Source organism: Psychrobacter sp. FME6, from assembly GCF_014861365.1.
Classification (GTDB): Bacteria; Pseudomonadota; Gammaproteobacteria; order Pseudomonadales; family Moraxellaceae; genus Psychrobacter.
Window position 1 is genome coordinate 1 of the sequence record NZ_RRYW01000001.1, and the last position, 57,671, is coordinate 57,671.

Below are 57,671 nucleotides of genomic sequence, written 5' to 3' on the forward strand. Positions count from 1 at the left end.
TATCTTCGTCAAAGCCCGCTGGATCGTATTGCTCTGGATTTTTGGCAGCATAAAAGCTGGGGTTGGTATGCTATTACCCTATAAGAATTAATAGTAACTAACCTTTTTTTATTAACCCAATCTAGATAAACAATAGTTTAATATAGCGACTTGGACAATTCACGTAAATTATTAGTATAATCCGTCTGACTTCTCAACAAAACATCTCTGTAGACTATTATGACGCTAAAGCCTCTATTCGTATCTCTGTTTATATTACCGCTATTTGCCATGACTGCTTGTGCTAAAGAGCCTTCGGTTGATAACGACGGCATCCCGCAAACTCGTAGCGATTTGACTGCGGATGAACAAAAACAGCTAGACGACTTCCTAGCACAGCAAAAAGAAAACATGCAATTTATCGAAGGCGGTAGCTATGAGATGGGCGACTTTGGTCCTAAGCTCGATTGGACTGAAGGAATGCCGATCTCTAGCGGTGGTGATAATAAGGCTTTACATAAGGTCACGCTGGATAGTTTTAGTATGAATGCCTATAAGGCGACCTATAATGACTTTGATATCTATAGTATGGCGACTGGGCAGCCCAAAGAAGGAATGCAGGAGTACACCATAGAACTACATCAACCTGACGCTGCTGCTGGTATCAACTGGCAAACTGCCCAGCACTACTGCCAGTGGCTCGGCCAACAACTTGAGGTAAAGATGAGTCTGCCGACTGAGGCACAATGGGAATACGCGGCACGTAATCGTGGACAGTATGTACTATTCCCAACTGATAATGGCGAGATAGATGATGGTCGAAATGTATGGACATTTGCGCAAGCAAATGAAATTAGCAGTAAATATGACTCACCAGCAACAGTCCCAATATTAGGCTTGTATCCATCTAATCCATTGGGACTATATGATATGACTAATCAGAACTACGAATGGATGAGCGACTGGTACGATGCCAACTATTATGGGAATAGTTCTGAGCATAACCCACAAGGTCCATCAACTGGTAAAGAAAGAGTATTACGTAGCGTCGATGCCAATGAAGGTAGTGCACGAAATATTAGAGTGATGGGCGCTGTGAGCGTAAAACGCTGGTACAAAGTACCCAATCCGCCTCTTATATTAAATGATGCTGGACTTAATCAAAATCGTGAAACTTCAGCACGTTGTGTTGCGAACACATCTGTCTCATTGAACTAAGTATTAGGTAATAAGAGAGCATGGTTCAGCTGGGTTTTAATCATTAAACCATATAACTGTCGTCATCATCTCGTCCGAAGGGCGATGTAATATCTTCGTCAAAGCCCGCTGGATCGTATTGCTCTGGATTTTTGGCAGCATAAAGGCTGGAGTTGGTATGCTATTACCCTATAAAAGTTGATAATAACCAACCCTTGTTATTAACCTAATACACCTCGACAGTAGTTTAATATTTCTACTTAGACAATCTACACAAATTATTAGTACAATCCGTCTGACTTCTCAACAAAATATCACTGTAGCCTATTATGCCGCTAAAGCCTTTATTCGTATCTTTGTTTATCTTACCGCTATTTGCCATGACTGCTTGCGCTAAAGAGCCAGCTACTTCGACGGACAGTAACGGTATCCCGCAAACTCGTAGCAATCTAAGCGCTGATGAAAAAAAGCAGTTGGATAACTTCTTAGCGCAGCAAAAAGCCAACATGCGCTTTATCGAAGGGGGTAGTTATGAGATGGGTGACTTTGGTCCTAAACTTGACTGGACCGATGGCCTGCCATTGACTGGACAATCTGACAATAAGCCGCTGCATCCAGTGACGCTCGATAGCTTTAGTATGAATGCCTACAAGGCAACCTATAGCGACTTTGATGTCTATAGTATGGCAACAGGGCAAGATGAAGAGGGAATGCAACCTATAGGAATAGAGATACGTCAACCGAATGCAGCAGCTGGTATTAATTGGCAAACGGCACAGCACTACTGTCAATGGCTCGGGCAACAATTAGACGTACCGATGAGTCTATCAACCGAAGCCCAGTGGGAATACGCGGCGCGTAATCGCGGAGAGTACATCCTATTTCCAACGGATACAGGGGAAATAGATCCTGGACGCAATATGTGGACTTATGAAGAAAAAAGAGAGTTTAGTGATAAATATAATTCAATTGTCTTTACAGTACCTATTGTCGGATTATATCCACCCAATCCTTTAGGGCTTTATGATTTAGTCAATCAAAATTATGAATGGATGTTTGATTGGTACGATCCTGAGTATTATGCCGATAGCCCAGAGAGCAATCCACAAGGGCCAGAAACAGGCACTGAAAAAGTATTGCGAGGTGTAGATGCTGGAGAAGGCTCAGCTGGTAATGTACATGCAGGAGGTTCAGTTACCATCAAGCGATTTCAGAAAGGACCAAACCCGCCTTTAATATCTGATGATCCTAATTTAAATCAAAATAGAACGACTTCCGCTCGCTGTGTGGCTAATTTTAGTAAGTCTATGTCATAAAGAAACATTACGCTCTGATTGGTTAAACTTGATAGATATCATCCCACTTAAAACTCCCGTGGTGGTCAGATGTTGAAACTTTGTAAACAAACCAATTACTATTTGGCTAAGTTTCATATTATGATTGAGCCTAAAATAGGCTGAATCAAGCTGTTTAAAATTGTGGCTGCGTGCTACCGAAATCGTTACAAGCGTTATGACTTAAGAATAAAGCTGTTCGCAGGCTTAGTGAGTTTCGAAATTGGCTTCTGTCTTTTGCAAGAAGCTTAATAAAAAAATATAGAGGTTTTATGAGTTTTCGCCAGCAGTATGTCATCGGTGACTTGCAAGGGTGCTATGCGGCATACCTTCAGCTACTTGAAACCTTGGACTTTGATCCTACCCAAGACAAACTATGGTTTGCTGGGGATTTAGTAGCACGCGGCGAAGATTCGTTAAATACGTTGCGCCATGTCAAAGCACTTTGTGAGCAAGGGGCGGCTGCAACGGTGCTTGGTAATCACGATATTAATCTAATTGCCGTCTGGCGCGGCGCGACGAAAATCAAGAAAAAAGATAAGACCGCACCGATTTTTGCTGCTGATGATTGCGATGAGTTGCTTGAATGGCTACGCCATCAGCCGATATTGGCTTACCCTGATGAGCATACGGTGTTGGTGCATGCAGGTATTCCTCCACATTGGAGTATTGAGGAAGCAGCGAATTATGCGCAGCAATTGGAGTCACAACTACAAGCCAGCTTAAAACAGCTTGATCGCTTATTGCCGCACTTATATAGGAAAACAGCCGATAACTGGCATACAGATATTAATGGCTTTACTAAAATGCGAGCGATTGCTAACTACTTTACTCGTATGCGTTTGTGTCAACAGGATGGGTCGCTGGAGTTTAGCTTTTCTGCAGGTTTGGATGAGCGAATGCCCAAAGATTTTTTGCCTTGGTTTGAATGGCAGGTGCCGCGCAACCGTAAGATATTATTTGGTCACTGGGCGGCGCTAAAAGGTGAGGTTGATTTGCCTTATGCGCGTGCGCTTGATGGTGGCTGCGTTTGGGGCAATCATCTATTGGCCTATCGATTAAGTGACGGTAAAGCTATAACCTCAAGTGCCCATTGCTTACTGCCACAATCATAATATGAAGACACGTCATAATTATAAGTATATGAAAAAGTTATTTTTTAGGTAGCTATAGTCAGTGAGAAGTAATATCGCTACATCACGTATTGCAGGTACCGTTTTTTCTTGCTTGCTGTGCCTACGCAGACAGAGGCTGCAAAAAAACTATACCCGCAGTATCGTAGCGTTTTTAAAGTATTTTAACTCTATATTTAAAAGTAACCAGTCCAGCCATCAAATAAACCCATTAACTGGGTAAGTTTGGTGGCTTTTTTGGTTTTGGTAAAGGTGTTTTGGCGTCGCCCGCAGGCTTAACATCGTTGCTAGCATGAGGTTGTTCATTGTCCGTTGCCTGACCATGAGCATTAGTGAGGTTATTGAGTATTTTAGTCGCTTGATCATATTGAATGTCATCAGTATAAGGCACACTATTGAGCTCGTTATCTATTAAGCCATCATCAAGATCGACGACTCCTTTAGGAGATGCTTGAGATTGATGATGTTCGCCTTTGGGCTGGTTGTCATAGTATATGTTGGTATTTGTTGATGCGTTTTGGGTACTAGCTTGTTTAGATTTAGGTAGGATTCTGGCATCAGATAACCGCCTGACGACATAATTACTGGGTAACGGTTTTCCCCCTTTTTGCGCTGAGGTATCATCAAATATCATATGCCCTTGGCTATCGATACGCGCGTATTTCATTGGCTTATCACGTGGCCAAAAAAAGTCAGAAGGATGGCTTAGTATGTGACTAAAAATCTGCTTGGATAAACGACTCCATTCAAGGAATTTGACTTCTTTAGAACGCAATGCCACAAATAACGCTAGCGAGAAGCTGACCATCAGATTGACGATACCAATAAGCGCTACACCAAGAATGGATACTAAAATAACACTCCAACTTATATCATCGGCGGAGATATTGAATAAGCCGTGCGCCAAATTAGCCGAGGCAAAGGCAATATGACGAATATCAATTGGTAAGCCAAATATAAAACCAATAGTCGCGGTACTACCCAAGAATACCCCGAATAAAAAGTTACCCATGATTGCGCCAAGGTTAGCCTCTACAAAGCCGCCTAGACGCTGTAGCCAGGACTTGGGTAATATGTACTTTAACAGTCTATGACGTTGGATACGCGCGCCTACATTGTTATAAACGGCTAAATTATCGTAGTAGCCGGCAATGAGACCCGACAGAAATAAATACACCCCAGCAATGGCAGCGTGGGGCAGCGCCAGCGAGCGAAAAGGATCAAGCTCATGGAGCAGGTGTCCCGCTTTTTCAGAATCGATCATCGGCACGCCTGTATATTGCAGCCACGCAAAAGAGATAATAAGCGCAACGGGTATCGCTAACATGACGTTACCCATAATGGCGATAAATTGAGTACGCAAAATATCGACGACCAATTCTGATAGCTTAGTCAGCTGGTGTGATTTTTTCCCCGAGCCATCAGATATGGTCGAGGCTATGGCTGCAGCAGTCATAGCGGGCTGTTTGGTCGCAACCGTACCACGGATGACATGGATAAAAACAAAACCCAAGCCATAAATCATACTGTTAATAAAGGCTCGTCCCATCGGAGCGAGTGCCAATTGGTACGCCAATATTTTAATAGTGGCCATGAAAGCAATAACAAAGCCGCCGATAGAGGCCTTTTTAAACATCTTTTGATAGCCCGCTTTATCGGTACTGATGTAATGTTCACCGACACGGCTGGCATTTTCAGTGACTTTGCGCGAGAGTAATTTGGTATTGTTATCAATCAAGTAGCCAATACTATAACGGCGATTGGCGGTGGTAATCAGCGTTTGTATCAGCTCAATAACGGCGCGATCTCGGTTTTTATTACCATCGGTCACCAGCTCGGTTAAGATGCGCATACGCTGAAGACTTTGATCCAAGCGCAGCATCATATTGGTCAAACGAATAGAGATTCCCGTCTTGTAGATACGTTTACGTACTGTAGCGACTATGTCTTCGCACTGCTCGATCATGACCAGCAGCGGCGCTGGGTCGACGGCATGTTCAGGGGTAATATCGGTTAAGGTATCAAGCTCATGTGCTTGCCTGTATTGATTAACGAATAGTACGGCTTCTTGATTTTGTGCCACAAAAGACGCTGAATAATTTAATATTTGCGGGTAAGATTCCATCAGATCAGGATGCAAACCGATACCGCTGATGCGATAAGATAGGATAATAATAGCATTCAAAATACTGTTTTTTGCCGTTGCCACTAAATCTAAGTGCTTCTCTTGTACTTTGAGCAGCTCAACCAGCTCATCCCATTTGTTTTTTTCAATATTGGCTAGCCAGCGTTCATCAGAGTGCTTATCAAACAAATAACCGATTAGTTCAACGACTGAATCCTCTTGCGGCAATAATGGTAAAAAACGATGACCAATGAGGCGACGTAAGCTATTAAAAAATCCTTGATCTGACATGATACCAGTGTCGGTATACAGAGCAATTTGGCGGTATTGAATGATGAGTTTTAAGACAAAGCTAGACAGTCCATCGCCATGCTCAGGATGCTGACGAAGGATGTCAATCAGTGCTTGCATGTTTTCATTGGCCAACGCAGGTTCTTTATCACTGACCCGCAGCTCAGCTACTAAGCGTTTAAGTACCGCAGGATCGGGCACATCACTTAAGGCCGTAATCTGCTGTAAAATGTGTTTTATTTCTGACACATTGCATCCTTGGTTATAATTATTTTAACCCGCCCTCAGGCTGCGAGCGATATTCTGTCTTGCGTTATTTTAATCATAACCAAGCAACGATAGTTAATTATTTTGTTAGCAGTTATTTTTGTCGTTAGAGCCAAAATGCTACAGTGCTGTTGGTATAAATTTTTTGCAGCCTCTGTCTGCGTAGGCACAGCAAGCAAGGAAAGTTTATACCAGCAGTACGTGATTTATAGATATTACTTTTCAATGACCATATTCTTATAAAAATTATTTTGGCAAAAAAAAGGACAGTTATATAACTGTCCTCTCACTTAGAGTTTTATAAGTAAGTCTGTAATGTTATTTAGCTTGCAGGCACATCAAAGTAGTCAAGATCAAAATTCATCATTGGATCACTACCTGCTTGAACCATTTGTGCATGAGCATCAATGCGTGGCAAGATACGACCGACGAAATAATCAGCAAGTTTGGCTTTATTGGTATAAAACTCACCTTCTTTACCGTTGGCCGCTTCCACCATCAATGCAAACATGTATGAATAAGCGAGGTAACCGAAGGCATGCATATAGTCAACGGCACAGCCGTTAATTTCATTTTTACGTTCGCCAATGTTGGCCAGTACCGTGTTGGTTAGCGCCTCAATCGTATCGGCAGCATCTAATGTCGCTTGCTTGATACCATGATCTGCTTGCATATTATTGACAAAGTCACGAATCTCACCTAAAAAATGGCTAACGTATTTGCCGTTGTTTTTCGCCACTTTACGACCTAATAAATCAAGCGCCTGAATGCCGTTAGTGCCTTCATAAATCTGCGCAATACGCGTATCACGAACGATTTGCTCCATACCCCATTCGCGGATATAGCCATGACCACCAAAGACTTGCTGGCAATCAACCGTGGCTTCTAGTGCTTTATCGGTCAAGAATGCTTTGGCCACTGGCGTTAGTAGGGCAACGCGCGCGGCGGCAGCTTTTGCCGACTCAGGATCGGTACTAAATTTCTCTTCGTCAAGGTTTTTGGCGACGTACATAGCAAAGCAACGCGATGCCTCAGTGTTGGCTTTGGCGTTCAGTAGCATACGGCGCACATCGGCATGATAAATGATGGCGTCAGCTGGTTTTTCTGGACTTTGTAGCTGCGTGTCACTACGGCCTTGACCACGGTCATTGGCATATAGTGCCGCGTTTTGATAAGCAAGCTCAGAACCACCAAGGCCTTGCAGACCCATAGTCACGCGCTCATAGTTCATCATGATAAACATCGATGACAGACCGGTATTTTCAGCACCAACCATCCAGCCTTTGGCACTATCAAAGTTCATCACACAAGTCGCCGAAGCTTTAATGCCCATTTTGTGTTCGATAGAGCCGACGGCTAGGGTGTTGCGCTCGCCTAGGCTGCCATCTTCATTAACCAAGAATTTTGGTACAACAAACAATGAAATGCCTTTTGAGCCAGCAGGGGCGTCTGGCGTTTTTGCCAATACCAAATGAATGATATTTTCAGTTAAGTCGTGCTCACCACCAGTGATAAAGATTTTGGTACCAGAAATATCGTAGCTACCATCATCATTTGGTATGGCTTTGGTTTTAATAATACCTAAGTCAGTACCGGCATGTGGCTCTGTTAAACACATGGTGCCAGCCCATTCACCAGCATACATTTTTTCTAGATAGGTTTGTTTTTGCTCTTCTGAACCAGCCGCATTTAGGCAAAGCGTCGCACCAACGGTCAAGTTAGGGTAGAGGGCAAACGATTGGTTGGCAGTGAATACCATCTCTTCGGTCAGCATGGTGACCATTTTTGGGAAGCCTTGACCACCGTATTCAGCGTTACCGCTTAAGCCAACCCAACCTGATTCAGCATATTGCTTATAAGCGTCTTTAAAGCCAGTAGGGGTCGTGACGACACCGTCGCCTTCGAAAGTGGCGCCTTCTTCATCACCACTGCGGTTGATAGGTAATAGAATGTTTTTTGACAGTTTTGCCATTTCTTCCAAAATCATATCGACTGTTTCCATGTCAACATGAGCTAGGTTTTCATTGTTTTGCCAGAATTTAGGCGCATTAAACACATCATTTAAGATAAAGCGCATGTCATTAAGAGGGGCATTATAAACAGCCATAAACATTCCTTTGGTTCAAATAAATAAAATTGGAGTGGTTAAGAATATCAATTGTTCTTTTGATTTAATCTCGGTGATTAATAATCAAAGTTTAACAAATAAGCGTGTGCGCTGGGGTGTTTCTTCGTGAATTGTCCGTGCACCAAAAGTCAGTATAGACTATTGAAGTACTTAAATAGATCTTAAAAACCATAGCGATGTAACAAGAATAGCTAATTACCATCTATAAACGGTGTTTTTCATTGCAATATACCCACAAAATAAATCGGCAACACACTTGAGTATGTTGCCGATAAAAATACAGTAGTAGCAGTGTTTAGCCTCTAATTAAAAAGCGAACTGATCCACATCCATGCTCATGTATGGTTCAACGCCAGTGCTGATGCGTTGTACATGGGTCGTCGTACGTGGCAGTAACTTAGCGAAGTAGAACTGCGCGGTTTTCACTTTGGCATCATAGAACGCCTGCTCGCTACTACCGTTAGCGATTTCGGTTTGTGCGATGAGTGCCATACGCGCCCATAAGTAGGCTAGGGTGACATAGCCACTAAAGTACATGTAATCAACTGCTGCGCCGCCGACCGCATCTGGGTTTTCAGTCGCTTGCATACCAATACGTGACGTCAGCTCGCCCCATTCTTTTAGATGCTTGGCAAGTGGGCGGATAAACTGACCCATCTCGTCGTTGTCTTTGTTTTCTTCGCAGAATTTTTGGATGATTTGAACAAAGTTTGCTAGCAGCTTACCTTGTGAGCCGAGCACTTTACGACCTAATAGATCAAGTGCTTGGATCTCAGTGGTGCCTTCGTACAAGCAAGCAATACGCGTATCACGGACGTTTTGCTCCATACCCCATTCGCTAACATAGCCGTGACCACCATAAACCTGTACGCCATGGTTGGCTGCTTCTAGGCCAGTTTCGGTCAAGAACGCTTTGGCAATAGGGGTCAATAATGACAGCATTTGGTCAGCAAACTTAAGATCATCGCCTTCGCCTTTTGCCACAGTATCTGCAAAATGTGAGAGGTAATAAACCAATGCGCGACCACCTTCTGCAAAGGCTTTTTCAGTCAATAGCATGTTACGAACCGCTGGATGGACGATGATAGGATCAGCGACTTTATCTGGCGCTTTAGCACCTGATAATGAACGCATCGCTAAGCGGTCTGTGGCATACGTCAGTGAGCCCTGGAATGCATATTCTGCTGCCGTCAGGCCTTGGACTGCCGTGCCAATACGAGCCACGTTCATAAAGGTAAACATGCACTGTAGACCACGGTTTTCAGGGCCAATTAGGTAACCTGTTGCGCCGTCGAAGTTCATCACACAAGTGGCTGAGGCTTTGATACCCATTTTGTGTTCGATAGAGCCACACGCTACTTGGTTATTTTCACCTAGGCTGTTGTCTTCGTTGACCATCACTTTAGGGACGATAAACAACGAGATGCCTTTAGTACCAGCTGGCGCACCTGGTAGGCGAGCTAAACAGATATGGATGATATTGTCGGTTAAGTCGTGCTCGCCCGCTGAGATAAAGATTTTTTGACCGGTGATGCTATAGCTGCCATCTTCTTTTGGTTCAGCTTTGGTACGGATAATACCCAAGTCAGAACCGGCATGTGCCTCGGTCAAACACATGGTACCTGACCATTCGCCGGTGACCATTTTTTCTAGGTAAGTTTGTTTTTGTTCGTCCGTACCGTGATGCTCGATGGTTTGGATAGCACCATGCGATAGGCCAGGGTACATAGAGAATGACCAGTTTGCCGTGCCGACCATCTCATTAATAACCGTAGACAATGAAAACGGCATGTTCTGACCGCCGAATTCTTCTTCAGCAGACAATGCAGGGAAACCTAGTTCACAATACTCTTTATACGCTTCTTTAAAGCCTTTTGGTGTGGTGACTTGACCATTGTTAAACTGGCAGCCTTCAGCATCACCGCTTTGATTGAGTGGTGACAGCTCATTTTCAGCAAAGCTTGCCGCCATCTCAAATAAGCTGTCCATTAGTTCACGATCTGCTTCTTGAAATGCAGGTAATGTTTTATAGTGGCTTTCGCTATCAAGTAACTCATGCATGACAAATTTAATATCACGTAAGGGTGCTTTATATTGCATAACTTCCTGTCCTTTTGGGAATATAACCAATAATAATCAATCGTAAGCAGGTGAGGGCGTTTTTATTTAGTGCCTCGATATTGCCTACTTTAATTTAAAGAAACTAAATCAATGATAAGCAGTCATGCAGATCATTTAAATTATTGATTAGCTAAAATGGTATTGAAAAGAATGGTGATTGTTAGAATCGGTTTAAAATTCTATGAGACCTAACAAATTCACTATAAAAGATAGGCTTTCATAGGGGATTATACAAGTTTGGTGACAGCACTGATAAGTCATGAACCCATCTTGCATCGGTTGTGCAATCGACGTTAGGCGCTACAGGATACTGCGAATAACTCTATGAAAATACTGGTGATAGTGGGTCAAAAAATACTAACTATCTTAGGTTTGTTTGGTGGCGTATTGCTGAATCAACATCTCGGTCGCTGCCTGGGCCGTGACAGGTTTGCCAAACCAATAGCCTTGACCATACTGACAACCCATCGCCAAAAGTATATCGCGCTGCTGTTCGGTTTCGATACCTTCTGCGACTACTTGCATATCCAAGGCCACTGCCAAATCCAAAATAGCCTTTACAATGGCTTGCTGGGTACGATCGGTTTCGATGTTAGAAGTAAAACTTTTGTCAACTTTAATAAAATCAAAGGGGTATTGTTGTAAGTAACTTAAAGAGGCGTAGCCAGTACCAAAGTCATCTAGCGCAAGACACACACCGAGTGCTTTGAGCAAATCCAGTTGTTTTTTGACATGGGCATGACGCTGAATTAAAGAGGATTCAGTCACTTCGATATGCAGCTGATGCGCAGAGATATCATGCTGTACCAGTAGACTATTTACCATTTCAAAAAAATCAGGGTGGCTAAATTCAGCGGCATCAGCGTTGATACAAATGTGCTGAAAGAAGCCTTGCTGTTGCCAAACAGATATCTGCTTGGTGATTTTAATGGCCATTTGTGTGAACAGATCAAACGACAGTTTGTGAGTGATAATAGCATCGATAAAGTGTATGGGTTTTAACAGTCCACGCGTTGGGTGCTGCCAGCGTACAAGCGCCTCAAATCCAATGATGATGCCAGTCATTAATTCAAATTTTGGTTGGTAATAAGGTATAAATTGACCTTCAATAGCAGCTGATCTCAGCTCAGCTTCTAGCTGTAAACCGCCAGCTGTGGCCTCATCAATTGCCGTATCGTACCAGCAGATATCGTCCCCGCCTTGCTGCTTAGCATAATGTAATGCTTTTTCAGCCTTGGTCAATAATCCTATCAACTCTTCATCGTCTTCAGGGAAGTAGCTGACCCCGACCGATATATGACAATAAATATCGGTGTCTGTCGCTGCATTGTCTTCTAAAGAAAAGGGTCGCTCACACATTTGCATCAAACTGGTCAGCTGATTGTGTATTATGTTGGCACCATTACATTCAAACAATAAAGCAAAATCGTCACCGCCAAAATGTGAAAAACAGTGCAAATTATCCAGTTTTAGCGCTTTGAGACGAGTGACAAAGCTTTTTATCAACGTGTTGATACCATCAGGGCCTAGTAGGCTGGCAAGGTTACGATAACGGTCAATATTTAAGCGCACAATGACGACTTTTTGGGAACTGTCCAACAGTAAGTCACTGGCTTGACTCAAGAATACCTTACGGTTAGGTAGGCCTGTCAATTGATCATAATTGAGCAAGTGGGCTACCTGTTTTTGGTCTTTGACCGCCGAGGACATATCACGCACCATGCCAATATAATAAACAGAATCTTCAATACAAATCTTGCGATAAGTCATATGACATTCAAGTATCTGTCCATAACGGTTTGGCATCGAAAAATTACTTTCATAAAAGCCAGTACTATCTAAGCAATTAGTAATATCTTTTAAAATCGCGCTTTCTTCTTCTGATAAAAACTTTGTCGCGTATATACCAAGTGGTCGACCAAGCAAAAAATCCTCCGTATAACCAAGCATTAGCTCATAGGTGGCATTGACCGATAAATAGCGTAAATTTTTATCTAAGATGAATATAGCATCTTCAAATTGCTCACATAATTTAACCAATAATTGCTGTTTGTCTGCCAGTGGCATAGGTGTAAAAGCGGTCATAACTGAACTCATTACGTCAAAATTGATTAATAGATAGCGTGACAGTATTACAAACTAATGACTGAGAGCATGTAGGGTGACTAGCGCAACCACGGGTGCGGTCTCAGTACGTAAGACTCTCGTGCCGATTTGCCAAGGCTTAAAACCCACGTTTGCGGCTTGTGCGCATTCATCGCTGCTAAGTCCGCCTTCAGGGCCAACCAAGAGCTCAATATAAGGGGTTTGTTGTTTTAGCACGGTGGATAAGGATTCAGGCCTAGCGGGTTGTCCTTCTGCTGGCACGCTTAACTGTAGTCTCAAGTCGGCTGGTTGCTGTAATACTTTATAATAGGGACTTTGGCTAAGCATGGCTACGATAGAGCTGACCGTTGTTTCTGTGTTTGAAGTTTTGGAAGGCTTATAGGGATTGGCTTCTAATTGTTTCAGCCAGTCAGTGATAGATAGCGGGGCAAGGATAAGCGGTGGGCGATTGAGTCCACATTGTTCACAGGCGGCAATAGCGATCTGCTGCCAGTGTGCAAGCTTTTTTTCGACTTGTGCAGGTTTTAGATTAACCTCGCCATGATGACTGCTTAGCAGTTGAATAGCAGTCACCCCAAGCTCAGTCGACTTCTGAATCGCATAATCCATCCGTTCGCCGCGACTCATCACCAGACCGACTTTAGTTGATACGGATGCACTACGGTCTTCATTGATATGAGCCAATAACGTTACCGTGGCGTGCTTTTTGCTGATAGTTTTTAGCTGCACTTGATACTCACCGCCAAAGCCATCAAATAAAATACCTCGATCGCCAATATTGGCTCGTAATACCCGGCACCAATGATGAACGATACTCTCTGTTAACTCAATATCAGCGCCGATAGGCAAACTATTAAGCTGAGGGTAGGTTAGATTTGATTCATCACTGGTGGCATAAAAAAAACGTCGCAAAGTTACTTATTCCTATAATGGCAGTCATGATATATGTTCAGTATCTTAGCAGAATATCATTTGAGTGGGTAAAGGGTTTGTCATTAATGCAATCGTAATACCAAAAAAAACTGGCACTCCTAAGAACGCCAGTTTTTAAGCTAATCAATATAGTACCGGTTTAAGTAGAGGATTCTAAGTAGACAGTCCTAAAGCTTCAACCAAACGTTTATTAGGCTCAACCTTATTCATGCTATAAAAATGCATGGCGGGCGCGCCCTCAGTGATTAAACGCTCACAAAGACGGTGTACCACCTCAAAACCAAACTCGCGAATGGCTTTGCGGTCGTCGCCAAAGTCGGCCAATTGCTTACGCACGTAACGCGGAATATCTGCGCCACAGCTATCAGCAAAACGTACCAGATTGCTAGAGTTGGTAATCGGCATAATACCAGCAACCAATGGCTGCGCCACGGTATCGATACCGCGTTTCTCTAAGCTGTCACGCAGATATAAATAGCTATCGGCGTTATAGAAAAACTGGGTAATCGAAGAATTGGCACCAGCTTGATATTTATTAACCAAGTTATCAACATCGAACTCAAAACTACGCGCTTGGGGATGCATCTCAGGGTAGGCCGCTACCTCTATACGGAAGTGGTCACCTGAGTGTTCACGGATAAACTTAACCAAGTCTAACGCAAACGGCAGCTCACCCATACCAACTTGCCCTGATGGCAAGTCACCACGTAGTGCTACCAGACGCTTAATGCCTAAGCTTTTGTAATGCTCCAGCAATTCAGCGATTTCCGCTTTATCATCACCGATACAAGACATGTGCGGTGCAACATCGGTCTGACCGCGTGCGCATAAGGCTTGAACAATATCCAAGGTGCGGCTACGGGTTGAGCCGCCAGCCCCATAAGTCACCGAAAAGTAGCTCGGTGATAGCTTATTCAGCTCATCATAAGTACTGAGTAGCTTCTCATGACCTTGCTCAGTTTTGGCCGGAAAAAACTCAAAGGAGAAAGCAGGCTTAGTCACAGTCTGGCTCCTTTTAATATTTATAAGCGTCAGGCTTAAATGGACCTTCTACAGGCACACCCAAGTACTCAGCTTGTTTTTCAGTCAGCTTAGTTAGCGTACCGTTAAAACCAGCAACCATCGCAGCAGCGACTTCTTCGTCAAGTTTCTTAGGCAATACTTTGACGTATAAGTTATCAGCACGTGTATCAGCTGGTAGCTCTGCAAATTTTTCTTCGAACAGATACATTTGCGCTAGTACTTGGTTGGCAAATGAGCCGTCCATCACGCGTGATGGGTGACCAGTCGCATTACCTAGGTTTACTAAGCGACCTTCAGCAAGCAAAATTAAATAGTCGTTTTCATCGTCTGAGCGGAAGATTTGATGGACTTGTGGTTTAATCTCAACCCAGCGCCAGTTATCACGCATAAACTGCGTGTCGATTTCGGTATCAAAGTGACCGATGTTACAAACCACTGCACCCGGTTTAAGCGCCGCTAGCATATGTCTATCACAAACATGATAGTTGCCGGTAGTGGTGACAATCATGTCGGTGTCTTCGAGCAAGCGAGTATTGATGTTTTCTGCGCCACCGCTGTTATCGCCATTGATATATGGTGATAGTACTTCAAAACCGTCCATACATGCCTGCATCGCGCAGATAGGATCGACTTCTGAAACACGGACAATCATACCTTCTTGACGTAAGCTTTGCGTCGAGCCTTTACCCACATCGCCATAACCGATAACTAAGGCGCGACGACCAGCAAGGAACATGTCAGTAGCACGTTTGATAGCGTCATTTAAGCTATGACGGCAGCCGTATTTGTTGTCGTTTTTAGACTTGGTGACCGCATCATTGACGTTGATAGCAGGTACTTTTAGCGTGCCTTTACCAAGCATTTCAACCAAGCGATGGACGCCAGTAGTGGTTTCTTCTGAAATACCATGGATATTATCCAGCAATTGGGCATAATCATTATGAATCAAAGCAGTTAAGTCACCGCCGTCATCCAAGATTAGGTTTGCATCCCAAAGCTGACCAGACGCTTCACCGCCAACGTGGATTTGTTGACGTAAGCACCATTCGTACTCTTCGTCAGTTTCGCCTTTCCATGCAAATACTGGAATACCAGCAGCAGCAATCGCAGCCGCAGCATGGTCTTGGGTTGAGAAGATATTACATGACGTCCAGCGTACTTCGGCACCGAGCGCAATCAGCGTCTCGATAAGAACGGCAGTCTGAATAGTCATGTGGATACAGCCAGCGATTTTCGCGCCTTTAAGCGGCTGTTCTGCTTCGTAGCGACGACGCAAACCCATCAGGGCAGGCATTTCGGCTTCAGCAAGGGTGATTTCACGGCGGCCGTAATCAGCTAAGCTGATGTCAGCGACTTTATAGTCAGTGAAAGAGGGATCGATCGTATGGGCAGATGGGGTGTTAGACACTGCGTCCATAATATGCTCCTATCAGTGGTTAATTTATGATAAAAAGAATAAAAACGCAGGTGCCGTTATTTGCGCTGTCAATAATCAGCGGAGTGATTATTAAACAGTTACCGAGCCTAACATAATGAATAATATGCACAGCGATATAGCTTAAATGCAGTAATCAATGATTATGGCGCAACACCTCTCGGAGGGTGATTATTGTAATAGATGCAACCTAGATTGTCACCTATTGACTGATATAAATAATAGGCAATCATGGCATATCAAATGATGATGAGATTTCTAATACCATAAAAAAAGGCCATCGAGTGATGACCTTAATTATTTATGACCTAATTTATAACTGGCGCTAAATAAGCTTAGTACCAGTTATAAGTAAGTGAGGTGAAGAAGTTGATACCGTCAGTATCATAACCGGGCAGGGTAATATATTTTTTATTAGTAATATTGTTTAGACGTGCGGTCATCGATAGATTGTCAGTCAGTTTATAGTTACCACTGATATTCACTAAGCCATAAGAGTCGACCAATTGTGAGTCTGTATTGGCGACATTGCTATAATAATCACCTACGTGTTCATATTCAGCGCGGATATCCAAGCTTGGTAGGCGATAACCAGCATATACCAACCCTTGATGTTCGGGACGAATAGACAGGAAGTTACCATCATTCATTCCGTTACTATCATCTTTTGCTTGCTGATAGTCATAGCTACCACCAAATAGGTAGTTATCAACGACCCAGTCTGACGTTAATGTCACACCTTTGATTTTGGCTTTATCAACGTTTTCGCTGCTACCACCAAACGGATTGCTTGGGGTGGGCTTAGCAACATAGCCAATCAAATCTTCTACTTTACTATAGTAACCGGTTAACCGTGTAGACTGAATATCAGTGTCGTACTCCATAAAGGCTTCGTAGTTATCACTGGTTTCAGGCTTCAAGTCAGTATTTCCTGAGCCAGGATAGTATAAGTCATTAAAGGTAGGGGCGCGGAATCCTTTAGCGTAGTTAACCCCAGCGCGTATATTAGGATTAATATGATAAGCACCGCCTAAGTTATAGGTGGTTTCATTACCATATTGTGAGTCATCATCAAACCGTAGGTTGGCTTGAGCATCGAATTGATTGTTTGCTAATACGTATCCTAAAAATGCACTTTTCACATCACGATCATTGACGTCATAAGCAGTACTATCGAGACCTTGGTTAAGGTACTCTAACCCATAGATACCTTGGCCAACTGCTAGTTTGTGTTGTCCAATCAAGCTAACTTGATCTTGCTTAGTATTAAATACGTCACCAAATTGACCATAAGTATCACTCTTATCAATTGAGTGACCGTATTGAAGCTTTAAGGATGAGCCAGGCAGATAACGCCAATCAACAAACGCCTGAGCGGCTCCATTTTCTTGGTCTGCATGGGCGTTTTCAAAATCACCATCATCAAAGTCTGTCGTGGACTTGCTGTATAAAGCACTAGCACCCGCTAACCATTGCTCATTGATGCGTTGTGTTATCGCCAAACTCACATTGTCACTTTTAAAGCCATCATCATCGCCATTGTAAGACGAGTATGGATTGCTAGGGTCCGGCAAAGTGGCATTAAAACCATCTGTTTCATTATGGCTGGCTGATAGACTTAGAGTCGTACCACTATCATTATTAATTTGGGCACTAGCGCCGTATAAGTATTGATCATGAGAGCCTACGCCAGCAGTAACAGAGAAATGGCTTTGTTCTGCATCACGACCTTTTGTAAAGACTTGAATCACGCCGCCCATCGCGTCTGCGCCATAGATACTAGAACCTGAGGCGCCATATAAGATTTCGATACGATCGATTTGATCTGCAGGCAATAAGCTAAGGGTTGCACCACCAGCACTGATTGAGCTATAGCGTACGCCATCTATAAGTACTAGAATTTGATTGCTGTTATAGCCTCGCATATAGAAGTTAGAGGTGGTTCCGGTCCCACCATTGGTATAATGACTGATACCTGGTTGGCGCTTAAGAACATCAAGTGCGCTTTGACCTTGATGGTGTTGCAGCTCTTCCTTATCAATTACTCGGGTTTGAGCGATGGTATTACTGATTTTAGTCGCTGTACGGGTAGCGGTTACGACGATCTTATCAAGCTCAACTTCTGGTAGCTCGCTATCATTTAATTCATTAGTGGCAGCTGTTGCATTCATGGCAAATACGCCAAGCGTGCTTAAAATACATAACCGAAGATAGGTAGTCGAAAATGCACGTGATAAAGCCATATTTAATTCCAAATTAATCAAATAAAGAAGATACAGAAGAGAAGGTCAAGAATTTAAAAATTACAAAAAGTAATACATTTATTACACGCGCTCATTATCTATAAAAGTGCCTGATTTATAAACTACTTTAACCTAATGTTTATTCATCATAGGCTGAGTAGTTTTCATGATGAGCTAAGGTTTATTTCCTTAAGAGCTGCTAGCATTATTATCAGCGTTTTTATAGATAGTCTTAGGGCATGTCCTCAATCTGAACGAAATCAACTAAATGGGCTAAGAATGGCTAAATCTTGCCAAACTGCGTCAAATAGCTGGCTAATATCTTGATATTATCTGTACTATTTTCCTTGTTTGACTGCAATTTATCTCATTTTTATCACCATTTTCAAAATGAGGACACACCCTAATACAGTTAACTATAAAAATAGCCAACCATATAAAAGCCAACCAAAAGCATTGCTGTCATAAATAATTGCTATTATAGTGGCAACTCTTATCTTGTCCTTCGTCATACTATTAAAGCCATGAGGTTTGTTTTGTCTATTAAGCGTCATCTGAGTACCAGCACCGCGCCACCTCCGTCATTTTCACCTACTAAAATATCATTCACAATGATAGCCTTTCTCATTGCTGTGATATTGAGCCTAGTTGCACCGCATAGCGCAGTTGCTGCTGAAGCTGGTATATTGGGTGTGGGCAGTAGTAGTAATAATAATGAAGAAACGACTGATAATACCTCTATACCAGATTCATTTGGGCGAGATACGCCGCGCCATACGGTACAAGGGTTTATTGGGGCGCTGGGTGAAAACGATTATCTGCTGGCCAGTAATTATTTAAATTTATCCAAGTCTGACAATCCAACGACGATCGTACGGCAATTCAAACAGGCGCTTGATGCAGGTGGCCGCTTTCAGCCTGATTTGCAAATCAATAACACCCCCGAAGGCAATCTAACCGACCAATTACCATCAAACCAAGAAAATGTTGGTGCTATTAATGTCGGCGAAAAAAATGTGCCACTACTATTAGAAAGAGTGGTCTCTGAGCAAGGTGAAAAATACTGGCAGTTCTCGACGGATACGCTTAGCTCAGTACCAGAGGTGATAGAAGACTACCAACCGACTTTGGTCTCTCGTTATACGATTGACTCACTAGAGGGCAAGAAGTTACTTGGTTACGAGTTAGTAGATTTGGTGGCGGCACTGGCCATGATTATCAGTAGTTTTTTGCTGACTTATATTATGGTTTGGCTATCGTATCATTTACTGAGAATCAGTTATCCTCGTGTACGCGGCGTGCCGTTACCTTTCCCTAATAAAGTAATTTTGCCACTTTCTGTGGTAATTATGGCGTTGATACTGTCTGAGGTAATGGTTTACGCTGGCGTGTCAGTGACTCTACGTGAGCCGGTTAATCGCTTTACTGAAATTGCTTCGTGGGTCGCGATTACTTGGTTATTATTACGTATTGTTGATGCATTGTTCACCCGCGCAGTGAATTTGAGCTATAAGAAAAACCATACTGAACGAGTCTCGATTTTGGGGTTGCTCCGCAAGGTGGTCAAGGCGCTGTTATTAATATTTGCCGTCATCGTCATCTTCGGTAATTTAGGTTTTGATTTGACCACAGGTATTGCGGCATTAGGGGTTGGTGGTTTAGCGTTAGCACTGGGTGCGCAAAAGACCATCGAGAACCTCGTCGGTAGTGTGGTCGTGGTGGCTGACTCCCCAGTACGGATAGGCGACTACTGTAGTTTTGGTACGCAGGCGGGTACGGTTATCGATATCGGTATCCGCTCATCACGGGTACGTACATTAGACCGCACAGTCGTTACTGTTCCCAACAGTGACTTCTCATCGATGCAAATTGAGAACTATACTTCACGTGACATGTTTCATTTCTTGCATAACTTATATATCAAACGCAATGCGGATATTGACGTTATTTTTAAGATGGTCAAGGATTTAGATAAGTTTTTGAACGATCATGAGCTGACTAACCAAGAGTGGAATCAGGCCAATATTTTAGAGTTGCGCCAAGACTGTTATATCATTCAGCTGCGCGCTTATGTTAACTCCTTTGATGTTATAGAGTTTTATGGCAAACAAGATACTTTGTTGGTTGAGATATTAACCCTTGTCAAAAAATATAAAGTTGAGCATGCGCTGCCAACGCAGCAGCTTATCGTCAATCAAGCTGAACTTGAACCTCAACATCAGATAGAAACGGTTATCGAGGGCGACATAAATGACCCTGTAAGTGATGCATTAAGTGAGGAAAATGATAGTGATGATACTAGTGCACAGGACACGATTGACTTAGATAAAAAGGGTAATAGCGCTGATAATAACGGGGCGGACAATAAGAAAAAGACTGCCTCCGCGAAATTAAAAAAGAATAGTACCCTTAAAGCATTAAAAAATAGAAGCCGTATACTTAAGAAAAGTAAGTTTAAGCGTACCAAGAGAAAGTTCGATTTTTCTATATGGAATCAGCCTTATAACTAGGGGCTGTCCTTATGGTCTTTACCTTATAACACTTAACTTATAACATTCACAAAAACTAGAGTAGCAGGGAAAAAGAGTGTAAGTGCTACGCATTATAGACTAAGCGAGTTTGACACGGCTAATCGTACTTTTTGGGTTTGGTATTATAAAGGGAGGGCGGCTGTATTACGTAATAAGCCGTAGTAAGACCAGAGCAGTAAACCAGCTGCACTACGGTGCGGTGCCCAGTTTTGGGTGAGTGTTTTTAGCTGTTTTGGCGTTGGGCGTTCTGTCAGATCTAATAGCGACATTGCTGCGACCTTGATGGCTAAATCATCAACCGCAAGAATGTCAGCTCGTTTTAATGAAAATAACAAGTACATCTCAGCGGTCCATTGACCGATGCCGATAACGGCGGTTAGAGTTTTTATCACCTCTTCATCTGGCATGGTTTCTAATGCGGAAAAATCTATATCATGATCTACTAATGAGCGGATATAGCGAACCTTTTGTTTAGACAATCCTTTTGCTTTCAAAGTCTCGTCTGTTGCTTGGCTAATCATTTTCGGGCTTATCAAGCTTGCATCAACCAATCGTTGCCAAATACTGGTAGCCGCTGCTACAGAGAGCTGTTGACCGACCATAGCTCTTACCAGCTGCTCAAACCCGCCCGTATTATGGCGTAAATCAGGCACACCCACTTGCTCATAAACCTGAGAAAATCTTGGCTCGATAGCAATCAAAGCCGTTATGTGTGCGTTTAATTGCTGAGTACTTTCAATCGTCTGTATGCTCATAATGGCTTCGCCTTAAAAGTGGGATTGATGCTGATATAGTTAGTTTTAAATAAAAAGAGTACAGCCATTACAGCGTGCTATAGTCAGTGAGAAGTAATATCGCTACATCACGTACAGCAGGTACCGTTTTTTCTTGCTTGCTGTGCCTACGCAGACAGAGGCTGCGAAAAAATTACAGCAATAGTACTGCATTGCTTTTAAATTGGATCAGCTATACAAGAACCTGTGATATTTTTAATATAAAAAAAGGACCGCTCACAGCAGTCCTTTTTATGTTTAACCTTGATACTTATTCGCCATCAGCTTTAGGCTTTTTTAGCAGCACCAAAACGGCACCATTACCGCCATCTTTTGGTGGGGCAGAGCAAAAAGCCAATACTTCTGGTAGCTGGCGCAACCAGCCATTGACGCAGGTTTTTAAGATTGCCTCAGAGCCTTTGCCATGGACAATTTTTACCATCGTTTCATTGTTCTGCTTCGCTTGACTTAATAACTGAGTCATCGCATCACGTGCTTCTTCGATGGTGCAGCCATGAATATCGACCGCATCATACCAACGCAGCTTGCCTTTTTTGAGCTGATCAAAAATCTTATTTTGTAACGTTGGTTGTTTATAAGACAAGTACGCCTCAGCCGCGACAGGATTCAGCAGTGCTTGCATATCTGACAAGCCCGCACTTAAATCCGCGCTTTCGCTACCTTGAGCCGCCGCACGTTTAGACAGCGTCGTGGCATCAGGTTTGCCGGCCTTTGCAGCATTGGCAGGTGAGCGTACGTTTTTGTCATCGAGCTGACTGACACCGTGCATCGCTTGCATAAACAGGACTTTATCATCATCGATATGTTCGCTGTCCAACTGTTTGACTGTTTTTTTAACTTGCTTTTGGCTGAGTAGCGAAACAGGCTCTGTTGGTTTCTGATTGTCACCTTCAGGTGAATTGGTATCACGACCTTTGCTCAGTTGGCCTTTTAGCTCTTTGAGCTGGTCTTGCATTTCTTTTGAAAATAGAGAGTTTGACATAAAGTTAACGTATCGTTGGTTGATGAATGAATTAATTATTAATAGCCATTAATTTATAAATATAAGCTATCTAGCTTGGTTAAGTCCAAACTGTTTGGGTTACTTTACTCGTCTGCTGCGACGCCCGCAAGTAAGGATTGTAACGCTTGTCCAGGGTGATCGGTCTTCATAAACTGCTCACCAATTAAAAAATGCTGAATATCGTGATCTAACATCAAACGAATATCATCGCTATTATGGATACCACTTTCGGTGACGATAAGTGGGCGTTTTAAGTGGTCGTTGGGATTGGCAGCCAGTGCATCATCGATCGCCAACGCCTGTAATAAGGTGTTTTTTAAATCCAGCGTGGTTTGTAGGTCGACGTCAAAGGTATTTAAATCACGATTATTAATACCATAGATATTATGCTCTGAGCGCGGCAACTGTAGTGCGCGTTCAAGCTCGCCCGCTGTATGGACTTCTATTAATACATCCATTCCTAGCTCGATACTTAAAGCATGGAGCTCTTGCACTTGAGAGTCATCAAGGCATGCCATGATTAATAAGATGCAGTCCGCACCCATCAGATAAGACTGATAAATCTGATACACATCAATCATAAAGTCTTTACGGAGTATCGGCAGGCTTGAGGCATTGGCAGCGGCAATAAGATAGCTATCATCACCTTGAAAGTAATCGCGGTCGGTTAATATCGATAGGCAGCTGGCACCCGCTTGTTCATACTGCTTGGCAAATAATGCGGGCGAAAAGTTATGGTTGATAATGCCTTTAGAGGGTGAGGCCTTTTTTATTTCAGCAATGATGCCGATACCGTTCTCTTTAGTGCTGGTCGCTCTTAGCGCCGCCGCGAAGCCTCGGCGTGGTTTATTGTCAGCGGCTACTTGCGCTTGTAACTGCTCAAGCGATTGCGCCTCGCGAGCCGCTGCTACCTCGATTTTTTTGGTGGCGACAATGCGCTGCAACACCGAGGGAATATCTGAGCGGGATGTCGTGTTGGTAGTCATAGCAGGATCCAAATATATTTAATATAAATAAATAGTCAATAATAGCGTGAACGGTGTACGGATAGATTTAAACTATCGCAAATAAAGTGGCGTCATAAGTTAAATGTCATCACAAAAATAACGAGTGATTAGTTTTGTGTTGCCAGCTGCTGCGTATATTCGGCTAAGGACTCAAGCTTAATTAACGCATCACCATTTTGGATGACTTTTTGAGCTCGGCTAACACCATTGGGGTAGTTGCTAGCAAGTCCTGCGGTATATATCGCTGCGCCGGCATTAAGCGCAATCATATCACGCGCCTTTAGGATCGCGCGGTCGTGGGTCTCTGTCCCTGACAAAGCCGCACGAATCAGCGCTAAGCTCTGCTCTGGGGAAGCTACATCGAGACCGATAAGCGTTTGTGATTCGATGCCTGCATCTTCTGGCATCATCTCATATACGGAGATGTTACCGTCTTTTAATTCAGCGACAGTAGTCGATGTTGCAAGACTGATTTCATCCAAGCCGTCTTTTGCGCCGACGACCATCACATGACGTGCGCCTAAGTTTTTCATCACTTTGGCGATAGGCTCGCATAGTTGTGCGGTAAAGACGCCAATGACTAAATTGGGTGTGCCAGCAGGGTTGGTGAGTGGTCCTAAAATATTAAAAATCGTCCGCGCTTTTAGTTCGCGGCGTACGGGGTTGGCATAACGCATGGCACTGTGGTGGTTGGGTGCAAATAAGAAACCAATACCTTGGTTTTCGATACAATCTTGTGCTTGCTCAGGGGTTAGGGCGAGGCTAATACCCGCTTGCTCTAAGAGGTCTGAGCTACCAGACTTGGTAGAGACGCCGCGGTTGCCGTGCTTAGCTACTTGTGCCCCAGCCGCGGCAGCGACCAACGCTGATGCGGTAGAGACGTTAAATAAATTGGCGCCATCACCGCCTGTGCCGACGATATCCACCAGATAATCGCAATTTTTCGGGCTAATATTGGCAGCCAAGGCACGCATGGCACTGGCCGATGCGGTAATTTCATCGATTGACTCACCTTTCATACGTAGACCAGTCAACACAGCGCCCATCATGGCATCGCTGCATCTGCCTTGCATAACGATGAGCATCACTTGATACATCTCATCAAAGGTTAGATCGATGTGCTGAAAAATTCTATCTAAGGCGGTGGTTAGTATTTTATGTGTGTCTTCATCGGACAGCTGATTGATGTGTTCAGGGGTATGGATGGTTTTTGGAAGTGCATCCTGCATAGTCGTATTGGTCATAGTGTTCTCACTTATTATTATCTTTTATAGTTTAAATAAATTGGTTAAATGGGTCGCGTATTTTCAAAAGCTAACGCGTTAAAAACAGTTAGCCTACTTGTGGCAGCTCACTTGAGTCTACTACTGCTAAGTTGTGCGCTTGTAAGAAGTTATTAAGCAGCTGATAACCAGCTTCGCTTAAAATAGACTCAGGATGGAACTGAACGCCTTCGATTGCAAATTCACGGTGGCGAATGCCCATAATTTCTTCGATATCATCATCGATGTTTTGTGTCCAAGCAGTCATTTCAAAACACTCAGGTAAGCTGGTTTTATCAACCACTAGTGAGTGATAGCGCGTGAATTGCACCGGATTAGGTAAGTTAATAAAGACCCCTTGTCCGTTATGATAAATAGCAGATAGACGTCCGTGCATGACTTCATCTGCTTTGACCACTTGTCCGCCAAACGCTTGTCCAAGCGCTTGATGACCCAAGCAAATACCTAATATCGGAATAACGCCTTTAAAGGTATCGATAACCTCTAAGGAAATACCAGCACGGTCAGGATCACATGGGCCAGGGCCAATGACAATGATATCGGGCGCAAGGGTTTTAATCTGCTCGATGGTAGCCTGATCGTTACGCCAGACGGTGATGTCCTGCTGCAATTCACCGAAGTACTGTACAATATTGTACGTAAAGCTGTCGTAATTATCGATCATCAAAATCATTAGGGGTTCAACTCATTGATTTGGTTGGATTTCACATTTTTATAATTAACCACGTTGATTTTTACTTATAGCAAGGTGTAAAGTTAGGCAGTTTTTATGACAACGAGTACTTTTTAAACGTCGTTATCTTACCACTATTTTGCTGTCTATCAAACGCAGCCTATCATTGCCTATATTTTTATGAGTCAGATTCAATCAGTCTTGATTGTTCAGGTTATGCTGAGTCGTTGCCTGTCTAACCAGTATGAGTGCCAAGTATTACTAGCAGCTATAAAAATATTTACTAATATGCATTTGAAGAGTTCAGCATTATGAGTCAGATGTTGCTAAAATAGCACCTGCATTTATTCGGCGGATTATAATTTACCATTAATTCTGCCGTTAAAAACGAGAAAATACGCCCTAATTTCAGCAACAGATTTCATAGTTTTTAAATAACAGTTAATTCATCGCTTTAAGTATTGACGTTAAACCCTAATCTTTAATCTCAGTAATACGATAACCATAAAGGAAAATATTCATGTCGAATAAACTACTTGATCTCATCGAGTCATCTAATGCCAAATGGGTTGATTTTCGTTTCACGGATACACGTGGCAAAGAGCATCATATGAGCTTTCCGGCGCATAGTGTTGACGAAGAGGTGATGGAAGACGGCAAAATGTTTGACGGCTCATCTATTGCTGGTTGGAAAGGTATTGAAGCCTCGGATATGATTTTGCGCCCTGATCCAGAGACTGCATTTATCGATCCGTTCTTTGATGCGGTCACTGTGGTCGTGACTTGTGACATCATTGAACCATCAACGCTACAAGGCTATGACCGGGATCCACGCTCTATCGCACGCCGTGCTGAAGAGTATTTAAAATCTACCGGTATCGGTGATACGGCTTACTTTGGTCCTGAACCTGAGTTCTTTGTTTTTGACGAAGTTAAATGGTCGATTGATATGTCTGGTGTCAGCCACGAAATTGTCGCTGAAGAAGCAGCATGGTCAACCAATAAAGACTATGAGTGGGGCAACATGGGTCATCGTCCACGTGTCAAAGGTGCTTATGTACCAGTACCACCGGTGGATAGCTCACAAGATATGCGTACGGTTATGTGCGAGCGCATCGAAGATATCGTTGGCGAAGGCTGTATCGAAGTTCATCACCATGAAGTTGCCCCTTGTCAGCTAGAAATCGGTGTTGCTTTTAACACCCTAGTTCGTAAAGCCGATGAAGTACAGCAGCTAAAATATGCCGTTCATAACGTCGCCCATCAGTTTGGTAAAACAGCGACCTTTATGCCAAAGCCAGTCGTTGGTGATAATGGTTCGGGTATGCACGTGCATATTTCTATCTCAAAAGATGGCGTCAATACCTTCTCTGGCGATGAATATGCAGGTCTTTCTGAGACGGCGCTATATTTCATTGGTGGTATCATCAAGCATGCTCGTGCATTGAACGCGATTACCAATCCATCGACCAACAGTTATAAGCGTCTAGTGCCACATTATGAAGCGCCTATTAAGCTTGCGTACTCAGCTTCTAACCGTTCAGCGTCTATCCGTATTCCACACGTCAGCAGCCCAAAAGCGGTCCGTGTCGAATCGCGTTTCCCTGATCCAGCAGCCAATCCGTATCTGGCCTTTGCCGCATTGTTGATGGCAGGTCTTGATGGCATTCAAAACAAAATGCATCCAGGTGAAGCCGCTGATAAGAATTTATATGACTTGCCGCCAGAAGAAGAAGCACTGATTCCAACGGTCGCTGAAAACTTAGAAGTGGCACTGCAAGCCTTAAAAGATGACCATGAGTTTTTATTAAAAGGTGACGTATTCACTAAAGAGATGCTAGAAGCCTATATTGCGCTCAAACAAGAAGAAGTACAGCGTCTAAACGTCACTGTGCATCCCGTTGAGTTTGACTTGTACTATAGCTGCTAATCAGCAATAAAAGCTTTAACCTCTGATTAAGAAAAACCAGTTAAGTAACCCTTAGCTGGTTTTTTTGTTTACTAAAGAGGTTAGCTTGATTAATGAGGTTTTTTGAGGTCATTACTGATTTAATGCTAAAAATACCGCATAATAGTTTTATCTATATATTAATAATCAATACCTATTGGGCTGATTGACTATGACTTTATTATCAAAAAGCAATGTTTTACGTAAAAATCTGACCTTAAGTCTACTCACAGGACTCGTCATTAGCACAGCCAGTCTTTACGCGCCGATGGCAAATGCTGCTGCTATTTATAAAATCGTCGATGAGAAGACAGGTCAAGTTACCTTTACCGATCGTCCGCAGAACTACGAACAACAATCAGGCAAGAAAATTAGTCAGACCAGTGTTATGACTGGGAACGATAGTGTTGGTTCAAACAGTGCTAGCCAAACTGGCAATGCAAATAATCAGCCTGCCAATAGTACCCAAGCGCCGCCTGCACCTGCCGATAAACCATCAGCGGTTAAAGCCCCTGTCAGCTATCAGCTTGCTATTACTGAGCCTAGCGCAGAACGCGCTTATCGTCGTCCAGTTCAAAGTATCGATGTCAATGTCCAACTAAAACCCGCTCTACAAGCAGGTGATAGCGTGAGCATTTACTTAGATGGTAATGAAGTGGCGCAAGGTCTGAGTGTTTCAATTGCCACCGTCGATATTCTACCGGGTGCACACAATATAAAAATAGTGCTTAAAAATGAAAAAGGGCAGCTGCTAAAACAGGTTGAGCGTACCGTTTATGTCATCCAAAATACACAGACGTTGCAAAATAACAAGAAGATTGCGGAACAGCTTTTGGCTTATCAGCGTCTACCATGGTATCAAAAAGTGCTATTAAAAATGCGTCAAGATGGCAAACAACCCAATATGCAATCATTCACTAAGCCGGTTGCTGATAAACCAATGACGCTTGAGCAGCCAGTAATACAATAACTAGTGATAAATAGCGCCAAGTATTGACGGATATAAATCGTAAGATAAAAGCAGTTTATATAAACTAAGGGCAGTCACTGAATGCAGCGACTGCCCTTAGTTTTAAAATCTATTAATGATATTTATCTTCCTAAATTATTTGGTCAACTCAATCGTACCGTTGGCAGTGACTGAAATTGTACTATTACCAGACTCAAAGCTTTGGCTCGGTACAGATGCATCAGCAGACGCAGCTTTCATATTCATAGCACTATACATAGGGCGAGGGTAGTTGCTGCCAGTATTTAGATTGACATTGACGACACGATAGCCGCGTGCATTCCAAGCACGAGTCATGTTTTTAGCTTGTTGTTGAAAAGCACGAGAAGCATCGGTCATCAGTTTTTGCTCTAGCGCATCTTTTTTGGCATCTGAAACCCCAAAGTTTAGATTGTTCATCACTAAGGTTTCTTGCAAATCAGCAATCAGCTGGCTAGTCGCCGCAAAATCAGTGCTTTTTAAGTCTATGCTTGCTTGCCCTGTCCAGCCAATAATTTTATCGTTTTTGTCATAGCGCGGATAGGTACGTTGCTGTCCGGTAGTCACTGTCACGCTTGGGTAGCGCTTGGCGATTTTCATGGCATTATTAATAGAGGTGTTTAACGTAGTAGCAAGCGTTTTGGAGTCCGCTGCCTGCGCTTTTTTGTACATGCTGGCGCGTACTTCATCGTTTGCAACTTCTTCTTTTACTTCTGTTTGAAAAGTAAGTTGGTCATAGCCGGTCGGTTCTGCATGGGCGCTACCCATCATTGCTGTCATTAGGGCAGCCGTACCAGTGGCCAGAGCCGCTTTATTAAGTAGAGTGGTTTTCATCATTGTCTCCTAAGTAAAATGTTACTAAAATATTTAAATGGTATAGTCAGGTTCAGAATAACCTATATACAAGAAAGACGAGTGAGGCCCTAAAAAAAGTATACTGAAGAAGCCTGATACCGTATCCAATTTATATAGGACTGATTATAGAAGCAGTCGATTCTGATTGTATTTATTGGGTGAATCCTAGGGTTTCGAATACCCCTAGTTAATTTAACAAAATTTAGAAAGCTTGCTGTGAGAATTTTGTCATTTAAGTTACAGGCGGATTTATGGAGTTATTTGGCTCATAAAGCAAACAGTTTTAAGATTGGGGTTGTAATAATGAAAAAACCTTGTATAATTTGCAACTGGTGGCTCCATTGGTAGCCTCGCAACATTGTTCTATGAATCCCGCCAGGACCGGAAGGTAGCAACGGTAATAGTTATAATGTGTGCCGAGGATGTGCTTTTGGAGTCGCTTTTTTTTTGCCTAAAATTTGATAATAAAATCTTTTAAATTTTAAAACCCTCATATTGATAATAAGTCCTTCATTATAAAGGGCTTTTTTTTGGTCTACATTTCGTCTGATTTTAAACTTTGAGCCATAAATATGGGTTAAAATACAATGTAGTAACCTTTATTAACACTAATGTTAACTATAAAGACCAAAAATTTTGGGGTTTTATGATGAAAATGTTTATTTGGCTGTTTATTGCCTTTGTAGTGCTGGTGGTTGTATTTGGTGTATCAGTATTCAATAAGTTGGTGCGCGCTCGCAATCAGGCTAAGAACGGCTTTGCCCAGATAGATGTACAGCTAAAACGCCGTCACGATTTGATTCCGAATTTGGTGGAGACCGCCAAGCGCTATTTAGCGCATGAAGAAGAAACATTGACCCGTGTTGTTAGTGCGCGTAATCATGCTCAAAGTCTGCAAGATTCTAGCAAGCATCAGCCCGATTCGCTTGAGCACATGGCGCTGTTTGCCAAAGCAGAGAGTATGTTGTCGAAAGCATTAGGGCAGTTTTCTGCTGTGGTGGAAGCGTATCCTGAGCTAAAAGCGGACAGTATGATTAAAGAGTTAATGGATGAGCTGACCAATACCGAGAATCGCATAGGATTTGCGCGTCAGCATTATAATGATAGCGTGATGTTTTATAATAACGACCGCGAAGTATTCCCGAATAATCTTGTTAGCACGACTTTTGGTTTTCGTCCGCTCAGTCCGTTGGTGTTTGAAGATAGAAAGGCGATTGCACAAGCACCTATCGTCAATATGAGCTAATACTTAACTATATTTATATGTTCAGGCGCATTTAGCACTCTTTAGGTAAGACAAATAGATGGATTTTTTTGGTGCACAGCGTAGCCGTACTCGGCGCAGTCTATTACTGTATGGGTTGTTTTTTCTTATTATATTTGCCCATATTGCGGTGGCACTCGGTGTTATGGCGCTGCTACTGACGATATTTACTGGCGGCATTTATCATTGGGTATTAATACTGGTGGTCATATGGACGCTAGGTAGCTTTGTGATTGGTAGTTTTTTAGAATATGGACGTTTAAAAACAGGTGGTCGTGCTATCGCTCAGCGAGTTGGTGCCGTTCGGTTGTTTATCGATCACAGCCAAGATGCGTGGGAGCACAGCCGCGGGGTTGCCCATCAGCATGAGTCGGTACCAAAGGTTCGTTTTAGTGCCCTTCATATCGCAGTGCGTGACGAACGTGATTTTCCGCCTGTTTACCGCCGTTATTATGAAATTGCTCAGCAGCTAGCTATTGCTTCAGGTTTGAGTATGCCGATTCTGTATGTGCTGCCTGATGAGCAAGGGATTAATGGTTTTGTAGCAGGTCGTCATAGTCAGGATATGGTATTGGTGGTGACCCAAGGCGCGCTTGATAAGCTGTCTGATGAGGCACTATACGGACTCATTGGTCATGAATATGGCCATATATTGCATGGCGATGCCACATTTAATTTACAGTTAATGGTGGTGTTAGCAGGCTTGCAGTTACTCTATGACTGGAGTGATTCCATTAATAATTTTGGCGCTGGTAATCAGAATAACAAGCAGAATTATTTTGATGGCTCTTTCAATGGTGCGGTCAATCAAAAAAACCCTTTGTCTCAGAGAGCTATCGATAGTCAGGCGCGTAGCACTGAAGCGCAGACAGCAAACTTTACCACCCATAGCGAGTGGGTAAGCTATTGGCAGAGTCAGTCGCAAAGCCAAGAGTCTTCAGCTAAGAGTCAATCAAGATGGTTACAACATAATAATAAGTTCGATAGCCAAGCACCGCGTAGTATCTGGGCGTTGTTAATACATGGATTGAGCTTTTCTAGTATGGCCAGTGCGCAGCTGATCAAACATAGCTTTAATCGTGAACGTGAGTTGCTCGCCGATGCAACCAGCGTACAGCTGACGCGCTCGCCGGCGATTATGGAGACCTTAAAAGCCATTCATAAGGATTCGCTGGGTTCGCGCTTAACTGGTATCGCTGATATCAACGGACTTAGTCATTTCTTCTTTGCCAGTAGTGGCGCAGATTTAGGGGATTTGTCGTGGTTTGCCACGCATCCAAGTTTGGCTGAGCGCATGAGTGCTATTAACGGCAATGCTTATCATGATTTTGCTGTACAAGTGGCAAAAGAGAAGCGCATAAATCAACAAAAAATAAAAGAGATACATGAGCAGCGGCGCTTGGGTGATTGGGGTGTGATAACTGCAAATAGCCTAAGCAAAAACAATGTTAATAAAAGCAATGCTAGTAAAGACAATCATACGACGAGTAAAAACGTTGCTAGCAATCCCGATGAAGCTGCTGACAAAGTGGTCACAGCACTTCCTACTGGCGAAATGAGTAGTGACTCAGAAGCAGATGCAGATGACGGGCTTGAGTTTGTCGTAGAGCAAGACGTCGTTATTGATGGGCGTTTGCAGGTAAAGGCAGAAGATATTGGTGCTCATAAGTTGTTAAAGCCTTGGCAAGCAAAACGGGATAGCGACTTACCAGCGAAAGCCTTAATCAGTATCGATGATATACAAAAGGTCTCATTGCCGCAGTATATTCTCAACCATAGTTATCATCCGCTAGGGGCACAGGCTTTGATTGAAGCAGTGCTGCTATGTCATCAAGGGTGCATATTATCAACAACGGCAACTTATGATTTAACTGATATTTGGATTGGGCTGCTTAACGACAGTATATTTGTGACTGATGCCAATAGTGATTCTAAAATAGAAACTAGCAATAACGTACAAATTTTACCGCATACGCTAAACGCTAAGTTGTTAGAAATGCTGGCGAAGCTCGACCGTCGTTTGGACAGTGCTTTAATGATATTGGCGATAAAACAACTGTCTCAGCATGATTTATCTCAGAATGCTATCAATGAATTACGCTTAAAGAGTGATAGCAGCCATAGTCACCAAAGTTACCAGCATTATATTCAGCAAGAAAAATGTCGTAACACACTTAGTCGCTATCAGAAAGGCATGCTTGAGTTATTTGAAAGTGAGCTAACAGCTGATTTAAGCCGGAATTTTGCTGATAACGTAATGGATGAAAAAGGTGATATTGGTAAAATCAAGCCAGTATTCACTCATTCGAATAATAGCAAATTACGAACCCCATCGATTTTAGCATTATGGCAGGCACTGCATTTACAGCAACTTCTACCCGTACTGACTACGATACTAAATGATGAACATTCAAATGAATACCCGTCTTGGCAGCAAAAACTGCAAGCTGGCAGGGGTGATATAGTTGCCCAGCTTGATCCTTCAGGTCAGATTTTTTATCGCCTTAGCGTTGCTGAGCGTTCGATACTGGTTTTATTGGCTTATCGCTTATCAAACGATGGTAATAATACCAGTAATGCCAACTATGTCGTCGACCTGCGCCGCCAAGCGCGCCTGATTGATATTGATTTGACAGCCGTAAGTGAGGCAAATTTACAATGGTTGCTGCTTACCGCCCAAAACTTAAATAGTGTTCAGCTGCTGGCGTTGTTAGAAGCTGTGCCTATCTTTAAGCCCTCTACCTTTAAGCCTTCTACCACAGGTTCTAAGTACGACGATAACATTCAAGAAAAGCAACAAGAGCGACAACAGAGTAGCGGTCAAATAGATTATAATACGACTACCAATAAGCCTTATGCTTATAATGATTACCGGCAATGGCTGAGTACATTGCATACGGCGATGTTACACGATACGATAGTCAGTCAGGATGAATATGATTGTTTAACCTTACTATCAGAGCATTGGTTGCAGGTTCGACAGCTTTTTTAGTATTACTTTTGACATTAAAATTTGTAAAACCATTTAAGATAAATAGGATAGTAGTGTTGTATGAGTGATATCCAAGAACCGCTAGTTATATTGCAGCAGCGTATGCAACAGCGTCAGATTTTAGCGATGATGGGTATTAGTCAGTGGGTACAGCCGAGCTCTGAGACTATTAATATCGCTGATATTTCTGCGCCTACTAATACTGAAGCTGACATTAATACTAACGCTAACACTCAGCCTATTTCATCTGCTATAAGCATTGAACAGCAAAACATCAGCCATCCAAACGTAGAACGTCCAAGTGTTGATACGGCAAACGTTGCCCATTCAAATATAGAGTCTGTGGACACTATATCAGGCATAGTAGATGATGAATCTTCTATTAACCGCTATCATGATGACGCTCATGAGCCAGATTTAAGCTATCCTGACCAACAAAGCCCCGTTACTTATAGCTTTGATACTACGGTCCCAGAGACTTCTAATACAGCCGTTACGCCCCTCATAGATACTGTCGTCCAACAAGCCGCTGTTTCTAATATCGATAACGCTGATAGCTTTAAAGATGATGGTTTTAAGCAGGAAAGCTTTCAAAAAGTAGCGCCATTTGATTTACAAGGTGGTCGCTATGGCGACTGGGTGATTTTGGTTGATATTCAAGCCCTCAATAATGACAGTCAAAAGCTATGGCAAAATATCACGCAAGCGCTATCAATCACTTGTGAGACGACCTCATTTCCTATCTGTGAAGGTATGGATACAGCTGAGCTTGCCAATGCCAGTCTTGCTGGATATGTTTTTAAGATTGGGCGCAGTGAAGATATACAGGTTGCGGCATTAACGCCGTTACCTGAGGGTCTTGAGCATCCCAATCTTACCACTGTGCCCACATTGGATGAGATGCTTGCTGATAGTAGCCTTAAGCGTCAGCTTTGGGAGCAGTTCTCAAGTCAGAGTTAAAGATTTGCCACTTACTATGACATAGATTAAAAATAACGATAAAACTCACCCTTAACCTTTAATAACAACGATGATTTCATCATATTTAGGATAATGATTATGACGACTAAAGCTGCTCCTAACCGTGTACCTAACTTTTCAGCGGGTCCTTCCTCCATACCAACAGCCGTATTAGCACGTGCTCAAGAAGAACTGCTTGATTGGCAAGGGCGCGGTATGTCGGTGATGGAAGTCAGTCACCGTAGTAAAGAGTACGTTGCCATTACCGAAAAAGCTGAAACCAAGTTACGCTCGTTGATGGACATTCCAGATAATTATAAAGTGCTGTTTTTACAGGGCGGCGCCAGCTTACAGTTTTCAGCGATTCCGTTAAACCTATTAAATGGCGGCCGCGCAGATTATCTGACGACCGGTACTTGGTCAGGTAAAGCCATCAAAGAAGCAGATCGATATGCGAAACTTGGTCTTGGTGAAACGAACGTCGTTGCAACAGGCAAAGATAGTAATTTTACTGATGTGCCAGCCCAAAGCGAATGGGCGATTAGCGACGATGCAGTGTATTTTCACTACTGTGCCAATGAAACGATTCATGGCTTACAGATATTTGAGCCGCCACAAGTGGATGCGCCTATTATCGTCGATATGTCTTCTTGCATATTGTCACAGCCAGTCGATGTGTCTAAATTTGGCATGATTTACGCTGGTGCTCAAAAGAACATCGGGCCAGCAGGCTTGGTTATTGTCATTGTTCGTGAAGACTTATTGGGCAAGGCAAGCGAGTGGTGCCCGCTACTGATGAACTATGAACATCAAGCTGATAAAGGGTCGATGTCAAACACGCCAGCGACTTATTCTTGGTATTTAGCAGGACTAGTATTTGATTGGTTAGAAGAGCAGGGCGGCGTTGCTGCTATTGGTAAAATCAACCAGCAAAAAGCCGATTTACTCTATAAAACGATTGATGACAGCAGCTTCTATAGTAATCCCGTTGACCCCAAATATCGCTCTATCATGAACGTGCCGTTTACGTTAGCCGACAGCAGCCTTGATAAAGTGTTTTTAGAAGAGTCAGAGGCGGCGGGCCTCATGAATCTAAAAGGTCACCGCGATGTCGGCGGTATGCGCGCCAGTATTTACAATGCAGTGTCATTAGAGTGGGTACAGCAGTTGGTTGACTTTATGATAGATTTTGAAAAAAAACACGCTTAAGTTAGTACAGGCTTTGAAACAAAAGGCGCAACTTTAAGAGCTGCGTCTTTTTTTATGTCTATTAGCGTTTTTTTAAGTAGCATAATGCGTTATGTAGCATCCTTAACACCGCAAAGCATTAGGTTAAAAAACCTAAGTTTGTTATGATAAAATTTCTTCAATTGCCTATTTTGCCGTCAGTCGCGCATTTTTTATCCAAGTCGGTTTAGAGTAGAAGGTCGTTATGAGGGGTATTACATAGTCATGATGCTAAAAAACACCATACTAAAAGCCGTCTTGCTTGTCATGACTAGCAGCTGGATACCTGTTAGTATCGCAGCGCCAATCACCACGACTGCGCTTGGGCACAATAGTACCACTGAGTATATTGACGTACCATACATGCCCTATGCCAATCCAAAGGCGCCCAAAGGTGGTACGCTTTCATTGGATGCACGCGGCACCTTTAATGCGGCCAATAAATGGATGACCACAGGTGTGGCGATGGTTGGTACGGACTATCTGTATGATACCTTGATGACAGGCTCACTCAATGAAGCCTTTACCATGTATCCGCAGCTGGCAAATAAAGTCACGTATGATCCTGATGATACCAGTTGGATTATTTACCATATTAATCCTGCCGCACGCTTTTGGGATGGCTCGCCGGTGACCAGCAGTGACGTCAAAGCCACTTATGATGCGATATTGAATAAAGGCCCGATGTATATCCGCAGTTATTTAGGCGATATTAAAGACGTTGAGATTATCGATAAGCAGCGGGTAAAGTTTGTTTTTAAGTCTGATGAAAATAAAGAGATTTTATTGACGGTTGGACAGTTTCCTGTCTTTGCCAAGTCCTCTATTGATACTGATTTTGAGAAAATTACCCTGACGCCATTGATGGGTAGTGGGCCTTATAAACTCGGCCGTGTCGATGCCGGACGTGCGGTCAGCTACGTGCGTGATCCCAATTATTGGGGCCGTGATTTGATGGTCAATCGCGGTCGTTATAACTTTGATATGATTAAATTCGTCTATTATCAAAGTGATGAGATTGCTTTTGAGGGTTTTAAATCTGGGCAATATCGTTTCCGTCCGGAAAACAAAGCCTCTAATTGGGCCACCGGTTACAATTTCCCAGCCGTCAAAGCAGGTCTGATTAATAAAGAAACCATCAGCAGCGAAAATCCAGTACCGATGCAGGGTCTGGTGATGAATATGCGCCGGCCACTTTTTCAAGATATTCGCGTCCGTCAAGCATTGAGCAAGGCTTATGACTTTGAATGGATGAACAGAACTTTATTCCATGGGCAGTATGAGCGCTTGCAAAGTTTTTTTCATGGCTCAGAGCTTGCTGCAACTGGTACGCCATCTGCGGCTGAGATGCAGGTATTAAGCCCATTGCTCGCCAAACTTGAACCGAGTCAGCGGCAAGCAGTACTAGACGAATGGCAATTGCCAACCAGCGATGGTAGCGGATTTAATCGTGAAGGATTGTTAAAGGCGCGGCAGCTGTTACTAGATGCGGGTTTTTATTATGATGATATGAAGTTGTATCAACCAAACGGCAAGCTTGCTCAGATTGAGATTTTGATGACAGGCGAAACCATGGGGCGTGTATTATTGCCTTATATCCGTAATCTAAAGCGTTTGGGCTTTGATGCGAGCTTACGTCAAGTCGATGGGCCGCAATATTACGAGCGCATACGCCGTTTTGACTATGATATGGTCGTCGATGTCTTCGCCCAAAGTCTATCACCTGATGCTGAGCAAGTGGGTTTTTGGGGCAGTGCCGCTGCTGATGAAGCAGGTAATCATAATACTATCGGTATTAAAAATCCTGCGATTGACAGTGTTATTAAAAAACTGGGCGACGCTAAAAATCGCGATGAGATCGTCTTATATACGCACGTACTTGATCGCCTGCTACGGGCAGGACATTATTTAGTCCCTTTATACGGCAAACCTAGCACCAATGTTGCCTACTGGAATCAATATCGTCATACTGCAAAACTCCCGACCAATGCTATCGGTATCGATTATTGGTGGACAGATAAAGAAGCAGAAGCTCGCGTTAATCTATACTTAAAGCAATAGTTTAAAATAATGGCTTAAAACAGTTATTTAAAAATTATCATTTAAACCAGTAAATAAAATCGTGTTTCATTTGGTTTTTAAAATTTAATAAAAAACATCAGTAATAAAGACAATCACTGCTAAGGATTTTATATGAGTATTCGTATTCACCCCATTAAAGCGTTCAATGACAACTATATTTGGACACTCATTAATGAAAATAATAAGCAGGCGATTGTCATTGATCCGGGTCAAGCCGAGCCAGTTATCGCCTATTTAGAAGAAAACGGCTTAGAGCTGACGTCCATCTGGACCACACATCATCACCATGATCATATCGGAGGCGTCGCCGAGCTACAAGAATCTTATCCAATGACTCATTTGGTTGCGCATACCGAGCACAATGTCGATGAAGATCAAACTATTAAAGACGGCAGTACGGTCAGTGCTTGGGGCTGTGCCGCGCAAGTATGGGATGTGTCCGGTCACACCGCAAGCCACGTGGCATATATTTTGGATATCGATGGACAGAAGCATTGTTTTTGCGGTGATACCTTGTTTAGTGCCGGTTGCGGACGCGTCTTTACCGGCACGATTGAGCAATTGCATGACAGCTTTAAGCGTTTAAATGGCTTGCCAGCCGAGACATTGCTGTATCCAGCACACGAATATACTGCCAGCAACTTACGCTTTGGTTTGTCTATCGAGCCTGACAATGCGGCGATGCAGCAAGCGCTGGCTCAAGCAGAAGAAAAAACCGCTCAAGGTATCCCGACGCTGCCAGTCACTTTAGAGCATGAACGCGCAATCAATGTGTTTTTGCGTACGCAAGAATCGAGTGTGATCGCTGGTGTTAAGTCTAAGGTAAATATCGATGACGATAAGTCTTTGACCGTATTTGCCGAGTTACGTGAGCTTAAAAATAACTTCTAAATACTAAGTTGTCATCTCTCTTTATTTTAGGAAGCCGTCGTTATGGGTCGTTATATCTTGAAAAGGTTACTGCTGATATTACCGACGCTTTTTTTGATATTACTCGCAAACTTTGTGATTGTACAAGCAGCGCCTGGTGGTCCTGTCGAGCAGCAGCTGGCGCTTATCGAACAAGGCGCAAAAGACAATGTGCTTGGTGGTAATATTGGCGCGGGCAGTGCAGGCAACAACAGCACTTATCAAGGGACACGCGGTTTATCAGAGGAGATGGTGGCGGCGATTAATGCTCAATATGGCTTTGATAAATCGGCACCAGAGCGTTTTTGGCTGATGCTAAAAAATTATGCCCAGTTGGATTTTGGTGAGTCGTTTTTTAAAGGTCAGACGGTGACCGACCTGATTATAGAGAAACTACCCGTATCGATCTCGCTAGGGCTTTGGAGTACGCTGCTGATTTATATGATCGCCATTCCACTCGGGGTTTATAAAGCGATGCATCATGGTTCAGGGATTGATAAAGCAACAGCCATGCTGCTTGCTATCGGCCATGCAATACCCGTTTTTGTATTTGCTGTCATATTACTGGTGTTTTTTGCTGGGGGTAGCTACTGGAACATTTTTCCACTGCAAGGATTAACTTCCGAGAATTTTGATCAATTAAGTGCGCTTGGTAAAGTGAAAGATTACTTTTGGCATCTGGCATTGCCGCTCTTAGCAAGTACCGTTGGTGGTTTTGCTGGCTTGACCTATTTGACCAAGTTTAGTTTTTTGGAAGAGCTGGGTAAGCAATATGTGCTTACCGCGCGAGCAAAAGGTTTGGGCGAACGGCAAGTGTTATACGGTCATGTGTTTCGTAATGCCATGCTGATTATTATTGCTGGTATCCCAGCGGCTATCGTTGGGATTTTCTTTGCCGGTAATTTTCTCATTGAAATTATCTTTAAGCTTGATGGTTTGGGGTTGTTAGGTTTCGAAGCTATTCAGCAGCGTGATTATCCGGTGATATTTGGCACGCTGTTTATCTTTACTTTGCTCGGATTATTATTGCAGTTAATTAGTGATTTGAGTTATCACTTAATTGATCCGCGTATTGATTTTGAGGGGCGCTAATGTCAAGTCATCCATTATCCTCAACGCCCTCAACTGCCTCTTCTATTCCACTAGAAAAAAAACGCCGCCTAAATCCTATTTGGCAGGCACGCCTAAACCGTTTTCGTCACAATCGCCTTGGAGTGATATCGCTATTTATTTTTGCCCTGATATTTGTTATTTGTATGGCAGCCAATGTGATTGCCAATGACAAGCCGCTACTGGTGCAGTATCAAGGTGATTATTATTTTCCCGTACTAAAAGCCTATCCCGAAACGACTTTTGGCGGGGTGTTCGAGACCGAAGCCAACTATAAAGACCCTGCGGTACAAATGCTGATTGATGAGCAGGGCTTTTATATTATGCCGCCCATCCCTTTTGCTGATCAGACACCGAACGTTGAGCTAGGAATTCCATATCCAGCCGCGCCCAATAGCCAAAATTGGCTTGGGACAGATGATTTGGGTCGTGATGTGCTGGCGCGGATACTTTACGGCATGCGGGTATCTTTGTTGTTCGGTCTGGCCTTGACGCTAGCAGGCGCGCTTATTGGTATTATCGTTGGTGCGATACAAGGTTATTATGGTGGTTGGGTAGATTTAGCAGGGCAGCGCTTTATGGAAGTATGGGGCGGTATGCCGCAGCTGTTTATGATTATTATTTTGGTCAGCTTGTTTAGCCCTAGTATTACTATGCTATTTGCCATGATGTTGTTATTTGGTTGGATGGGCTTGGTCGGTTTGGTGCGGGCTGAGTTTTTGCGTGCCCGTAACTTTGACTATGTGCGTGCGGCGCGTAATTTGGGTGTGTCGGACAGTCAAATCATGCTCAGACATATTATGCCCAATGCCTTAGCGTCAAGCTTGTCACAGCTGCCGTTTATATTGACTGCTAATATTATTGCTCTGACGGCATTGGATTTCTTGGGTTATGGTTTGCCGCCTGGGTCGCCGTCGCTCGGCGAGCTGATGGTACAAGGAAAAAACAATCTTGATGCACCTTGGCTTGCGCTATCGGGATTTTTTAGTCTAACCTTTATTTTATCATTGCTAATCTTCGTTGGCGAAGCGCTGCGCGATGCGTTTGATCCGAGGCGTTCCTGATATGAAAACCGATAATATGATAAGCGCTAATATGGCAACTGCTACTGATAAAAATAACCTTTTAGGCGAAAGTCATAGCAATGTAAAAAATAAGCTAATGCTAGCAGTAGATAAACTTAGCATCGTCACTGATGCAAGTGTTGTTCTAGTCGATAAACTATCATATGAGCTGAGACAAGGACAAACCTTGGCCATCGTTGGTGAGTCAGGCTCGGGAAAATCTATCGCCAGTCTGGCGCTATTGGGGCTGTTACCCGATAATTTGAGCATTAGCGGTGAGGTAAAGCTAGCAAGCTCAACAGGGTTGACGGCACTACCAATAACCAATGCCAATGTTAGTGCTAATGCACGTAATGCTGCGCTGCGCTCTATCCGCGGACAGCGTATCGGCATGGTGTTTCAAGAGCCGATGACGGCATTAAACCCGCTACATACCGTTGCCAAGCAAATCGCTGAGTCTCTTCGTCTAAGCGGTGTACCTAAGAAACAATGGCGCGAAAAAAGTATCGCTTTGTTAGCTGATGTTAATATCACTGATCCTACTGATAAACTAGGTCGCTATCCACATGAGCTATCAGGCGGTCAACGCCAGCGCGTAATGATAGCAATGGCGTTGGCGCAACAGCCCGATATTTTAATCGCTGATGAACCAACCACGGCGCTAGATGTGACTTTGCAACATGAAATCCTTAAGCTGTTAGATGATCTTAAGCGTCAGCATAATATGGCGATGGTGCTTATAAGCCATGATTTGAATTTAGTTAGGCGCTACAGTGACGACGTCATCGTCATGCGCCAAGGGCAGACGATTGAGCAAGGGCAGACGGCAGCAGTATTTAACCAGCCTAAAGCCGAATATACCCGCTCGCTGATTCAGCAAGACTTTGGGCAAGCGCTAAACTTTTCTAATGACGAGCAAAGTCAGCAATCAACTGTATTGCAAGTAAATAACCTACAAGTAAAGTTTGCAATTGAAAAAAGCTTGTTTGGCGCAACCAAACGTTGGTTTGATGCAGTAAAAGACGTCGACATGACGTTACAAAAAGGGCATGCGCTGGGTATCGTTGGTGAGTCAGGCTCTGGCAAAACGACGATTGCCCTTGCCTTAAGTCAGTTACTTAGCAATCAAGCACGTGTCAGTGGACAGATAATAATCAATGGACAAGAAGTTACAACCTTGTCAAAACGTGAGCTGCGTCAGTTTCGCTCGCAGATTCAAATGGTATTTCAAGATCCCTTTGCTAGTATCAACCCTCGTATGACAGTGATGCAAATCGTAGAAGAAGGATTGCTAGTACAAGGCGTTGATAAGGTAGCACGCCAGCAGGCGGTAATGGACAGTCTTGCTACCGTGCATTTGCCAGCTGATTTTTCCCAGCGTTATCCGCATGAGCTCTCAGGTGGTCAACGTCAACGTGTGGCATTGGCGCGTGCCCTGATTATGCGGCCAAGTCTATTGATATTAGATGAGCCGACTTCGGCGCTTGATAGCACCACCCAGGTGACTGTCGTCAACTTGCTACGAGAAATTCAACAAAAATTGCAAATCAGTTATGTCTTCATCAGTCATGATTTAAAAGTAGTGCGCGCCTTATGTCAGTATATTATGGTGCTCAAAGACGGAATGTGTGTTGAGTCTGGGCGTACTGAAGATGTTTTTAATAACCCGCAGCATCCCTATGCTCAGCAATTATTGCAGGCGAGTATGCTTTAGCTTATACAGACAGCGACAGCCTTAAATAATCAGAACATAGCAGTTCATAGTAATCACAACATCCTAAAAAAGACGGTGATACAATAAGTTAAACAGACGTTCACTTTAGTTAAATGCATAAATTTGTTTAATTTTTAGTTAAAGAGCAGTTTAAATCGCTGCTTTAAATGGTTGCCATTGCTATTATTACCGTCATTAAAAAGGATTTTTACCCATGAAAAAACACAATAGTATCTCTAAGCTAGTAAGCAATAACCCGTTGCAATATGCCGGTTATTTAGCAGTTGCCAAAACTCGCGCCAAAGTACTAAAAGCATTTGCTTACGTTGTACCTATTAGAAGACCGATGTTATTTGTCGGTGAGAGCTCTTGCGATGAGCTATGCGATATGGCCATTAATGAAGGTAGTAGCAATGTGTTTATCGTCACTGACGCCGTGCTCAATAAGCTTGGTATACCCGCTAAAATTACTGATTACTTAGACAAAAAAAATATTAGCTATACCGTCTATGATGGTATTACCCCAGACCCTACTTTTCAGGTTGTCGAAGAGGGATTACGTAAATCTGTAGAGGCTAAGTGCGATTCGATCATAGCTATCGGTGGTGGCTCGGTGATTGATGCCGCCAAGATGATTGCCATGTCTCAAGGCAATAACTGCAAGCCAAAACAACTTATGGGTATTCTTAAAGCCAGAAAGCCTTCTGTACCGTTATATTGTGTGCCTACGACTGCGGGTACTGGCTCAGAAGCAACGCTTGGCGCAGTTGTATCAGACGACAAAACTCATCAAAAATCCCTGTCTATCGACCCCAAAATGGTGCCACTAGCGGCGGCGATTGACCCTGTGATTATGAAAGGCATGCCTGCGCATATTACCGCTGATACCGGTATCGATGTCTTAACCCATGCGTTAGAGGCATGGATGAGTGCCAATGCTAGTGTCGAGACTGATTATTATGCTGCCTCTGCTGCCAAATCTGTCATGCAAAACTTACCGCTGGTTTATAAAGATGGCGGCAATCTTAAAGCCAGAGAAGAGATGGGTATCGCCGCTCATTACGGCGGGATAGCCTTTAACAAAGCTGGTCTCGGTTATGTCCATGCCATCGCTCACCAGTTAGGGGCTTACTACCATATTCCACATGGTCGTGCCAATGCCATCGTGCTGCCATATGTCCTCGATGTAAATCGTAAAGCCACTAAAAAACGCTTAGCTGAATTGGCTAGAAAAACGGGCATGGTACAAGTAGGTCAGGCTAGCAGTAGTGATAGCGATATAACTGATCATCTAATCGCCCAAGTACGCGATTTGATAGCAAGCTTAAATATCGATCCAATGGTTAAAGGGATGCAGAGCAGTGATTTTGATAACATTGCTAAAGCAGCGGCAAAAGAAGTCAGTGACACCTATGCCGTGCCAACGTATCTATCCGCATCTGAAATTAAAGGTATCCTAACGAAGATTAAGCAGGCTAGTGATGAGTATGCGGGTAGTGAGTCTAAGAGTGATAAAGTCGCTTAGCCATAATAAAAAAGTCACTAAAAGAAAAAGCACCTTACTTTCATAGTAAGGTGCTTTTTTATGTTTCTAAACAGCTAAATTAAAATGCTGGACGGCGTTTTGGCACAGCGTCTAAAAACTCATTACGTGCTTGGTTGTCGTGTACATACTCACCTAACATCGCTGTACTGCGCGTGGTCGAATGCTGTTTGTTGACACCGCGCATCATCATGCACATGTGCGCTGCATCCATGACGACCGCTACACCGCGGCAGCCAGTCACATCCATAATCGTTTGCGCCACTTGTTCGCTTAAATTCTCTTGAATTTGTAAGCGACGAGCAAACATATCGACGATACGGGCGAATTTTGATAGCCCTAAGACTTGACCATTTGGTAAATAGCCAATGTGCGCGACACCATGAAACGGCAACATATGATGCTCGCATAATGAATAAAATTCAATGTTTTGCACCAAGACCAATTCACGATTGGTCGATGGGAAGACCGCATCATTGACGACTTCATCCAAGCTTTGATGATAACCCTGAGTCAAGTGAGCAAAGGCTTTTGCTGCACGCATTGGGGTTTCTTCTAAGCCTGGGCGCTGTAGGTCTTCGCCAGTCGAGGTAATAAGCTGGCGATAGGACTCGATGCTTTCTTGATAATCTGATGTTATTGTTGGGGTATTGCTCATAAGTTTGGCAGCCATCCAAAATGTGGGTGTAGCTTAACGCTAAATCCTTAATTACAAACAACGCTTGTAAAGGATTTTTATAAAAATTGTGCAAGCTGGAGGGTTGTGATTATACTTGAAAATAGCTCAACTTCATACCGTTATGGATAAACCCTTTCAGCTAATTAAAGTAATACTGTCTGAATATTTGTATATATAAAATACCATTTAGAGTGATACAAGAAAGTATCATTAATGAACGACAGGGCTCTGTTTAGGTAGCTATAGTTTACGACTGTTTACTTAAACTGATTCGTGTATAATATAGCAACTTTTATATTTTTATTTGCCATTTTTATACCGGCTCATTTTACCGAGTTTTAACCGTTCAACAAGGAAATATTATGCTACTACAAGGACAACGCTTTGTCGTCACCGGCATCGCCAGCAAACTTTCTATTGCCTGGGCAATCGCTGAAGCCTTACATCGTGAAGGCGCATCGCTGATTCTTACCTATCCCAATGATAAAATCAAAAAACGTGTGGATATGGCCGCGGAAAAGTTCGAAGCAGATTTAGTTCTTGAGTGTGACGTGGCGTCTGATGAGTCGATTGCTGCATGTTTTGAGCAAGTCACTGCCCATTGGGGTGATGGTATCGATGGGGTGGTACACGCAATTGGCTTTGCACCGATGGATCAGCTGGATGGGGATTTCGTCAACGCAACGACCCGTGAAGGTAGCCAAATTGCTCATGACATCTCAAGCTATAGCTTTGTGGCATTAGCAAAAGCCTCACGTGAGTTGTTGGCAATGCGCCACGGCTCGATGCTGACCTTGACTTATGAAGGTAGTATTTCAGTCTTGCCAAATTACAACGTCATGGGTATGGCAAAAGCCAGTCTTGAAGCGAGCGTGCGCTATCTTGCTACTTCTATGGGCGGTGAAGGGATTCGTGTCAATGCGATTTCTGCTGGTCCTATCCGTACGCTTGCTGCCAGTGGTATCAAGTCATTCCGTAAAATGCTTGATGTCAGTGAAAAAATTGCCCCGCTACAGCGTAATATTACCCAAACTGAAGTAGGCAATGCTGCCCTTTTCTTACTATCACCTTGGGCGTCTGGTATCACTGGCGAGATTATGTTCGTTGATGCAGGTTTTAATACCGTTGCTATTAGCGAGCAATTAATGATGCTTGATGAACAGAAATAATTAAAGGTATTTCTCAATAATGTATATTGAGAAATAAGGAAGACAGCCAATCGGTTGTCTTTTTTAGTTATACTATGGGCTTTTTTGGTGATGAGCCTTTAGGCGACAAATATGATAACCAGACTACCAAGATGGATATTGTGGGGCGGCGCCGTGCTGGCGTTTAGTGCAGGCTGCGTCAATACAGCCGCATTGATGGGTTTTACCAACTTATCTGTCTCTCATGTGACGGGCAATGTGAGCTTGTTTGCCGCGGCGGTTGCTTATCTAGATGCTCGTAGTATCTTGTTTATTGGTGCGATATTGCTGTCTTTTTTGGCAGGGGCAATATTGAGCGGTTTTGTCATTGGTCAGACGTCATTGACACTAGGCAGGCGTTACGGTAATGCTCTTTATATTGAAGCAGGTTTATTATTGCTCAGCTATTGGTTATATCAGCAGCACGATTATCTAGGGCAGTTGGCTGCCGCGATGGCTTGTGGGTTGCAGAATGCGATGGTCGCGACTTATAGCGGTGCAGTGATTCGTACCACACACTTGACCGGACTGACCTCGGATATGGGCGCGGCCATCGGTAATTGGCTGGCAGGTCGTTCGATTAGCAAGCCGACATTAGGCTTTCAAGCGATTATTTGGTACTGCTTTTGCGGTGGTAGTACGGTCGGTGCGTTTTTATATGCCAAAGTGGGCTATGGCGCGTTGTTTTTACCCATTACTATTGTTCTCACTGCCGCCTTTGTTTATAACTATGTGTCAGACAATCTGCCAGAAAAAAGACAACCGAGAAAACGTAAAGAGCGCTCATCTAATTGATGAGCGCTCTTAAGTTTGTTGGCTAAGTAGATTACTTATCATCTTCCTTATGGTCCTCGTGTTCGTGCATGCCTTGCATCATATCCAGTGCAGAGTCATCAGTACGCTGCTGGTCCTGTTTGGACAGTCCATCTTGATTGATATCTTTTCGTGCCATTTTAGTAGTCGAGTCGGTTTTGTTTGAATCTGTCATAAAGTGCTCCTGTTTGTTTTTATTAACCTTCCAATAAAAGCGCCAATAAAATATGCTTGCTGTACATTTTATCCTACGCATTTTATTACGCGTCTTATACTGGTGTTTAGTTTTTTACTGATTTAGTATGGAATAGCACCATGACGTTGTACAGATACGATGTGCGCTTGTTTAGTGACGTTGTGTAACTATGCATCACAATGGTTGCTACTACCTAACGATGGATAATTATAAGAGTATACTCAGAATAGTAAGTTGTTAAATTTAAAGCACTACTAAAAGCATGGCTCAGTATGGGTTTGCAAAAGACTTTGCCAAATGATTTTTCTGCTATATATCTATTATGATAGCGGCGTATCTTTTTGGGTTGATGGCTAAATGATCACTAAAACACGTCGGTATATATAAGTTTCTTCCCCTGTCTTTAAGGAAATAAGGACATTTTATGTCAGAGCAAAAGCTAGATAGCCATCTACCTGATGATGGCAATGAGTATTTATTTACCGATACCTTTCCGAAGGGCACAGGTAAAGGGTTGATCGTTGTTGCCGTTGCAGCGATTATTAGTATGATCATCTACAACGTATTACCGTTCGATATCAATGCCAATAAAGGCTTGGCGATGTTGTTCTTTATCGGCGTGTTGTGGCTAACGGAAGCAGTACATGTGACCATCACCGCGCTCTTAGTGGTCGTGGTTGGTGCATTGATTGGCATTCCAGAGTTTGATGCCAAAATAGGCTTGCAGAGCTTTGCCAGTCCGACGATTTATTTATTCTTTGGTGGTTTTGCTCTGGCAGCGGCGTTGCACGTGCAGCAATTAGACAAGAAAATTGCCCTAAAAATACTATCGATGTCAGGCGGCAAGCTAGGCACGGCGGTATTTTTGATATTTGGGGTGACAGCGTTTTTGTCAATGTGGATATCGAACACTGCCACAGCGGCTATGATGTTGCCGTTAGCACTCGGTATCTTGACCCAAGTTGACCGTGAAAAAGATCGCGGCACTTTTGTGTTTGTACTACTGGGTATTGCTTACTCAGCAAGTCTTGGTGGCTTAGGAACTATCGTTGGTTCACCGCCCAACGCCATCGCTGCAAAAGCGCTTAATATCGCTTTTGTTGATTGGATGAAGTTTGGTGTACCGATGATGTTGGTGTTACTACCATTATTGCTCGGTGCGATGTATCTGTTCCTAAAGCCCAACCTAAATCGTAAAATTGTCATGGTTGAAGACGAGCCTATCGCTTGGAATAAACCGCGTGTGGTGACGATTATCGTCTTTATTATCACCGCATTAAGCTGGATATTTTCTAAAAAAATTGGTGCCGCGCTTGATATTACTGATACTGATGCGATTATTGCCTTATCAGCCGCAGCGGCAGTAGTCAGTCTGGGTTTGGTGTCATGGAAACAGGTCTCTGATAACACCGATTGGGGCGTACTCATGTTATTCGGTGGCGGTATTGCGCTATCGACGGTTTTAAAGGTATCAGGAGCTTCCTTGGTACTTGGTGAGACGGTGGCCAATGCATTATCATCTGCACCACTCATCATTGTGATGATTGCCATATCGGCATTTATTATATTTTTGACGGAGTTTGCTTCTAATACGGCTTCTGCTGCACTATTGGTGCCAGTGTTCGCCGCGATTGCTGAACAAATGGGATTGCCACATGAGGTGTTGGTATTGGTCATCGGTATCGGTGCGTCGTGTGCCTTTATGCTACCCGTTGCCACACCGCCAAACGCCATTGTGTTTGGTACTGGGCTCATTAAGCAGTCAGAGATGATCCGTACAGGTGTCATTTTGAATATTATTGCCACAGTTGTAGTAGGGCTGTGGGCGTATTTCTTCTTAATATAGCTTAGCAACCCCAATAGTTGTGATTAACAATAACCCGATATTTAAGTGATCCTTGAATATCGGGTTTTTCATTTACTAATAACTATAATGCCTGTATAAAAGACGTATCGTTTGTTATCTTGCAGCTATGAGCACTCGAATCGGCTTTAGCAATATAGGCAATTCTAAATAAAATAGATACGTTGGCAAGTTGGTAACCACGTGCTACTGTTATAAATTTTTCTTATTTGCGGTTCGCAAGCGTGACAGAGGCTACGAAAAATCTACTCCAGTAGCACTCGCATTGGTTTTAAAGTGAATCAGCCATAGTAAGTAACGTCATCTCATTAAACGGATTTAATAAATTGGCACAATGGCTCGTAAAAGCAATCATTTATTTACTCATCGCTATGATGGCGCTACTGGTTGCTCTCGTAGCCTTTTATTGGGCGCCTGATCGTAGCGTGGCTGAACTCAAGCAATGGCAATTGCCTAACAGCGAGTTTATAGACGTGCAAGGGATGCAGGCTCATGTTGTACGGTCAGATAAATGTGATGTGTATCGTAGCCAAACCACAATCGATAAAGCAGTTAACACTGGAGCATCGCTACCGGAAGCGTTGGTTTTATTACATGGGACATCAGCAAGTTTGCATACGTGGCAAGGCTGGACGAAAGCATTAAGTGCTAACTATTGTGTCGTTAGTATGGATTTGCCTGGTTTTGGTTTAACAGGCCCATATACCGATGCGACGACAAAGTATAGTAGCGCTAATTACGCTAAATTTGTCATGCAAGTGCTCGATCATCTCAACCTAAATCAAGTGACAAAAGTGACATTGGCAGGTAATTCTTTAGGGGGTAAAGTCGCTTGGCGTACAGCGGCTCTATATCCTGAGCGCATTGATAAACTGATCCTAGTTGATGCCGTTGGCTATCCAGCGACGCCCAAGCAGGTGCCAATGGGCTTTAAACTAGCGAAATATCCAGCGTTGACGCCTATTTTAACCCGGATACTGCCGCGAGATGTGGTCAAAAAAAGTGTGCTAAGTGTGTATGCTGATGATAGCAAAGTCGATGAAGCGTTGGTTGATCGATATTATGATTTGACGCTGCGCCAAGGCAACCGCCAAGCATTGAATCGTCGTCTACAAGAGACAGATAGTACCAGTAACCAAGCGCAAATAAAAAAGTTGAATTTGCCAACCTTAATCATTTGGGGCGTACAAGATGATTTGATTCCCGTCGAAAATGCGACGCTTTTTCATAAAGATATTGCCAATAGTCAGCTTAAGATATTTGATAATTTAGGGCATGTGCCACATGAAGAGGATCCTATCGCCACTGTTAACGTGGTCAAAGACTTTTTAGCACAAACCGAGTAGGGTTGTCGACTATTGATAGTAATTTTTTATGGCAGCTATGTCGGTTATCTAAGTATTAACAATCTAAGGAAGGGGTTATAGTATGGCTTTAAATATGTATTACAAAAACGGCATGATTCGTAAAATACACTGCCAAATCACTGATGATTTAGTGCCCACCCTTTATCAGGTTCATGATAGTGCTAAGTTTCCACAATTAACGTGGCTAATCGATAATCTGTATGAAAATCCGCAGATTCAACCTGCTATCGCTCGCGCATTAGCTGATGAGATGGTAGCGTTTGAGACCTTAATACTTTCGCTGCATCTGCCTTTTCCTAGGATACCTCTAAAAAATATGCAGACTTTCTTTACTGGAGCTGCTACTAGTCAACAGGTTGTATTCGTTCAAAGTGAGCACACATCCTAGTCTTTTCTTAATGGTCTGCGCAATATTGGCCATATTGCGATAGGCTATAATCGTTAATATTTTTACTATCGCACCAGACCTGTCTTAATGCTGGCAATTGCATTATGTCTATCTGTCTATGAAAACCTTGCGCGTTAAGCTGTCTATAATTATGGCCTCGCTCTAGTATACCGTTTGAGTATAAAGAAAAACTAGCAACCATGGTTTCAGTGTGGCTGTATAGCTTGACAGAGACAGCATTTATACTTTCTTTACCGCCTATATTCTCACGCCATTTTCCATAACTTTGGCTATTGATATCATTGGTGATGGCTTCGACGGTTTTAGGATGATGCTTTATAGTATAAACCTTAGTATCGTTGGAATAAGGGTATTTGATTTCAACTTTAATGATGTGTTGATAAATTGCTCTTTGGGTTAGTACTACTTGGTTTGATAAAGAGTATACAACGCATACTAAAACAATAAATCCAATAACAATGGGTATCGACTTTATAGCCAACCTATTTAATTTAGACATATAAAACCTTCTTTATGATATAAGTCTTATTGAATTGATGGTTTCTTCAATAGAGTATGATTTAAGCATATCGATCAAAGTCAGTAATAGTGTATCAGATGATTTTATATATCGGACGCTAACGTCGGTATTAGAAACACCACAACCAACTTGAATCACTGCCAAATTACCCCCATAATCTAGTCACTTCCAAATAATAAATAGCCTAAGTAAATATGCCCAATACTTCTAAGAATGCCTCAGAAATGCCTACTGAAAACAAAACTAATGAACTAAGCTCCGATGAAATAAGTAAAGTAGCAACCCCAAATAACGATGACTCAAATATCATGGCAAACAATGATAAAGCGCAAGCGCAAACGCAAACTAAGGTCGCTACTGATTTACCCGTTCTTGCCAAAGATAGTTATTATTTAAGCCGTCTGGAGCGTGAATTGGCTCGTGCTGCTGTGGCAAAAAATAAAAAACCGAATGCTAAGACTGATAACGGCGATAATAATAAAGCAGACGATGTGCTGACTAAAAAACGGGCGCAATATGACAAAATAAAAACCCGTTCACAGCAAGCGGTACAGGCACGTATAGATAGTATTCCGAATGATTTACCAGCCAAATTAAACCTTGATTTGCCGGTTAGTCAACGTGCTGAGGATTTAATCCAAGCGATTACCGACAACCAAATCATTATCGTAGCGGGTGAGACAGGCTCTGGTAAAACCACGCAGTTGCCAAAGCTTGCGATGCTGGCAGGTCGCGGTATTACTGGGCAAATAGGGCATACGCAGCCGCGAAGACTGGCGGCAAGAAGTGTATCGAATCGAATTGCGGAAGAGTTGGGTGAGCAGTTAGGCAATACCGTTAGTTTCAAGATTCGCTTTAATGAGCAGGGCACAGCGCAGTCTGTCGTTAAGTTGATGACCGATGGTATTTTACTGGCTGAATTGGGTCATGACAGGTTTCTCAGTAAATACGACACTATTATCATCGATGAAGCGCATGAGCGTAGTTTAAACATCGACTTTATTATGGGTTATCTCAAGAAGCTCCTGCCCAAGCGTCCTGATTTAAAAGTGATTATTACCTCGGCAACGCTTGATACCAAGCGTTTTAGCGAATACTTTAGTCGTTATGATAATAAGCTAAAACGGCAAGTTCCTGCACCTATCTTTAATGTCGAAGGGCGCAGCTTTCCTGTAGAAGTGCGTTATCGTCCGTTGACTGATGAGCCGGTGACCAGCTCTGATGATGATAGCTATGATGACTTTGAAGATAATTTACCGCGTGCGGTGGTTGCTGCGGTAGATGAGTGTTTTAGTGATGCGCAAAACAAAGGTCATGCCGACCAAGCCGATATCTTGATATTTGCTGCCACTGAAGCGGAGATTCGTGAGACGCAAGAAATACTTGTGCGTCACGGGCCCAAGCATACCGAAGTATTGCCATTATTTGCACGTCAAACTTATGAAGAACAGCAGCGTATTTTTCAACCCTCGGGTCGAGGTCGGCGTATCGTTATCGCCACCAACGTAGCTGAGACTGCGCTGACCGTACCTGGTATTCGCTATGTGATTGATTTGGGTTTTGCGCGGATTTCGCGTTATTCTTATCGTTCACGTGTCCAGCGTTTACCAATTGAAGCCATCTCACAAGCCGCCGCCAATCAGCGTAAGGGTCGTTGTGGTCGCGTGGCGCCCGGTGTTTGTATTCGACTCTATAGTGAGGAAGACTTTAGCGGTCGTCCAGAATTCACCGAGCCGGAAATTCTGCGTACTAATTTAGCGTCAGTCATTTTGCAGATGGCAAACCTGCGCTTAGGCAGTGTCGATGATTTTGCGTTTATCGAGCCACCTGATAGCCGCTTGGTCACGGATGGTCATAAATTACTTGATGAGCTAGGCGCGATTACGTCCAAAAACGCAACCACGTCTACCAAGTCAAAACCTGCAAAAGGTTTGGATCATCTACGACTGACAGCAACCGGTCAAAAGATGGCGCGTATGCCAATCGACCCAAGGCTAGCGCGCATGCTGGTCGCTGGTTCTGATTTCGACTGTATTCGCGAAATGCTAATCGTTGTTGCCGCGCTTGCGGTACAAGACCCGCGCGAACGTCCCGCTAATAAGCGCCAGCAAGCTGACCAAAAGCATGCTGAATTTCGCCAAGATGATTCTGACTTTTTATTCTATTTAAGTCTGTGGAAGGCGCTGTTTGAAAAAGATGAAAACGGCAATAAGCTGTCGGGCAATCAGCGTAGACAGTTTGCTAAGAAAAACTACCTCAGTTTTCCGCGCGTGCGTGAGTGGCATCAAACGCATCGTCAGCTGGTACAAATGGTCACTGAGCTTAATCTAACGGATGCTAGTGATTCAAAAAGTGCTGCTAAAAATAGCTCAACAAAAAATACCACCAGCGACCCGACAGCGATTGAAGATGAAGCGCTTAAAGCGGTTAAATACGCCAATTTACACCGTGCCTTGCTAACCGGTTTATTGTCTATTATTGCCCATAAAACCGAAAATCGCGGTGAGTACTTAGCGGCTCGTCAGCAAAAAACCAAGATATTCCCAGCCAGCACCGTATTTAAGCAGATACCGCCGTGGGTGATGGCATTTGAGATGGTCGAAACATCACAAGTCTTTATGCGTACCGTTGCCAAGATTGAACCTGAATGGATTATTTCTGCCGCGGGTAACTTATTAAAATATCACTATTTTGAACCACATTGGTCGAAAAAGACGGGGCGGGTTAAAGCCTACGCCCAAATCAGCTTATTTGGTCTGATTATTATCAGTAAGCAGTTGGCCAACTATGAGCAAGTTAACTTAATAGAGTCACGAGAAATCTTTATTCGTGATGGTCTAGTGACCGGTAATCTGGGTCGCCAAGCGCCTTTTTTACAGCATAATATGGATAAGGTTGCCGACATTGAACGTATTGAAGATAAGTTACGTCGGCGTGATTTATTGGTCGATGAAGAATCACTGTATCAGTTTTATGATAAAAAAATCCCTGAGCATATTGCCAGCCGTAAAACGTTTGAAGATTGGCGTGCCGAGGTTGAAAAAACCGATACTAAGTATTTATTCTTTACCGATGAAGACGTCCTCAACAGCCAAGCACCCACTACAGGCGACTTTCCAGAAGTTTGGAGACTGGGTGACTTAAAGCTACCGTTACGCTATGTTTTTGACCCTGCCAGCGATGATGATGGGGTCACTATTCGTGTACCGCTTGTTGCTTTGCCGCAGCTTGATGCAATTGAGCTATTATGGGGTGTACCTGGCTGGCGTTTTGAGCTAGTATTACAGTTACTAAAATCTTTACCAAAAGACATTCGCCGTCAGATTGTACCGATTCCTGACACTGCCGATAGCTTGTTTGATGAATTGCAGCCCGCTGGTGAACAAGGATTACTAAAACAGCTTTGCCAAGCACTTAATCGCCGTGGCATCATGTCAGTGACACCTGATAATTTTAACCCGTCTACTATCGATCGCTATCTACAGCCACAAATCTGCGTGGTCGATGATAAAAACCGTATCATCGAAAAAGGACGCGACCTACAAACGCTACAAATTCGCCATGCCTCTGAAACTCGCCAAGCCGTGAATGAACAACAAGGCGCTCATACAGAATTCCCTGAGCATTTTGCTTTTAGTAAGAACCATCATAGTGCAGGCGTAGTAATGAAGCAGTTTGCCGCTTTGGTCGCTGATGAGGCAGGCGAGGCAGTATCTATCCATCAATACACTGATGTCAATGCTGCATTGCAGGCGCACCGTAATGGGGTGCTGACTTTAATGAAAGGTAAGCTTGGCGCGAAGAAAAAGCAGCTAACCAGTCAGGTGGATAAAATATTTAAATTGGCGTTTGCCCCGCTTGGCGATATGGAAAAGCTCAAAACCATCATTATAGATGCAACGTTAGATGCAGCACTAGAAGAACACTATGTGTTATTCGACCATACTACAGACTTACCTGAAAGCGCCGATAACATTGCGATTGGACTCAGTGAAGAGCTGCCATTTACTCCTGAAGAATACAATCAAACGCTTGATGTGGTATTAACTAACTTCTTGTTAATCGGTCAAACAGTCATAAAAACGCTCAAAAACGTTTATACTCGTTGGCAACGTATCCGCCAGAGTTTGCTGATGCTCGATCGTGAGATATTCGGCGAGTCTATTGAAGATATCGAAGATCAATTAGAAGATTTACATTTGGCTGATTTTGTCTACCGTATGGATTACAGTCATTGGCAACAGTATCCGCGCTACCTAGAGGCGTTGGAAGTTCGTATAGAACGCCTCGAGCACAATATCGAAGCTGATCTTGATGGCGTCTATGCCCTTGACTTACATATGGAGCGCCTAGCTGGACGCGCCAATGATAAAGCCATTAGCGACTATCGCTGGATGGTAGAAGAATATCGCATTCAACTGTTCGCCCAACCGATGAAAACCCGTATGGCCGTATCACCCAAACGTCTTAGTAAAATGTGGGATAAGACGACTTGATGAGGCGTGGTGTTCTAATCATCGTCTGTACATAGAGTTGATTCACTTTAAAACCGACACAGTAAGTGCTATTGGCTATAAATTTATCTCTTTTTTCAGTTCTTATCGCCGTTTTGCTTTTAATAGCTTAATTCTTGATTACCCTGTCTTTAGTTGTTCAGCTTTTAGTTATCACGATTAAAAGCTGACATTTGATTAAGCAGCTCATCTAGTTATTTTATACACTATCATGATATTGGCTGGTAGCTTATACCTAGCAGCCTTTCCTAAAATGATAAATATTGAAGAAGTCGCTAGGCATTGGCTTTTCTTCAATGCTTTTATCAACCATGGACATCTCTTTATTTATCAAAAAGTGCCGTAAAGCCACGTCCTTCTATGGGGTGGATGTAAGGCATAAATAATACTAAATTCTGCGCTTATTGTGTTACCTATGTTATGTACGGGTATGTTTCCTCTATTGCTGCCTTGGATTGGTCGACGACTCAGCGAGAGCGCATGGATATCTAGTAGATTATTTGCCATTGCCTCAGCAAGCTTGTGGCGTCTATGGCTAGATACCAGTTGGGCTTTGATTGCCAGCGCGCTAATAGGCGGTACTATCATCGAATCGCTTAGATCGCCGCCCGTGGTTATTTTTTGCTATAGGCATTCAGGTTATCGGTTTTATAGGGTTAATGCTGATGCCAGCATCACTACTTATTCTTTGGGTCGCTATGATTGGTTGTGGACTTGGTGCTTGTTTTTCACTGACATTGACCGTGGCGCTTGATCACTTATCAGATCCTAAGTTGGCTGGCGCATTGACAGCATTTGTACAAGGTATTGGCTTTATTATTACCGCAATTATTCCGTACTTTGCCGGATTTTTGCGTCAGTGGTCGGGTAGTTTTCAGTCAGTTTGGCTGATGTTACTTATCACACTGGTGAGCATGCTGATCGTCACTATGAGATTTGCTCCTCAAAATTATGCAAAGGTAATGAATTATTCATAAAACTAAATCAAGGATTGAAAATGGAAAATATAGCTATGGATGGCATATGCAATCACAAAGTTCATGAAAATTATGTAGAAAAAGTCTCGTTACTAACGGGTGAGATGGCACAGAAGATAGCAAATGCTGCTTTTTTGGCCGCACAAAATTATCGGTTAATGGTGTCGATTACGGTTGTTGATCGCTCAGGACAGACGCTGGCTTTTTTAAGGGACCATCGAGCAGGGGTACATACTATCCGCTCTAGTTATAAAAAAGCTTACACTGCTAACTCACAAAAAAGAGAAACAGCAGTGATTGGTAAAGGGGTTAAAGACGGCACGATTCCTGAAGATATAAGATACTTAGATGAAAACATACTAATAATGGATGGTGGTATACCTATTTCTATAGATGGTGTTGTGGTTGGCGGTATTGGTGTAGGCGGCGCTCATGGTAGTGAGGATGTTCAAATTGCTAAAGCAGGATTGAAGGCTTTAGAGACGACGGGTTGGACTCAGCTTAAAAAAACCGAACTGTCATAATGGTTTTTACTGCACAAAAAAGGCTGGATTAGCAATCGCTAATCCAGCCTTTTTATTGAGTTGCAGACAAATTACAGTAAGGCTTTAACCTTTGGATAAACCATATTAGCAGGAGAGAGGATATCATCCAACGTCGCTTTGTCCATCAGCTTTTCTTCTAAAACGATGTCATAAACACTGCCGCCGGTTTCTTGTGCTTTTCTAGCAACATAAGAAGAAGAGTCATAACCCAGATGTGGGTTAAGGGCAGTCACAAGACCGATATTGTTGAATACTTCGACGTTACAAGCCTCGTTATTCATGATGAGGCCATCGATACAGCGTGTGGCAAATATCTCGCAAATATTAGCCAGCATACT

42 protein-coding genes and 1 other RNA gene (1 of these 43 running past the window's edge) are annotated in these 57,671 nt (G+C 43.1%); 25 read left to right on the forward strand and 18 right to left on the reverse strand.

Features of this window, described 5'->3' with window-relative positions; genetic code table 11:
• Positions 1 to 219 precede the first annotated feature (219 nt).
• The 3 genes from EI162_RS00005 (at position 220) to EI162_RS00015 (ending at position 3,625) form a co-directional block, all read left to right on the forward strand.
• Complete coding sequence (locus EI162_RS00005) at positions 220 to 1,197, forward strand: formylglycine-generating enzyme family protein (RefSeq protein ID WP_225736871.1); 978 nt, start codon at positions 220 to 222, stop codon at positions 1,195 to 1,197.
• Between the two features lie 308 nt (positions 1,198 to 1,505).
• Positions 1,506 to 2,492: a formylglycine-generating enzyme family protein gene (locus EI162_RS00010; RefSeq protein ID WP_192522383.1), complete on the forward strand. Its 987-nt coding sequence runs from the start codon at positions 1,506 to 1,508 to the stop codon at positions 2,490 to 2,492.
• 290 nt (positions 2,493 to 2,782) lie between these two features.
• The gene (locus tag EI162_RS00015) at positions 2,783 to 3,625 is read left to right on the forward strand and encodes a symmetrical bis(5'-nucleosyl)-tetraphosphatase (RefSeq protein ID WP_192522384.1); all 843 of its coding nucleotides are present in this window, start codon (positions 2,783 to 2,785) and stop codon (positions 3,623 to 3,625) included.
• 229 nt (positions 3,626 to 3,854) lie between these two features.
• Here the strand turns inward: EI162_RS00015 and EI162_RS00020 are convergent, their stop codons facing one another.
• The 8 genes from EI162_RS00020 to EI162_RS00055 form a co-directional block, all read right to left on the reverse strand.
• Positions 3,855 to 6,308 (reverse strand): site-specific recombinase, encoded by a 2,454-nt coding sequence (locus EI162_RS00020; RefSeq protein ID WP_192522385.1) that lies wholly within the window; start codon positions 6,306 to 6,308, stop codon positions 3,855 to 3,857.
• Between the two features lie 340 nt (positions 6,309 to 6,648).
• Positions 6,649 to 8,433: an acyl-CoA dehydrogenase C-terminal domain-containing protein gene (locus EI162_RS00025; protein ID WP_192522386.1), complete on the reverse strand. Its 1,785-nt coding sequence runs from the start codon at positions 8,431 to 8,433 to the stop codon at positions 6,649 to 6,651.
• Positions 8,434 to 8,760: 327 nt separating this feature from the next.
• Complete coding sequence (locus tag EI162_RS00030) at positions 8,761 to 10,554, reverse strand: acyl-CoA dehydrogenase C-terminal domain-containing protein (protein ID WP_192522387.1); 1,794 nt, start codon at positions 10,552 to 10,554, stop codon at positions 8,761 to 8,763.
• Between the two features lie 387 nt (positions 10,555 to 10,941).
• The gene (locus tag EI162_RS00035; RefSeq protein WP_225735257.1) at positions 10,942 to 12,660 is read right to left on the reverse strand and encodes a GGDEF domain-containing phosphodiesterase; all 1,719 of its coding nucleotides are present in this window, start codon (positions 12,658 to 12,660) and stop codon (positions 10,942 to 10,944) included.
• Between the two features lie 54 nt (positions 12,661 to 12,714).
• A complete protein-coding gene (locus EI162_RS00040) occupies positions 12,715 to 13,593 on the reverse strand; it encodes a 16S rRNA (uracil(1498)-N(3))-methyltransferase (protein WP_192522389.1) in 879 nt (292 codons plus the stop codon).
• A 174-nt stretch (positions 13,594 to 13,767) separates the two neighbouring features.
• Positions 13,768 to 14,616 (reverse strand): methylenetetrahydrofolate reductase, encoded by an 849-nt coding sequence (locus EI162_RS00045; RefSeq protein ID WP_192522390.1) that lies wholly within the window; start codon positions 14,614 to 14,616, stop codon positions 13,768 to 13,770.
• Positions 14,617 to 14,629: 13 nt separating this feature from the next.
• The gene (gene ahcY / locus EI162_RS00050) at positions 14,630 to 16,054 is read right to left on the reverse strand and encodes an adenosylhomocysteinase (RefSeq protein ID WP_192522391.1); all 1,425 of its coding nucleotides are present in this window, start codon (positions 16,052 to 16,054) and stop codon (positions 14,630 to 14,632) included.
• Between the two features lie 353 nt (positions 16,055 to 16,407).
• Positions 16,408 to 18,315, reverse strand: coding sequence for a TonB-dependent receptor plug domain-containing protein (locus EI162_RS00055; protein WP_192522392.1), 1,908 nt, complete (start codon positions 18,313 to 18,315; stop codon positions 16,408 to 16,410).
• A gap of 611 nt (positions 18,316 to 18,926) precedes the next feature.
• Between EI162_RS00055 and EI162_RS00060 the strand changes: the two genes are divergently transcribed.
• Positions 18,927 to 20,825, forward strand: coding sequence for a mechanosensitive ion channel family protein (locus EI162_RS00060; RefSeq protein ID WP_225735322.1), 1,899 nt, complete (start codon positions 18,927 to 18,929; stop codon positions 20,823 to 20,825).
• A 143-nt stretch (positions 20,826 to 20,968) separates the two neighbouring features.
• On the opposite strand, the gene EI162_RS00065 is transcribed toward EI162_RS00060, so the two are convergent.
• The 5 genes from EI162_RS00065 to EI162_RS00085 all read right to left on the reverse strand — a co-directional run bounded on the left by EI162_RS00065 (position 20,969) and on the right by EI162_RS00085 (position 25,606).
• Positions 20,969 to 21,601 carry a DNA-3-methyladenine glycosylase family protein gene (locus EI162_RS00065; RefSeq protein WP_192522394.1) on the reverse strand — a complete coding sequence of 211 codons (633 nt, stop codon included), beginning with the start codon at positions 21,599 to 21,601 and terminating at the stop codon, positions 20,969 to 20,971.
• Positions 21,602 to 21,890: 289 nt separating this feature from the next.
• Positions 21,891 to 22,622, reverse strand: coding sequence for a Smr/MutS family protein (locus EI162_RS00070; protein WP_192522395.1), 732 nt, complete (start codon positions 22,620 to 22,622; stop codon positions 21,891 to 21,893).
• A gap of 104 nt (positions 22,623 to 22,726) precedes the next feature.
• Positions 22,727 to 23,629, reverse strand: coding sequence for an indole-3-glycerol phosphate synthase TrpC (trpC, locus tag EI162_RS00075; protein WP_192522396.1), 903 nt, complete (start codon positions 23,627 to 23,629; stop codon positions 22,727 to 22,729).
• Positions 23,630 to 23,757: 128 nt separating this feature from the next.
• Positions 23,758 to 24,879 (reverse strand): anthranilate phosphoribosyltransferase, encoded by a 1,122-nt coding sequence (trpD, locus tag EI162_RS00080; RefSeq protein WP_192522448.1) that lies wholly within the window; start codon positions 24,877 to 24,879, stop codon positions 23,758 to 23,760.
• Between the two features lie 103 nt (positions 24,880 to 24,982).
• Entirely contained in the window at positions 24,983 to 25,606 is a 624-nt protein-coding gene (locus EI162_RS00085; RefSeq protein WP_192522397.1) for an anthranilate synthase component II, read from the reverse strand.
• Positions 25,607 to 26,126: 520 nt separating this feature from the next.
• Between EI162_RS00085 and glnA the strand changes: the two genes are divergently transcribed.
• The gene (glnA, locus tag EI162_RS00090) at positions 26,127 to 27,536 is read left to right on the forward strand and encodes a type I glutamate--ammonia ligase (RefSeq protein ID WP_192522398.1); all 1,410 of its coding nucleotides are present in this window, start codon (positions 26,127 to 26,129) and stop codon (positions 27,534 to 27,536) included.
• A 190-nt stretch (positions 27,537 to 27,726) separates the two neighbouring features.
• Complete coding sequence (locus EI162_RS00095; protein ID WP_192522399.1) at positions 27,727 to 28,524, forward strand: DUF4124 domain-containing protein; 798 nt, start codon at positions 27,727 to 27,729, stop codon at positions 28,522 to 28,524.
• 135 nt (positions 28,525 to 28,659) lie between these two features.
• On the opposite strand, the gene EI162_RS00100 is transcribed toward EI162_RS00095, so the two are convergent.
• A complete protein-coding gene (locus EI162_RS00100; RefSeq protein WP_192522400.1) occupies positions 28,660 to 29,376 on the reverse strand; it encodes an SIMPL domain-containing protein in 717 nt (238 codons plus the stop codon).
• Between the two features lie 360 nt (positions 29,377 to 29,736).
• Here EI162_RS00100 and ffs point away from each other — a divergent pair.
• From ffs to EI162_RS00155, 11 genes are all read left to right on the forward strand, one after another.
• Positions 29,737 to 29,833, forward strand: an RNA gene (gene ffs / locus EI162_RS00105) — signal recognition particle sRNA small type.
• Between the two features lie 213 nt (positions 29,834 to 30,046).
• A complete protein-coding gene (locus EI162_RS00110; RefSeq protein WP_192522401.1) occupies positions 30,047 to 30,643 on the forward strand; it encodes a LemA family protein in 597 nt (198 codons plus the stop codon).
• 58 nt (positions 30,644 to 30,701) lie between these two features.
• Positions 30,702 to 33,653, forward strand: a complete 2,952-nt coding sequence (locus EI162_RS00115; RefSeq protein WP_192522402.1) for a M48 family metalloprotease — start codon at positions 30,702 to 30,704, stop codon at positions 33,651 to 33,653.
• Between the two features lie 60 nt (positions 33,654 to 33,713).
• Positions 33,714 to 34,613: a hypothetical protein gene (locus EI162_RS00120; protein ID WP_192522403.1), complete on the forward strand. Its 900-nt coding sequence runs from the start codon at positions 33,714 to 33,716 to the stop codon at positions 34,611 to 34,613.
• Between the two features lie 99 nt (positions 34,614 to 34,712).
• The gene (serC, locus tag EI162_RS00125; protein ID WP_192522404.1) at positions 34,713 to 35,822 is read left to right on the forward strand and encodes a 3-phosphoserine/phosphohydroxythreonine transaminase; all 1,110 of its coding nucleotides are present in this window, start codon (positions 34,713 to 34,715) and stop codon (positions 35,820 to 35,822) included.
• A gap of 246 nt (positions 35,823 to 36,068) precedes the next feature.
• Positions 36,069 to 37,901, forward strand: coding sequence for an extracellular solute-binding protein (locus tag EI162_RS00130; protein WP_192522449.1), 1,833 nt, complete (start codon positions 36,069 to 36,071; stop codon positions 37,899 to 37,901).
• Between the two features lie 132 nt (positions 37,902 to 38,033).
• Positions 38,034 to 38,813 (forward strand): hydroxyacylglutathione hydrolase, encoded by a 780-nt coding sequence (gene gloB / locus EI162_RS00135; protein WP_192522405.1) that lies wholly within the window; start codon positions 38,034 to 38,036, stop codon positions 38,811 to 38,813.
• A gap of 42 nt (positions 38,814 to 38,855) precedes the next feature.
• Positions 38,856 to 39,923: a microcin C ABC transporter permease YejB gene (gene yejB, locus EI162_RS00140; protein ID WP_101212607.1), complete on the forward strand. Its 1,068-nt coding sequence runs from the start codon at positions 38,856 to 38,858 to the stop codon at positions 39,921 to 39,923.
• Positions 39,923 to 41,005 (forward strand): ABC transporter permease, encoded by a 1,083-nt coding sequence (locus tag EI162_RS00145; protein ID WP_192522406.1) that lies wholly within the window; start codon positions 39,923 to 39,925, stop codon positions 41,003 to 41,005. Before yejB ends, EI162_RS00145 begins: the two co-directional genes overlap by 1 nt.
• A gap of 31 nt (positions 41,006 to 41,036) precedes the next feature.
• Complete coding sequence (locus EI162_RS00150; protein ID WP_225735336.1) at positions 41,037 to 42,719, forward strand: ABC transporter ATP-binding protein; 1,683 nt, start codon at positions 41,037 to 41,039, stop codon at positions 42,717 to 42,719.
• A gap of 214 nt (positions 42,720 to 42,933) precedes the next feature.
• Complete coding sequence (locus tag EI162_RS00155) at positions 42,934 to 44,244, forward strand: iron-containing alcohol dehydrogenase (protein ID WP_192522407.1); 1,311 nt, start codon at positions 42,934 to 42,936, stop codon at positions 44,242 to 44,244.
• 79 nt (positions 44,245 to 44,323) lie between these two features.
• On the opposite strand, the gene folE is transcribed toward EI162_RS00155, so the two are convergent.
• Complete coding sequence (gene folE / locus EI162_RS00160; RefSeq protein ID WP_192522408.1) at positions 44,324 to 44,920, reverse strand: GTP cyclohydrolase I FolE; 597 nt, start codon at positions 44,918 to 44,920, stop codon at positions 44,324 to 44,326.
• 383 nt (positions 44,921 to 45,303) lie between these two features.
• On the opposite strand from folE, the gene EI162_RS00165 reads away from it, so the two are divergent.
• Together EI162_RS00165 and EI162_RS00170 are read left to right on the forward strand one after the other, a co-directional pair.
• Positions 45,304 to 46,110, forward strand: coding sequence for an enoyl-ACP reductase (locus EI162_RS00165; protein WP_192522409.1), 807 nt, complete (start codon positions 45,304 to 45,306; stop codon positions 46,108 to 46,110).
• A 111-nt stretch (positions 46,111 to 46,221) separates the two neighbouring features.
• Positions 46,222 to 46,923: a YoaK family protein gene (locus EI162_RS00170; protein ID WP_192522410.1), complete on the forward strand. Its 702-nt coding sequence runs from the start codon at positions 46,222 to 46,224 to the stop codon at positions 46,921 to 46,923.
• 31 nt (positions 46,924 to 46,954) lie between these two features.
• Here EI162_RS00170 and EI162_RS00175 read toward each other — a convergent pair whose 3' ends face one another.
• The gene (locus EI162_RS00175; RefSeq protein ID WP_192522411.1) at positions 46,955 to 47,116 is read right to left on the reverse strand and encodes a hypothetical protein; all 162 of its coding nucleotides are present in this window, start codon (positions 47,114 to 47,116) and stop codon (positions 46,955 to 46,957) included.
• Positions 47,117 to 47,561: 445 nt separating this feature from the next.
• On the opposite strand from EI162_RS00175, the gene EI162_RS00180 reads away from it, so the two are divergent.
• The 3 genes from EI162_RS00180 to EI162_RS00190 all read left to right on the forward strand — a co-directional run bounded on the left by EI162_RS00180 (position 47,562) and on the right by EI162_RS00190 (position 50,756).
• Complete coding sequence (locus EI162_RS00180; RefSeq protein WP_192522412.1) at positions 47,562 to 48,983, forward strand: SLC13 family permease; 1,422 nt, start codon at positions 47,562 to 47,564, stop codon at positions 48,981 to 48,983.
• A gap of 344 nt (positions 48,984 to 49,327) precedes the next feature.
• Entirely contained in the window at positions 49,328 to 50,347 is a 1,020-nt protein-coding gene (locus tag EI162_RS00185; protein ID WP_225735335.1) for an alpha/beta fold hydrolase, read from the forward strand.
• Positions 50,348 to 50,429: 82 nt separating this feature from the next.
• Complete coding sequence (locus EI162_RS00190) at positions 50,430 to 50,756, forward strand: hypothetical protein (protein WP_192522413.1); 327 nt, start codon at positions 50,430 to 50,432, stop codon at positions 50,754 to 50,756.
• 7 nt (positions 50,757 to 50,763) lie between these two features.
• Here EI162_RS00190 and EI162_RS00195 read toward each other — a convergent pair whose 3' ends face one another.
• Positions 50,764 to 51,276 carry a hypothetical protein gene (locus EI162_RS00195; RefSeq protein WP_192522414.1) on the reverse strand — a complete coding sequence of 171 codons (513 nt, stop codon included), beginning with the start codon at positions 51,274 to 51,276 and terminating at the stop codon, positions 50,764 to 50,766.
• Positions 51,277 to 51,605: 329 nt separating this feature from the next.
• Here EI162_RS00195 and hrpA point away from each other — a divergent pair, with 329 nt between their 5' ends.
• The 3 genes from hrpA (at position 51,606) to EI162_RS00210 (ending at position 57,312) form a co-directional block, all read left to right on the forward strand.
• Positions 51,606 to 55,793: an ATP-dependent RNA helicase HrpA gene (hrpA, locus tag EI162_RS00200; protein ID WP_192522452.1), complete on the forward strand. Its 4,188-nt coding sequence runs from the start codon at positions 51,606 to 51,608 to the stop codon at positions 55,791 to 55,793.
• A 683-nt stretch (positions 55,794 to 56,476) separates the two neighbouring features.
• Positions 56,477 to 56,788 carry a hypothetical protein gene (locus EI162_RS00205; RefSeq protein WP_192522415.1) on the forward strand — a complete coding sequence of 104 codons (312 nt, stop codon included), beginning with the start codon at positions 56,477 to 56,479 and terminating at the stop codon, positions 56,786 to 56,788.
• A gap of 20 nt (positions 56,789 to 56,808) precedes the next feature.
• On the forward strand, positions 56,809 to 57,312 hold the full coding sequence (locus EI162_RS00210; protein ID WP_192522416.1) for a GlcG/HbpS family heme-binding protein: 504 nt from the start codon (positions 56,809 to 56,811) through the stop codon (positions 57,310 to 57,312).
• Positions 57,313 to 57,383: 71 nt separating this feature from the next.
• On the opposite strand, the gene aspA is transcribed toward EI162_RS00210, so the two are convergent.
• Positions 57,384 to 57,671, reverse strand: partial view of an aspartate ammonia-lyase gene (aspA, locus tag EI162_RS00215; protein ID WP_192522417.1) — the 3' end only. Its footprint extends 1,125 nt past the window's final position; 288 of the gene's 1,413 nt are visible here — the last part of the coding sequence; the start codon falls outside the window, past its right edge — the gene reads right to left on this strand; it ends in the stop codon at positions 57,384 to 57,386.

Bases quoted from the DNA above. Each gene is read 5' to 3' on its own strand.
- EI162_RS00005 (WP_225736871.1), top strand. From the start codon at position 220: ATGACGCTAAAGCCTCTATTCGTATCTCTGTTTATATTACCGCTATTT.
- EI162_RS00010 (WP_192522383.1), top strand. From the start codon at position 1,506: ATGCCGCTAAAGCCTTTATTCGTATCTTTGTTTATCTTACCGCTATTT.
- EI162_RS00015 (WP_192522384.1), top strand. From the start codon at position 2,783: ATGAGTTTTCGCCAGCAGTATGTCATCGGTGACTTGCAAGGGTGCTAT.
- EI162_RS00025 (WP_192522386.1), bottom strand. From the start codon at position 8,433: ATGGCTGTTTATAATGCCCCTCTTAATGACATGCGCTTTATCTTAAAT.
- EI162_RS00030 (WP_192522387.1), bottom strand. From the start codon at position 10,554: ATGCAATATAAAGCACCCTTACGTGATATTAAATTTGTCATGCATGAG.
- EI162_RS00035 (WP_225735257.1), bottom strand. From the start codon at position 12,660: ATGACCGCTTTTACACCTATGCCACTGGCAGACAAACAGCAATTATTG.
- ahcY (WP_192522391.1), bottom strand. From the start codon at position 16,054: ATGGACGCAGTGTCTAACACCCCATCTGCCCATACGATCGATCCCTCT.
- EI162_RS00055 (WP_192522392.1), bottom strand. From the start codon at position 18,315: ATGGCTTTATCACGTGCATTTTCGACTACCTATCTTCGGTTATGTATT.
- EI162_RS00060 (WP_225735322.1), top strand. From the start codon at position 18,927: ATGATAGCCTTTCTCATTGCTGTGATATTGAGCCTAGTTGCACCGCAT.
- EI162_RS00065 (WP_192522394.1), bottom strand. From the start codon at position 21,601: ATGAGCATACAGACGATTGAAAGTACTCAGCAATTAAACGCACACATA.
- EI162_RS00070 (WP_192522395.1), bottom strand. From the start codon at position 22,622: ATGTCAAACTCTCTATTTTCAAAAGAAATGCAAGACCAGCTCAAAGAG.
- trpC (WP_192522396.1), bottom strand. From the start codon at position 23,629: ATGACTACCAACACGACATCCCGCTCAGATATTCCCTCGGTGTTGCAG.
- trpD (WP_192522448.1), bottom strand. From the start codon at position 24,879: ATGCAGGATGCACTTCCAAAAACCATCCATACCCCTGAACACATCAAT.
- EI162_RS00085 (WP_192522397.1), bottom strand. From the start codon at position 25,606: ATGATTTTGATGATCGATAATTACGACAGCTTTACGTACAATATTGTA.
- glnA (WP_192522398.1), top strand. From the start codon at position 26,127: ATGTCGAATAAACTACTTGATCTCATCGAGTCATCTAATGCCAAATGG.
- EI162_RS00095 (WP_192522399.1), top strand. From the start codon at position 27,727: ATGACTTTATTATCAAAAAGCAATGTTTTACGTAAAAATCTGACCTTA.
- EI162_RS00100 (WP_192522400.1), bottom strand. From the start codon at position 29,376: ATGAAAACCACTCTACTTAATAAAGCGGCTCTGGCCACTGGTACGGCT.
- EI162_RS00110 (WP_192522401.1), top strand. From the start codon at position 30,047: ATGAAAATGTTTATTTGGCTGTTTATTGCCTTTGTAGTGCTGGTGGTT.
- EI162_RS00115 (WP_192522402.1), top strand. From the start codon at position 30,702: ATGGATTTTTTTGGTGCACAGCGTAGCCGTACTCGGCGCAGTCTATTA.
- EI162_RS00120 (WP_192522403.1), top strand. From the start codon at position 33,714: ATGAGTGATATCCAAGAACCGCTAGTTATATTGCAGCAGCGTATGCAA.
- serC (WP_192522404.1), top strand. From the start codon at position 34,713: ATGACGACTAAAGCTGCTCCTAACCGTGTACCTAACTTTTCAGCGGGT.
- EI162_RS00130 (WP_192522449.1), top strand. From the start codon at position 36,069: ATGCTAAAAAACACCATACTAAAAGCCGTCTTGCTTGTCATGACTAGC.
- gloB (WP_192522405.1), top strand. From the start codon at position 38,034: ATGAGTATTCGTATTCACCCCATTAAAGCGTTCAATGACAACTATATT.
- yejB (WP_101212607.1), top strand. From the start codon at position 38,856: ATGGGTCGTTATATCTTGAAAAGGTTACTGCTGATATTACCGACGCTT.
- EI162_RS00145 (WP_192522406.1), top strand. From the start codon at position 39,923: ATGTCAAGTCATCCATTATCCTCAACGCCCTCAACTGCCTCTTCTATT.
- EI162_RS00150 (WP_225735336.1), top strand. From the start codon at position 41,037: ATGGCAACTGCTACTGATAAAAATAACCTTTTAGGCGAAAGTCATAGC.
- EI162_RS00155 (WP_192522407.1), top strand. From the start codon at position 42,934: ATGAAAAAACACAATAGTATCTCTAAGCTAGTAAGCAATAACCCGTTG.
- folE (WP_192522408.1), bottom strand. From the start codon at position 44,920: ATGAGCAATACCCCAACAATAACATCAGATTATCAAGAAAGCATCGAG.
- EI162_RS00165 (WP_192522409.1), top strand. From the start codon at position 45,304: ATGCTACTACAAGGACAACGCTTTGTCGTCACCGGCATCGCCAGCAAA.
- EI162_RS00170 (WP_192522410.1), top strand. From the start codon at position 46,222: ATGATAACCAGACTACCAAGATGGATATTGTGGGGCGGCGCCGTGCTG.
- EI162_RS00175 (WP_192522411.1), bottom strand. From the start codon at position 47,116: ATGACAGATTCAAACAAAACCGACTCGACTACTAAAATGGCACGAAAA.
- EI162_RS00180 (WP_192522412.1), top strand. From the start codon at position 47,562: ATGTCAGAGCAAAAGCTAGATAGCCATCTACCTGATGATGGCAATGAG.
- EI162_RS00190 (WP_192522413.1), top strand. From the start codon at position 50,430: ATGGCTTTAAATATGTATTACAAAAACGGCATGATTCGTAAAATACAC.
- EI162_RS00195 (WP_192522414.1), bottom strand. From the start codon at position 51,276: ATGTCTAAATTAAATAGGTTGGCTATAAAGTCGATACCCATTGTTATT.
- hrpA (WP_192522452.1), top strand. From the start codon at position 51,606: ATGGCAAACAATGATAAAGCGCAAGCGCAAACGCAAACTAAGGTCGCT.
- EI162_RS00205 (WP_192522415.1), top strand. From the start codon at position 56,477: ATGCCAGCATCACTACTTATTCTTTGGGTCGCTATGATTGGTTGTGGA.
- EI162_RS00210 (WP_192522416.1), top strand. From the start codon at position 56,809: ATGGAAAATATAGCTATGGATGGCATATGCAATCACAAAGTTCATGAA.